We start from the raw sequence: 55327 nt of genomic DNA, 5'->3' as shown, positions 1-55327 counted from the left end.
GACGACGGCGGGGGAGACATCACGACGGGCATCTTGCAGCGCCGAGACGAGATCGTAGACCGGATGGGTGGCGACGGCGTCCTGAAAATCGAGAAGGCCGAGGCGCGCAGACCCGACGCGCCCGGGCAGGATGATCACGTTTTCGGCGTGGAAATCGCGCAGCGACAGAACCGGCGGCAGGGGGGCAAGGTCGCCACAGAGCTGGGTCACCAGAGGGGCAAGCCTCTCGGCCGCGGTTTCATCGCGCAAAGGATACCAGTCGCGGGTCAGCGCGACGAGGCCGCCAAGCCCCTGATCGTCAAGGCTGGGGACAAAATCGGGCGGCGGCAGGCGGTGCAGATCCAGAAGAAACTCGGTGATCGCGGCGTAATGCGCGGCCTCGGTTTTCGGGTCTTGCCGCAGCAGGCGCGCAAGTTGGTCATCGCCGAAATCTTCGAGCAGCATCAGGCCAGCCTCGGCGTCGAAACCCAGAATCCGGGGGGCAGAAAAGCCCTGCGCCAGAAGCCAGTGGTCGATGCGTTGAAACCGGTGCATCTCTTCGCCCGGGGGAGCGATCATCAGAACCGCCGTCGCCCCGGGTCGATGCAGCCGGTCATAACGGCGGGCGGAAGCATCGCCCGCCAATGCCGTGCGGCGGGCCTGCGCCCAACCGAAACGGCGCAGAAATTCTTCGATCTCGGGATCACGCGCAGCCATGTCTACTTCTGCCCCAGCGCGGTCAGACGCTGCGCCCAATCCGCGTCGCCAAAAAGCTGAACCTGACGCGCGGCACCCGCGTCCGTCAGCGAGAAACGCAGAAACAGAGCCTTTTTCGGTTGCAGATCGCCCAGGCGCTCGGGCCATTCGATCAGACAGATCGCGGTGTCGAAAGCTTCCTCGAGACCAAGCTCGATGGCTTCGTCGGGATGGGTGAGGCGGTAAAGATCGGCGTGCCAGATCTCGGGGTCGGCGCCATAGACCTGAACCAGCGTGAACGTGGGCGAGGGCACATCTTCGGCAGGGCCAAGACGCGCGCGGATCAGCGCGCGCGCAAAGTGGGTCTTGCCAGCACCAATCGGACCTTCGAGCAACAGCACATCGCCCGCGCGCAACAGCGAACCCAGAGCAACGCCGAAGCGGTCGGTGGCATCGGCGTCGGGCAGATCGAAACGGAGAAGCGCGGGGGTGTTTTGCATGGCCGCACTCTAGCGGCCCTGCCCCCCGCGGCAACCCCCTTAACTTGCCAGAACCGTGACCGTGCGGTCTTCGTCGAAGACGGCCCGGGTCGGCGGATCAAGGGTCACGACGCCCTTGGGAAGAAAGCTGGCCATCATCGCGCCCCCGGTCATCGGGGCGAAGCGGCAGCCAATCATCAGCCCATCTTCGCGACGGCGCACGGTGGCCTCGATCGGGGCGCGCTGCCCCAGACGGTTGTTGAAGCCCCGCGCCGAGGTCCAGATATCCGAGGCATCGCATTTGCCCTGCCAGAGCCGCACGGCGTCGAGAATGGTGGTGCGGGTCAGCGAGGTGTTGGTTTCCACGCCCCAGAGCCGATCATAGGCCGCATTCGAGGCCGAGAGCTCGCCCGAGGGCTGAAACACCGCCACCGCCTCGCTCATCATGTCGAGGATCTCCTGCCCCTGCTCCAGCTCGGCGCGGAAGCGACGGGTCAGCGAAACCTCGGAAGAAATATCTTCGAACAGGAAGGCCACGGCACCATCGGGATGCGGACGGCCGGTCACCCGATAGGTCTGACCCGAGGGCAGCATCCAGGTTTCCGAATGGAAGCCCGCGGCGGCGGCCTGTTCCAGTTCGGTCATCTTCAGCCGCCAGCTGCGGTAATCCTTCGGCTCGGGCATCATCCGCGCCTCGCGCAGACGGTCAAGAAAGGCGTACAGCGTCGGCCGGTTCGACAGGAAGTCGGCGCCAAGCTGGGTGAGTTCGATCAGGGCCGGGTTGAACAGCTGCAGTTGCCGCGCCCGGTCGAAGATCGCCAGACCGATCGGCAGATCGGCGAAGGTCTTGGTCAGGGTCTGCACGAAATCGCGCAGCGCCTTTTCCGCCCGCACCGTCGCATCGGCCGGCAGGGCGAAGTAAAGCGCGCCCTTTTCCAGCGGGAAGCTGTGGCAATCAAACCAGGCGGCGCGTTCGTCGCCATCGTCGAGCCGCAGACGACGCGGGCCGGTGTGACGGGGATTTTCTTCCATGTGGAAGAGATGCGGCAGCGGCCAGACCAGAGCTTCCTCGTTTTCGGCAAAAGCCCCCGACCGCAGCACATAGGCGCGGTTCGCCCAGGTGATCGTGCCGGTCTCGTCCTGCCGCCAGATCAGCGTCGGCGCGCGGTCGAGCGTCACCCGCAGCAGATCAAGTTCATCTTCCAGCGCCCGTTGCGACAGCCCGTCGACAAGAACACCACGGCCCTCGGCCTCGGGATCATTGAGGGTGATTCGCGCGAGGCCATTCACCTCTTCGGCGATCAGCTGGATCTGCGTGCGGCGGCCTTCTTCGGGTTTCGAAACCAGTTCGATCCGGCCCAGTTCGGCGAGCTTCGCGATCGTGCTTTCGAAGCCTTCAAACCGCGGCGCCACAAAGGCGCACAGACGCGCCCAATCCGAAAGCGCCATCGGCGAGGCGTCGAGCAGGGCACGCGCAGGTCCGGTGGCATCCACCAGATCCTGATCGTCAAACAGGAAGACGGTCTGCTCGAGCACAGGCAGGGTTGCGACCCGAGCCGCCGTTTCTGCCCGGCGGGCATTGACCATGCTGACCAGAAGCAAAGCAAGCAAAGCGGACCCAACCGACGTTGCCGCGATCAGAATCGCCTGGAAAATCTCAATCTGCATGACTGCAGCCCTCTCGCCTGTCCCGCAGTCATGATTGATGAAGAAAGGTTAATGTGCAGTTAAGTTAACAGAGGATTATTTTCCTCAGGCCGTGATCGGAAGATTCTCGCCAAGCGGGCCGGTCTCGGGTGCGATCAGACGCCCGATATGCCAGCGCAATTCGACCACCGCACCCGAGCGCCGCGGCACCGGAGCCTTCTTCTGATAGGGCTCGGAGCCGTTCGCGAATCGCAGTTTCGCCCCCGTGCGTTCCAGAAGCGTCTTCGCGATGAAGAGCCCCAACCCCATCCCCTCGTATTCCTTGCGCTCGGCCGAGCGGGTCGAGATGAAGGGATCGCCGATGCGGTTGATGACGCTTGGCGAGTAGCCGCGACCGTCGTCGGTGACCCGCACGATGATGCTGCGATCGGTCCATTCGGCATCGACCCAGACCGTGGTCTGCGCGAAATCGACGGCGTTCTGGATCAGGTTGCGCAGGGCATGGACGAGCTCGGGATAGCGGTAGATCGTCGGCTGCCGTTCGGAGCCACCCTCGCCCGGAACGACGTCGAAATAGATCATCTTGCCGCGGTCCAGATGCGGCTCGGCAGCTTCGCGCAGCACGGCGAGCAGTGGAGCCGTGCGCAAATGCACGTCATCCTTGCCCGCCCGTCCCATCGACCGCAGGATGTCGCGGCAGCGTTCGGCCTGCTCGCGGATCAGCACCGCATCGTCATGCAATTCGGGATCGTCGATCAACTCCTCGGCCAGTTCGGTCGAGACGAGCTTGATCGTCGCCAAGGGCGTGCCGAGTTCATGCGCCGCCGCGGCCACCACACCGCCAAGGTCGGTCAGCTTCTGTTCACGCGACAGCGCCATTTGCGTTGCAAACAGGGCATCCGACATCGAATGGATCTCTTGCGCGATCCGGTGCGCATAGGCGCCAAGGAAGATCACGCCGATCACGATCGCCACCCAGGAGCCGAATTCGATCATGTGCGGAACATCGATCAACTCGCCAGCGCGGGTGCGCAAAGGCTCGTTGAAGACCGCGACGAAGGTGATCATCGCGATCGTCGCGCCGCCCAGAAGCAGCGTCGGGCGCAACTTCAGCGCCGTCGCGGCGATCGTCACCGGGACCAGGATCAGCAGCGCAAAGGGGTTGTTGAGCCCCCCGGTCAGCGACAGCAGCAAGGCCAGCTGTGCAGTATCGAACAGAAGTGTCGCCGTCACTTCGGCCTGCGACAGCCGCCGGGATTCCGGGTAAAGATAGATCGCGGCGATATTGGCCGCGACGGCAAAGCCCACGGTGCCCAGACACATCGGCAGGTTCAGGTCGATGTCGTATTTGATATAAGCCGCCGCCAAAGCTGCAATCTGACCGACGACCGCGGCCCAGCGCAACAGGATCAGCGTCCGCAGCCGGACCCATTCCTGATGGCTCAAACTCGCCGACATGTCGAATTCCGGCCGGTCGACAGCCCTCATCATATCTGCCATCGTCGTCCCCACCGCCTCACCTTCACCGCAACCCCTTGATATTCCCGTTGCGCTGAGCAATCAATCACCTGCACGTGAAGGAGAAGCGATGAACGTTTCGAGCAAGACCGCCGCGCTGGTTGCCACGGCAGCCGTCGTCGCCGTGGTGGGCGTCTCTGTCGTCCTGTCCTTCGGCAGTTCGGAACCCGATCGCTTCGCGCAATGCCGCAAGGGCGTTGGCAGTGCCGCCGCCAAGATCGGCGGGCCGTTCACGCTGGTTTCGGAAACCGGTGCGACCGTCACCGACAAGGACGTGATCACCAAGCCGAGCCTGATTTACTTTGGCTACACCTATTGCCCCGATGTCTGCCCGATCGACAGCACCCGCAACGCGGCCGCGATCGATCTGCTGTCGACGCGCGGTTACGACGTGACGCCGATCTTCATCTCGGTCGATCCGACCCGGGACACGCCGCCCGTGCTGAGCGAATTCACCGATCTGATGAGCCCGAAAATGATCGGCCTGACCGGTACGACCGAGCAGGTCGACGCCGCGGTCAAGGCCTATCGCGCCTATTACATGATCCGCACGCCCGGTGATCCGGCGACCTTGGTCGATCATTCGACCCAGACCTATCTGATGGATCCGAAGCTTGGCTTCCTCGATTATTACGATCGCGATGCCACACCCGAAACGGTGGCCGAAAGTGTCGGCTGCTTCCTTGACGCGCTGAAGTCCGAGGGCGCAACGCCCGGTTCCGGCAACGGAAATTGACCAGCGCCAAATATAGATTTAGACTTGAACAAAGAGGGTGAAAGGGGGAGCCATGGCCGAAGAAGAATTCGCCGAACTCGGGAGCGACAGGTCGCTGCTGCTGGTCGATGACGATAACGCTTTCCTGACCCGGCTTGCGCGCGCAATGGAAAAGCGCGGTTTTCAGACCGAGATCGCGGAAACGGTTTCGGCCGGCAAGGCGATCGTGCAGAACCGGGCACCGGCCTATGCCGTGATCGACCTGCGGCTGGAAGACGGCAATGGTCTTGAAGTGGTGGAAGCGCTGCGCGAGCGTCGCCCCGAGGCGCGGATCGTCGTGCTGACCGGATATGGCGCGATTGCCACCGCGGTTGCGGCGGTGAAAATGGGCGCGACGGATTATCTGTCGAAACCAGCCGATGCGAATGACATCACCAATGCGCTTCTGGCCAAGGGGGAATCCTTGCCGCCGCCGCCGGAAAATCCGATGAGCGCCGACCGCGTGCGTTGGGAACATATCCAGCGCGTTTACGAGCTTTGCGATCGCAACGTCTCGGAAACCGCGCGGCGTCTCAATATGCACCGTCGCACGTTGCAGCGGATTTTGGCCAAACGCAGCCCGCGATAATAAATAAATCTTGATTGCGCGGGAATAATACTCGATATCCATGAAACCACTTCACCGGAGGCTTTCATGGATATCGATGCGCTTTCTCTGAACGAACTCAAGGCGCTGCGGTCCAAGGTCGATCGCGCGATTGCGACTTACGAAGATCGCAAGAAAAAGGAAGCTCTCGCAGAGCTGGAAGAAATGGCCCGCAAGATGGGCTATCCGCTGGCCGAAATCCTGGCCGTTGCAGGCGCCACCAAGCCGCGCAAGACCGTTGCAGCAAAATATGCGAACCCGGAAAACCCGTCCGAAACCTGGACCGGGCGCGGCCGCAAGCCGAAATGGGTCGAAGCCGCGCTGGCCGCGGGCAAATCGCTCGAGGATCTGACGATCTGATCAGGCTTCTGCCTTCAACCACTCGATGAAGATCTTGGCCGCGGGGTTCAATCGACCCGGCGGCCTTACGATATAATAGCCCAAGCTTTCCTCGGTCAGTTCGTGAATTTTCACCAGCCAGCCGATTTTGAGATCTTCAACGATCAGAGCCTCGGTTTCCAGATGCAGGCCGATCCCTTCGCGCGCGGCCGCAAGCGCCAATTCCTCGTTCGGGAAATCGACGAATTTCAGCGCCGCCGGAACCAGCCCCATGGACTCCAATAGTTGCATCTGTTCGGGCCAATCGCCTTCCCGCACCCACGGCAGCATCGCCATTTCGCGCAGAGATAGTTTCTTTCGCCCTCCCAGCAATTCCGGCGCCGCCACTACAACCTGAGGGGCAGCCGTCAGAAATTCGGAAATAACGCCCGGCCATTTTCCTACGCCAAAACGAATACCGATATTCGCACCGATTTCCTTCAGATCCACCACCCGCGGATCGGGCAACAGCGAGAGCGGAATATCGGGGTGTTTCTTCCAGAACCGCGCAAGTCGCGGCATCAGCCATTCCGAGGCAAAAGCCGGGGGAACCGTCACCGAAAGCGCCTTCTCGCTATTGTCCGCGCGCAGCATTTCTGCCGCCGATTGTATCATCGAAAACCCGTCCGCCAGCGCCTTGGCGAAGCGTTCGCCCTCGGGGGTCAGGTGCAGATGCTTGCCGTCCCGCCACACCAGCGGCACGTCCAGATCGGCCTCAAGCGCGCGAACTTGTTGCGCTATGGCAGCGTGGGTGACATTCAGCTTGCGGGCCGCCGCACTGAACCCCCCCTCGCTTGCCGTTGCGGCAAAGGCGCGCAGCGCTGTAAGCGGGGGCATACGCCGCCAATCGATCTCGCTCATCTGTTAGCTCACCTATCACCTGTGGAAAAATTCCTGACTCGCCTTGCGACGCCGGTCAAGGCATTTTGGGGCCACAAGTGAAGTAAAGGAGATCCGTGATGTTTCGGATTCTTGGAGAAGTGATGGCTCTGGCCATGGGTGGCTATGCCCCCCGCGCCCGCAACGCTGGCGAATACAAGTTCAACCGCTGAGGGCACTCAGCAAGGCATGGTGGCGCGCGGTAAAATCTGCGCGCACCTCGGGCGGGGGACGCAGGCGGATCGCCAGACCCCGCACAAGGACAGGATCGGGCTTTCCAAAGATCCTGTCCGCCTCGGCCTCTGAAAAACCTGCGATCTGTTCGGCCTCGAGCCGGGCTGAAACCGTGTCTGCCGCCTTGATCGCCTTCTTGATCGGGGCGGGCAGCACGGCGGGCAGGCCAAAGCGCAGATGCACCGCCGCCGTCAACCGCGCATCCAGCTCCCCATAGTCAGCCCCGATTGCCGCCTTGACCGGGCTGATCATGTCGCCGAGCACATATTCGGGCGCATCGTGCAGAAGCGCCGCCAACCGCCAGCGCAGATCGATGCCGGGATTGGCGCGGGCGAAAAGCTCTTCCACCAGCAGCGAATGCTCTGCCACCGAATAGGCGTAATCGCCGAGCGTCTGCCCGTTCCAGCGCGCGACGAAGGCCAGGCCGTGGGCGATATCCTCGATTTCGATATCCATCGGCGTCGGGTCGAGCAGATCCAGCCTGCGCCCCGAAAGCATCCTCTGCCACGCCCGTTTCATCGACTTTCCCCCGTTTTGCCCCGTGCTAGCCAAAGCGAAAGGGTCTGTAAACGTCGCAGGTTGGGTTCGTTGCGCCAAGGGGCTCAAGGTGCTATGCAACCGCCGACTGAAATTCGAGGAGCGCCCGATGGCCGATTACATCGTCAAGGATATCAAACTGGCCGAGTTCGGCCGCAAGGAACTGGACATTGCCGAAACCGAAATGCCGGGCCTGATGGCTTGCCGCGAGGAATTCGGCAAAAGCCAGCCGCTGAAGGGCGCCCGCATCGCCGGTTCGCTGCACATGACGATCCAGACCGCGGTGCTGATCGAAACGCTGAAGGCGCTCGGCGCCGACGTGCGTTGGGCCTCGTGCAACATCTTCTCGACCCAGGACCACGCCGCCGCCGCCATCGCCGCGGGCGGCACGCCGGTCTTTGCCGTCAAGGGCGAGACGCTGGAAGAATACTGGGCCTATACGGACAAGATCTTCCAGTTCCCGGAAGGCACCTGCAACATGATCCTCGACGATGGCGGCGATGCGACGCTGTACATCCTGCTCGGCGCCCGCGTCGAAGCCGGGGAAACCGATCTGATCGCCACGCCCACCTCGGAAGAGGAAGTCTGCCTGTTCAACCAGATCAAGAAGCGCATGGTGGAGACCCCCGGCTGGTTCACCCAGCAGCGCGAAGCGATCAAGGGCGTTTCGGAGGAAACCACGACGGGCGTGCATCGTCTTTACGACCTGCACAAGAAGGGCCAGCTGCCCTTCCCGGCGATCAACGTGAACGACTCTGTCACCAAGTCGAAATTCGACAACAAATACGGCTGCAAGGAATCGCTGGTTGACGGCATCCGCCGCGCCACCGACACGATGATGGCGGGCAAGGTCGCGGTCGTCTGCGGTTATGGCGACGTGGGCAAGGGCTCGGCGGCGTCGCTCCGCGGGGCTGGCGCCCGGGTGAAGGTGACCGAAGTCGATCCGATCTGCGCGCTGCAAGCCGCGATGGACGGGTTCGAAGTCGTGGTGCTGGAAGACGTCGTCGCCGACGCCGACATCTTCATCACCACCACCGGCAACAAGGACGTGATCCGCATCGAGCACATGCGCGAGATGAAGGACATGGCCATCGTCGGCAACATCGGCCATTTCGACAACGAAATTCAGGTCGCTGCCCTGCGCAACCACAAATGGACCAACATCAAGGACCAGGTGGACATGATCGAGATGCCCTCGGGCGCGCGGATCATCCTGCTGTCCGAAGGCCGTCTGCTGAACCTCGGCAACGCCACGGGTCACCCCAGCTTCGTGATGTCGGCCAGCTTCACCAACCAGGTGCTGGCGCAGATCGAGCTGTTCACCAAGGGCGCCGAGTATCAGCCCGGCGTCTACATCCTGCCGAAATCGCTCGATGAAAAGGTGGCGCGTCTGCATCTGAAGAAGATCGGCGTGAAACTGACGACGCTGCGTCCCGATCAGGCAGCCTATATCGGCGTCACCGTCGAAGGCCCGTTCAAGTCGGACCACTACCGCTACTGATCCTGCCTTCATGGGCAGCAAGCGGGGCCTTCGGGCCCCGCTTTTCGTTGGCCCTGCCCGATCGGCAAAGACGCGCCGCAGCCCGCGCGGATCCGGGGATTTCCCTTTGTTTCACGACGAACTCCCGCCTAGGCTTTGCGCGGGACGAAGCGCGCCGACACGGGAGAAAAGGACGATGGGCAAGCGGGACGCATTGATTGCGAAATATGCCGAGGATTTGCAGGGCAAATGCGGCATAACCCCGGACATGGCGCTTTTGGAAAAGGTCACGATCGGCTGCGGACCAGCAATCTACGATCCCGATGCCGAGATCGTCGCAGCGACGCAGAAATCCGAGATCGATCACATTCGACGCAATTTTCTGGGCAAGAAACTGGGCCTGCCCGAGGGGCCGGATCTCGACGATGCCATCGATGCCGCGATCGAGACCTATGGCCGCTCGGAGCCGCGCAAATACCGCGCGGTGATCTATTACATGCTGGTCCGGCATTTCCGGAAGGAAAGCCACTACCTCTGATCAGATCAGCGCCTTGATCGCCGCCACATGCGCAGGCTTGGCGGCGGTCACATCGGCGACAAGCGCTGCCAAGGTCTCTTCCATCGCCTCGGGGGCGACGATCCGGTCGATCAGGCCCCAGGTCAACGCCTCGGCCGCCTCGATCTTTTGGCCTGCCATCAGGATCATCTTCGCCCGCGCCGGGCCGATCAGTGTCGCAAGACGTTTCGGATCAGAGGGTTGCGGCAGGAAGCCCAGCTTCATCACCGGATAGAAGACCTTGGCCTGCGGCACGGAAATCCGCAGATCGCAGGCCAGAACCATCCCCATCGCGCCCCCCGCAAGCGTGCCGTTCAGCGCCGCGATGGTGAGACACGGCAGCGCCGCGACCGCCCCCGAAAGCCGCTCCCAGACCGGATCGGTGGCAAGACCTGCGTGGGCTTCGTCCAGATCGGCCCCCGCCGAAAACACCTTGCCCGTGCCGCGCAGCACAAAAGCATGCGCCTCGGCACGGCCTGCCGCCTCGGCCGCATCGGCGATCTCGGACAACATTGCACGGGTCAGCGAATTCGCCTTTTCCGGCCGGTCGATCGTCACCGTAAAGACGCCCTCGGCCGATTTCACATGGATCATCTTCCCCTCCGCGGTCAGCTTTCCCAAGGGTGTTAGCAACCCCATTGCCCCTTGACCATTACTGATGTGCAGCGGAAGGTGGCGCAATTCCTTTACCCACGAGGTCCCCATGGCACGGCTCACGTCCGCTGGCACAACCACTTTCATCGCGCTTCTGATGAGCTCGACGGCGGCACTCGCCGACGTTACCCCGGAGCAGGTCTGGGAAAGCTGGCAAAAACAATATTCCGCTTACGGTTTCACCGTCACCCCCGGCTCGGTCGAGCGCGATGGCGACGTTCTGACGATTTCCGATCTTGTCCTGACGAACGAGACCACCACCGAGATCGGCACAGACAAGACGGTTTCGAAAACCGTGCTGAACGTGCCCTCGATCCTGCTCGAGGATCTGGGCGACGGGACCGTGCAAGGCACTGTCGATGGCGAAATCGACGGCACCAATGAAACGACCGACGCCACCGGCAAATCCGAGACGGCAAAGATCAAGATCGACAAGACCGATGCCAGCGTCGTGATTTCGGGCACGCCCGAGGAGATGTCCTATCTCGTCGACGCGCCGAGCGTGACGGCCAACATCGAGGCACAACCCGCGACTCCGGGCGGCAAGCCCGCCCTTCTGGGCATGACGCTGACCGGGCTGACTGGCACGCAGTCGATGTCTTCGGTGGGCGGTCAGGGCACCAAGGCCGATCTCAAGGCCACCGGCATGTCGCTGACGATGACCGGCACCGACCCCGAGGATGCGACCACGATCAACGCAAAGATCGACATGAAGGATCTGGCGATCAAGGGCGACACCATGATGCCCGAGGGCGCCGATGCGGCGAAACTCGGCGATGCGATCGCCAAGGGCATGCACACCAACAGCGACATGAGCTATGGCGCGCTGACCTTCACGATGGACTCGGATACCAAGCAGGGTCCGGTGACTGTCTCGGGCTCGGCCGAAAGCGGCCATGCGATCATCGCCTTTTCACGCGATGCGGTGCGCTATGCGGCGACCGGTACCAAGACCAAGGTTGACGTTCAGACCGCGGAATTCCCGATGCCGATGTCGGCAAGCATCGATCAGGGCGAGATCGACTTTGCCATGCCGCTTGCGGCGACGGCGGAACCGCAGCCCTTCACCGGCAAGGTCTCGCTGGTCGGGCTCAGCCTCTCGGATCAGATCTGGAAGATGATCGACCCGACGACGAAACTCGGCCATGGCCCGGCGACGCTGATCATCGACCTGACCGGCAAGGGCAAGGCGATGGTCGATCTGTTCTCGCCTGCCGCGGCCGCCTCGCCGGTGCCGCCCGTCGAAATCGACAGCCTCGACGTCAACAAGCTGCAACTGACCGCTGCCGGGGCCGAGCTGACCGGCGCCGGCGCGCTCACTTTCGACAATTCGATGGGCATGCCGATGCCGCTCGGCGCCGTCGATCTGAAGCTGTCGGGCGCGAACAAGCTGATGGACGGGCTCGTTGCCATGGGCGTGATGCCGCAAGATCAGGTGATGTTCGCCAAGATGATGATGGGCATGTATGCCGTGCCCACGGGGGATGATCTGTTCACCTCGAAGATCGAGTTCAAGGAAGGCGGCCATATTCTGGCCAACGGCCAGCCGATCAAGTAAGACGATATCACCGGAACAGCAAAACCGCCCGGTTTCCCGGGCGGTTTTTCACAAGGAGAGCCGATGCCCCCCGTTCTTGCCGATCTGACCGATGCTCTGCTCTCCGCCGCCCGCAAGGCCGGGGCCGAGGCCGCCGATGCGATCGCCGTCGATGGCCGCGCCGTGTCGATTGATGTCCGCGGCGGGGTGCTGGAACAGGCGGAACGCTCCGAAGGGCTGGAGATCGGCTTGCGGGTGCTGATTGGCGGGCGTCAGGCCTGTGTCTCGGCCTCCGATATTTCCGCCCGCACGATGACCGACATGGCCGAACGTGCGGTGGCGATGGCGCGCGAGGCGCCCGAAGACCCCCATGCCGGTCTCGCCGATCCGGCGCAACTGGCCCGGGACTGGGACGCTGCGGCGCTGGAACTGGCCGATCCGGGTGCGGAACCCTCGGCCACGGCGCTGGAAACCGACGCGCGCGAGGCGGAAGCCGCGGCGCTGGCGGTGAAAGGTGTCTCGCAGGTGCAATCGGCCTCGGCCTCGTGGTCGAAGCGGCTGCTGCACATGGCGGGAACAAACGGTTTTTCGGGCGGTTACGCCCGCACCTCGCGCTCGACCTCCGCCGTCGCGATTGCGGGCGAAGGCGAGGCAATGGAACGCGACTGGGCGTCCGAAGCGCGGATTTTCGGCGCCGATCTGCCCTCGGCCACCTCGATCGGGGCGCAGGCGGGCGAACGTGCCATTGCCCGTCTTGGCCCGGTGCGGCCGAAAACCGGATCCTTCCCGGTGCTGCTCGATGAACGCGTCGCGGCGAGCCTCATCGGCCATCTTCTCTCGGCGATCAACGGCACCGCCATCGCCCGCGGGGCTTCGTGGCTGCGCGACGGTCTGCATGCCGAGGTGCTGCCCAAAGGCATCAGCCTGATCGAAGACCCGTTCCGCCGCCGCATCTCGGGCTCGCGTCCCTTCGACGCCGAGGGCCTGCCCCCTGCCCGCCGCGCCATCGTCGAGGATGGCGTGCTGACCGGCTGGGTGCTGGATCTTGCCACCGCCCGCAAGCTCGGCATGCAAAGCACCGGCAATGCGTCGCGTGGAACATCGACGCCGCCCTCGCCCGCTGCGGGCAATGTGGCGCTGTCGCAGGGCACGAAATCGCGCGAGGATCTGATCCGTGACATGGGCACCGGGCTTCTGGTGACCTCGTTCATCGGCGCGACGATCAACCCGACCACCGGCGATTATTCGCGCGGGGCCGCAGGCTATTGGGTTGAAAACGGTCAGATTTCGCATGTGGTGAACGAATGCACCGTGGCCGGAAACCTGCGCGAGATGCTGCGCCGGATCATCCCCGCCAATGATGCCCGCGGCCATCTGAGCCACGTCGTGCCGTCGCTTCTGCTCGAGGGGCTGACGATTGCCGGAGCATGACGCCGCCACCGACCTTGAGCTGCTGATCCGGGCCGCCGAAGCCGCGGGCGAATTGGCGCTGCAATACTGGAAACACGCGCCAAAACAGTGGGACAAGGCCGGTGATGCCGGTCCGGTCTCGGAAGCCGATCTGGCGGTGAACGACTTGCTCGCGCATATGCTGCGCAAGGCCCGGCCCGACTATGGCTGGCTGTCCGAGGAAAGTCAGGACGACGAGGCCCGGCTGTCCTGCCACCGGCTGTTCGTGGTCGATCCGATCGACGGGACGCGGGCCTTTCTGTCGAACGAACCGGGCTTTGCTCATGCCATTGCCGTCGTCGAAGATGGCGAGGTGCTGGCAGGTGTCGTGCATCTGCCCGTGTTCGAAGAAACCTATGCCGCCGTGCGCGGTGGACCGGCGCTGCTCAACGGGCAACCGATCCGCAATTCCGACCCCGGCCCGATCGACGGCTCGAGCCTGCTGGCCTCGAAAGTCTGTGATATCGCCACGAACTGGCGCGCGGAAAAGCCCGCTTATCGCCGGTTCTTCCGCCCTTCGCTGGCCTGGCGGCTGTGTCTTGTCGCCGAGGGACGCTTTGACGCCAGCCTGACCGTGCGCCCGACCTGGGAATGGGATGTCGCCGCGGCAAGTCTGATCGCCACCTGCGCCGGGGCGCTGGTGACAGACCGCGCCGGCGGACCGATCCGGTTCAACACCCCCAGCGCCCAGATCGAGGGACTGCTGGTCGGCGCCCCCGGATTGCATGCCCAATATCTCTCGCAGCTGAGACCCCAGACCGAAGATTCTGACGTCTGATTACCGGATATAAACCTTCTCTCCCTAGCTTCAGCCTTGGCAAGAACTGCTGAATCAAGGGGGAACCCCATGCCAAGGCATTGGCGAATCGTCACAATTTTCATGCTTGGCCTCTCCGCCTCGCTGCGTCCTGCGCTGGCGTCCGAGTCGACGAAAAGCATTTCCGCCACTTGCGAACAGGTCGCCGAGTTTGCCTCGCAACGCACGGGTGTTCCCGTTTCGGTGCTGAAAGCGATCACGCTGACCGAAACCGGCAAGAAGATCGACGGCAAATTGCGTCCCTGGCCCTGGACCGTGAACATGGAGGGGACCGGGCACTGGTTCGACACGCTCGACGAAGCCCGTTCCTATGTGTTCAAGGAATTCCAACGCGGGGCCCGCAGCTTCGACGTCGGCTGCTTCCAGATCAATTACAAATGGCATTCGGAACATTTCTCGTCGATCGACGAGATGTTCGATCCCAAGGCCAATGCGCTTTATGCGGCACAATTCCTCGCCGATCTCTACACCGAGACCGGCTCGTGGAACGATGCCGCCGGGGCCTATCATTCGCGGACCAAGGAACATGCTGATCGCTATTCCGCCCGTTTCGCCGAATTGCGCCAGCGCTATCTGGGCGGCGGATCCGAGAACGACGTTTTGGCAATGAACGACGCGCCGAATGGCATGCCCGGTGACAACATTCCCGAAATTCCGGACATCGTGGCCGCGATGAATGCACCGATGACGCCGCCGAAGCCGCCGCGCGTGAATTCCTATCCGCTGTTGCGCCGCACCGGGACCGTCTCGCCGCCACTGGGAGCCGCTCCGGGTGCCAGTCTCTTCGCCATCTCCCTGAACAAGACCGAGGTGAACTGATGCCGAAGTTGACGATGTCGGCGATCTTCCAGCCGACCATCCTTCTGGCGCTGGCGCTGATGGCGGTGATCGTGATGATGATCCTGCCGGTTCCGGCCTGGGTGCTGGATACCGGCCTTGCGGTCTCCTTCGCGCTGGCGATCCTGATCTTCACCGTGACGCTCTTCATCGAGCGGCCGCTGGATTTCTCGGCCTTCCCGACGATCCTGCTTGCCTCGCTGATGCTGCGGCTGTCGCTGAACGTCTCCTCGACGAAGCTGATCATCGGCAACGGCCATACCGGAACCGCCGCCGCGGGCCATGTGATCGAGGGGTTTGCCAATTTCATCATGGGCGGCTCGGTGATGATCGGGCTCGTCGTCTTCGGCGTGATCCTGATCGTCAACTTCATCGTCATCACCAAGGGCGCGGGCCGGATGGCCGAAGTGGGCGCCCGCTTCGCCCTCGATGCGATGCCCGGCAAGCAACTCGCCATCGACAGCGACATGAACGCCGGCGCCATCGACCATGCCGAGGCCCGGTCGCGGCGCGAAAAGGAACAGGCGGAAACGACCTTCTTCGGCTCGCTAGACGGTGCGTCGAAATTCGTCAAGGGCGACGCGGTGGCGGGTCTTCTGATCACGCTCTTGAACCTTGTCGTCGGCCTTGCGATCGGGACGATCGTGCATGGCATGCCGCTGGATCGCGCGCTTGAAACCTATGCGATCCTCACCGTCGGCGACGGCCTCACCAGCCAGATTCCGGCCGTGATCATCTCGATCGGCTCCGCCATCCTGCTGTCGCGCGGCGGCGCCAAGGGCTCGGCCGATACCGCGCTTTTCGAACAGCTGTCGCGCTATCCTTCGGCGCTGATCACCGTCGCAATGCTGATGGCGGGCTTCGCCATAGTTCCGGGCCTGCCCTTCGTGCCTTTCATGACGGGTGCAGCGGTTTTGGGCGGCACGGCCTACATGGTGAAGCGCAACGCGCAGAAGAAAGCCGAACTGGAGGCGATGAAGATGCCCGATACGGCCGAGCCGAAGAAACGCAAATCGATCGGTGACGTGCTCGATGTCGACGACATTCACGTCGAATTTGCCCCGGATCTGGTGGCGATGGCGCTTGATCCGGCGACCGGCCTTGACGCGCGGATCACCAACATGCGCAACCATGTTGCCGCAAGCTATGGTCTGATCCTGCCCGAAATCCGGCTGACCGACGATGCGACGCTGGATTCCGGCTGTTATCGCATCCGCATCCAGGGTGTCGAACAGGCCAAGGACAAGCTCTTCCCCGATCGCGTTCTCGCCCTGATCACCGACAACCGCGACTTCCTGCCCGACGGCGAGGATGTGCGCGAACCGGTCTATGGCGCGCCTGCGCGCTGGCTTCCGCCCTCGCGGCAGGAAGACGCCGCGCTTGCCGGATCGACGGTCGTCAGCCCGACCGAAGTTCTGGCGACCCATCTTCTTGAGGTTATTCGTCGCAACTTCGGCCGGCTGATGACCCTGCGCGCGCTGCGTCGGCTGCTTGACGAGGTGTGCAACCTCTCAGACGCGGCGCGGGCCGATTCGAACCGTCGCCTTCTGGACGAACTGATCCCAGACAAGGTTCCAGTCGATCTGCTGCTTGCGGTGCTGCGCCTGCTTCTGGAAGAGCGTGTTTCGATCCGCAACCTGCTGGTGATCGTCGAATCCATCGCCGAAGTCCGGGGCATGCAATCACCGGAGGCGATCTGCGAACATGTCCGCCAGCGTCTGGGCTTCCAGCTTGTCGCCGAATACCGTCGCGACGACGGCACGCTGCCGCTGCTGCAACTCGCGCCGGAATGGGAAGACACTTTCGCGGCTTTCCAGGTTGCGGGCGACCGTGGTCAGACCGACGTTGCCCTGCCGCCGGACAAGTTCAACCGTCTTGCCAACAACGTCGCCGAACGGATTGCTCGTGCGGGCGAATCCGGGATATTCCCCGCAATCGTGACCTCGACGCGCCGTCGTCGCTTCCTGAAGACGGTTCTGGGCGCCAAGGGCATTCTTGCCCCGGTGCTCAGCTTCGAGGAAATCGGGCTCGACGCGCGGCCCTCGATGGTCGGGGTGGTGCAACCATGACCGCAGAACTTGCAGACCTGATGCAATCGGCACGGAGTTTTCTCTGGATCGGCTTCATCGTCTTTCTGCGTGTGGGTGGCACGATGTCCGTGATGCCGGCCTTTGGCGAGATGATGGTGCCGACGCGGGTGAAGCTCGGCCTTTCGCTCGCCTTCACCGCCATCGTGATGCCGGGGGCACAGCCCTTCGTGAATGCTCCGGACACCAGCCTGCCCGTGGTGGTCTGGTTGTTCGCGGAAATCGTGATCGGCGTTTTCCTTGGCCTAATGTTGCGGCTTTTCGTGCTTTGTCTGCAGATCGCGGGCACGATCGCCGCGCAATCGACCTCGCTGTCGCAGCTTTTCGGCGGCACCACCGGCGAACCGCAACCTGCCGTCGGAGAACTTCTCGTGCTCGCGGGCCTCGCCATTTCGGTGCACTTCGGCCTGCATGTGAAGGTCACCGAGATCTTCCTCGGCTCCTACAGGGTGCTGCCGCCCGGGGCCTTCCCCGATGCCGATCTGTTCCGGCGATGGGGCCTCGGCGGCATCTCGCACAGCTTTGCGCTCGGCTTTTCCATCGCCTCGCCCTTCGTCATCGCCGGGCTGATCTACAACGTCGCACTTGGCGCCATCAACCGCGCCATGCCGCAGCTGATGGTGACGATGATCGGCGCCCCGGCGCAGACCCTCGGCGGCCTTGCGCTTTTGATGATCGCGTTGCCGACCGGGCTTGTCGTCTGGCATGACGCCTTCGAAACCTTCCTCGCAGCCCCCTTCGAGGTGGCGCAATGAGCGAGGAAGACGACAGCTCAAAGGAATTCGACCCAACTCCGCAGAAAATCGAGCAGGCTCGAAAACAGGGCGATCTGGTCCGATCTTCCGAAGTCGCAGTGGCCGCCGTTTACGCGGCTTTCGTCGTCACGGCCCTCGCCTTCGGGAAAAGCACGCTCGAAAGCTTTGGCAGCTGGGCCAGCGTGCTGATCGATCAGGCAGATACGATCTCCAAGCAAATGCTCGGCGGCGGAACCGCCGTCGCTGGCGGTCTTCTGGTCCGGGCTGGCCTCTCTATTGCTCCCTGGCTCATCCTGCCCGGCGTTTTCGTACTGGGCGCCTTGATGGCGCAACGCGCGATCGTCTTCGCCCCCGAAAAGCTGATGCCGAAGTTCAGCCGCATCGACCCGATCTCGAATTTCAAACAGAAATTCGGCCGCACAGGCCTGTTCGAATTCGCGAAAAGCTTCGTGAAACTTGTGGTGATCTCGATCATCCTTGGCAAATTCATCCTGCGCGAACTTCCGGGAATTCTGCTGGCGCAGCAATATGACGCCCGCATCATCTCTGGTCGTTTCCCGGAAATGATCGTCGAGTTCTTGTTGCTGATGCTACTGCTTGCGGGTGTCATCGGTGCCATAGACTACCTGTGGCAAAGATTTGAGTTCATGCGCCGCAACAAGATGACGCGCAAGGAACTGACCGACGAGATGAAACAGTCCGAAGGCGACCCCCATATCAAGGCGCAACGCCGTCAAAAGGCGATCGAGATCGCAACCAAGCAGATGATCGCCGATGTCGCGAAAGCCGATGTGGTGATCGTCAACCCGACGCACTATGCCGTGGCGCTGAAATGGGAACGTGGCGCGAAGCGCGCACCAATTTGCGTGGCAAAAGGTGTCGACGAAGTTGCGGCACGGATCCGCGAAGTCGCGGCAGAGTCCGGTGTTCCGATCCATTCCGATCCGCCGACCGCACGCGCGCTTTATGCGGCGGTTGAAATCGGCAACGAAATCCACCCTGATCACTATCGGCCCGTGGCAGCGGCTATCCGCTTTGCTGAGAAGATGCGTCGTCGGTCTCGGGAACGCGGAGCTCGGAAATGAAGCGCAAAGACCTTGAGTCAATGAACGATATCGCCTCGATGATCCGGGACCGCGAGATGGCCGAACTTGCCAAGTTGAACCTGCGTCGTCTGCGCCTTGAAGCCGAACGGCAGAAGATCACGCAGGATGTGCAAGCGGCGTGGAAGGCCGGTGGAGACAATCTCATGTCGGCGCGGGCCGCGGAAAGCTTCGAAAAATGGGCCCAGATGCGTCATGCGCAGATCGACGATCTGATGGCGAACCTGCAGCCGTTGATCGACGCACAGAAGCAACGCACGGCGGCTGCGACCGGACGACACCGAAACCTCGGTGAAATCGCGCGTCAATTGCTCGAAGAGCGGCAGAAGGCGAAAGAAAAACGGCTGTGAACCGACCTCGAAAGATCAGTTCACAGCCATTCTTCAGCTGAAGATCAACCGATATGGCTCAGCGCCTGGCATAGGCGATCAAGATCGTCGAGCGTCGCATATCGAATCGTGAGACGCCCGCCTTCCGCCCCCTCATGATCGATGCTGACCGACATGCCGATCGTGGCCGAAAGATCGGCCTCGAGCGCTCGGGTGTCCGCATCCTTCTCTCTCGGTGCGCGGGAGGCTGCTGCCTTCGCCAAGGATCCAGACGCCGTCGAGCCACCATCTTTCGCGAGCCGTTCGACGTCGCGGACCGAAAGCCCCTTCGCGATCGTATCCTTGGCAAGCCGAACCGGGTCTGTTGCGGTCACCAGCGCCCGCGCATGTCCCGCCGTCAACTTGCCCTCGCGCAGGAATTCCTGCACTTCATCGGGCAGGTTCAGCAAGCGCAACAGGTTTGCGATATGGCTGCGGCTTTTCGACAAGGCCTCCGCCAGTTTCTCCTGAGTATGGCCGAAGCGATCCATCAGCTGCCGATACCCCATCGCTTCTTCAAGCGGGTTCAGATCGGCGCGCTGAATGTTTTCGATGATCGCGACTTCAAGAACCTCCGTGTCCGTGAAGTCGCGCACGATCACCGGGAGCTCATGCAATTTCGCCAGTTGCGCCGCACGCCAGCGACGTTCGCCCGCGACAATCTCGTAGATTTCGGTTTCGCGCGGATGCTTTCGGACGATCAGCGGCTGAATGATCCCCTTCTCTGCGATCGAAGCCCGCAGCTCTTCAAGCGCCTCGGGCGCGAAGGTTCGGCGCGGCTGATCCGGATTCGGGACGATTTTTTCAATGGGAACCAGGAGATCCTTGCGACGCGGAGCGGTTTCGGGCTCCACGGCCGGAAGCTGAACATCCGCCATCAGCGCAGACAGACCGCGACCAAGGCCGCGGCGCTCGGGTTTCTTGTCGCTCATGACCTAGCCTTTCGTTCTTGTTGTTGCGTGGTGGTCAAGCAATTCTGCCGCCAGCGATCGATAAGCCTCGGCGCCCTTCGACCCGGCATCGTAGCTCAGAACCGGTAGAGCATAGGAGGGTGCTTCAGAAATCCGCACGTTACGCGGGATCATCGTGCGGAACACCAGTTCCCCCAGCGTTGCCCGCGCATCAGCTTCCACTTGCTGCGAGAGGTTGTTACGCACATCGTACATCGTCAGAACCACGCCCTCGATGCGCAAATCCCGGTTCGCCGTCTGACGAACCTCGCGAATCGTCAGCATCAACTGCGACAGTCCTTCGAGCGCGAAGAACTCGGCCTGCAGCGGAACCAGGATGGATTGCGCCGCAACCATGGCATTCACGGTCATCAGAGTGAGCGACGGCGGGCAGTCGATCAGCACATAGTCAAACGCATAGCGATCGATGTCAGTCTGCCGCAGCGCATCATGCAGCAGAAAGCTGCGTTTCTCTGACGAAACCAGTTCCATATCCGCGGACGAAAGATCAGTCGTCGCAGGCGAAATGAAAAGGCCTTCGAAGGCCGTTTGCTGGATGACATCCGAAAGCGGAGCATCCCCAAAGATCAAATCGTAGGTGCTGAACTTTCGGTCCTGCGCTTCAATACCCAAACCGGTTGAAGCGTTCCCCTGCGGATCAAGATCGACGAGCAAAACGCGGCATCCACGTTCTGCCATCGCCGCGGCAAGATTGATTGCCGTGGTCGTTTTCCCGACACCGCCCTTCTGGTTGGCGATGGCTATGATTCTAGGCTGAGCCGGGCGTGTGAGATCAGACACGTTGCAACCCCTTGATTTTCAAGACCACAGACTCCGGATCCGTGGCACTGGGTTTCTGTTCGCAGTCAAAGGACCATTTCTGCTTCGCCAACGCAACCTCTTCGCGCCAACGATTTCCCTTTGGAAAGAGTGCGATGCCATCGGGTGACAGATGACGCTCGGCAAAGCCAAGAAGAAGATCAAGCGATGCAAGTGCGCGCGCGGAAAGCACGTCGGCATGAAGTGGACCCAGCATCTCGATGCGCATGGGCTCGACCTTCGCGAAAATACCCAGATCTCGAACGGCATTCGCCAGGAATGCCGCCTTGCGCTTGTCGCTTTCAACCAAGGTCAGCTTCATATCCGGAAACCTTTCCTTGGCAAGAACGCCAACGACCAGGCCGGGAAAGCCACCGCCGCTTCCAAGATCACCCCAGCGCTCGGGAGTGGTGTCAAGCATATCGAGAAGCTGTGCCGAATCGAGAAAATGGCGCGACCAGATTTCCGACAATGTATTCGGCGAAACCAGATTGATCGCCGAATTCCATTTGCGCAGCAGCGCTTCCAGCTGCTCCAGCAGCTGAATTGTTTCACGTGAAACATCGAAGTGAGCAGCGAAGAGCTCCGGACCGGTCATTTCTGCGCTGCCCGCTTGTTCTGCCGCAAACGCGCAAGGATCAAGGCCAAAGCGGCCGGCGTCGCACCATCAACCTGACCCGCCTGATGCAGAGTGCGCGGCGCCGCGGCAGAGAATTTCAGCTTCAGCTCGTTGGACAGGCCAGACAGAACGCCATAGTCAAAATCGATGGGAATCTCCCAATTCTCGTCGCGGCGCATCGCCTCGACGTCACGTTGCTGCCGGGCGATATAATTTGCATAGAGCGCCTCGTTCGAAAGCTGCTCTGCAGTCGCTGCGGGGATATTCGCCAATTCTGGAAACAAGCCCGCAAGTTGGCCGAAGGTGACCTGAGGGAACGAAAGCAATTGGAACGCGCTGCGCTTGACCCCATCCTGATTGAGCTCGAGACCAAGAGAAACTGCCTGCTTCGGAGTTAAGACAATCGAATCGAGGATTGCCTTTCCTGCGTCCATCGCATCACTCTTGCACGCGAAAGCCCGCGCGCGTTCCTCCCCGACACACCCAAGCTCGATACCGCGCGGTGTAAGTCGCTGATCCGCATTGTCAGCCCGAAGGAAAAGCCGATACTCGGCGCGCGAGGTGAACATGCGATAGGGTTCATTGACCCCGCGCCCCACAAGATCGTCGATCATCACGCCAATATAGGAATCGGTCCGGCTGAAGGTGACTGGCTCACGCCCGAGGGCTTTGCAAGCCGCATTCAGACCCGCAACAAGCCCTTGCGCGGCGGCTTCTTCATAGCCGGTGGTACCATTGATTTGGCCCGCAAGGAAAAGACCCGCCTGCTCCCGCAGTTCCAGCGTCAAGGTCAATGCCCGCGGATCGACAAAGTCATATTCGATCGCATAGCCAGGCTGCAGGATACGAACCTCCTCAAGACCCCGGATCGAGCGCACATAGGCTTCTTGCACATCACTCGGCAAAGACGTGGAAATTCCGTTCGGATAAACCGTGTCGTCGTCCAGACCCTCGGGCTCGAGGAACACCTGATGCGAGGTTTTATCGGCAAACCGCACCACCTTGTCCTCGATCGACGGGCAATAGCGCGGCCCGACGCCTTCGATGTGCCCACCGTACATCGCGGACCGCTGAAGGTTATTCCGAATCACCTCGTGGGTCGATTCGTTCGTATGGGTGATGCCACAGGCAATCTGCCGCACGAACGGCTTTTGGCTCAGGAAACTCAGCATCACAGGATCATCGTCGCCGGGCTGTGCCTCAAGGATATCCCAATTGATGGTCTTTCCATCAAGCCGCGGCGGCGTGCCGGTTTTCAAACGCCCAACATTCGGCGCAAGCTCCCGCAGCCGATGCGAAAGCGGTACAGAGGGGCGATCTCCGACGCGGCCCCCTGCGGTCCGTTGATCACCGATGTGAATGACGCCGTTCAGAAACGTGCCGGTCGTCATCACGACCGCAGCAGCAGAAATCTCCGACCCGTCCTGCAGACGCACGCCGGAAATGGCGACCCCATCCATCAGAAGATCGACCACTTCGCCTTCGACGATTTCGAGACGGGGCTGCCCCGCACAAAGCTCGGCGATCGCGAGGCGATAGAGCTTGCGGTCCGCCTGTGTTCTCGGACCCTGCACCGCAGGACCCTTGCGTCGATTCAGCAAGCGAAACTGAATGCCCGCACGATCGGCAGCCTTGCCCATCACCCCATCCATCGCGTCGACTTCGCGCACCAGATGGCCTTTCCCAAGCCCGCCGATCGCCGGGTTGCAGGACATCACCCCGATCGCCTCGCGGCGCATCGTGACAAGCGCGGTGTTAGCCCCCATCCGGGCTGCGGCATGCGCTGCCTCGGTCCCGGCGTGCCCCCCTCCGACGACGATGACGTCAAAATGTTTCACGTGAAACACTCCTCACTTGCCGATGCAGAAACTGGAAAAGATCTCGTCAAGAAGGCTCTCGACATCAACCCGCCCCAGCAAGGATTCCAAGGCCCGAACGGCGGTCCGACATTGCTCTGCAGCCAGGTCAAGCCGCTCAAGCCCATGAGCTAGCTCAACAGACGACGCCCGCAAGGCCGCCTCAGCCCGAATCAGACAATCCCGATGGCGCTCCCGGGTCATCACCCCTGCCCCGGCCGCCCGTTCGGACAGACGCGTGGTGATTGCCGAGACAAGCGCATCGATGCCTTCCCCGGTCTTGCCGGATACGCGCAGATCGCCCGGTCCGCCCAGATCAGCCTTGCCGCGCACGATCAGATCATCTGCGATCGGCTCCAGCAGCGGAATATCGCCGTCATCCAGCAGGAACACCCGCAGATCCGCCTGCTTCGCCCGCGCGATCGCCCGGGCAACCCCGATCGCCTCGATTTGGTCTTCGGTATCGCGCAGACCCGCGGTATCCAGCAACGTCACCGCCAGACCGGACAGATCCATCCGGACTTCGATCACATCGCGCGTCGTTCCCGCAACTTCCGAGGTGATCGCGGCTTCCCGCCCCGCCAGCGCGTTCAAAAGCGTCGACTTCCCGGCATTCGGACGCCCGACGATCGCAACTTCAAAGCCCTCGCGTATCCGTTCGGTCACCGAAATCCGCGCCATCTCTTGCGCCAGTTGACCCGAGACATCGCCCAGCAAACCGCGCACTTCCGGTGTCACATCCTCGGGCACATCCTCATCGGCGAAATCGATGCAGGCCTCCATCAGCGCCGCCGCCCGGATGAGCTTGCTGCGCCAGGTCTCGACCATCCGCCCAACCGAACCGGACAGAACCGCCAAAGCCTGTTTGCGCTGTGCCTCGGTCTCGGCCTCGATCAGATCCGCCAGGCCCTCGACCTGTGACAGATCCAGCCGCCCGCTTTCCATCGCCCGCCGGGTAAATTCGCCCGGCTCGGCCAGACGCAGAAAACCCAGCGACCCGAGCGCTTTCAGCACCGCGGCAACCGTCGCTACCGCCCCATGCAGATGCAACTCGCCGGATTCTTCGCCCGTGAAACTGCGACCCGCCTCGAAACACAGCACCAGTGCCTCGTCGAGAACTTCGCCCTCGATCTTCAACAGCCGCACCGAAGCCTGCCGCGGCGCGGGCAAACGGCCGCACAAAGCCGCAATCGCCTGCCAAGCACGCGGCCCGGACAGGCGAATGACCGCAACGCCGGCCTTGCCGCGGCCGGATGCCTGCGCATAGATCGTGTCCATCGAAATCCCTCTCGGGGCAACGATACCTCAGCCGTTCATCGAATCGAAGAACTCGCCGTTGGTTTTCGTCTGCTTCAGCTTCGAGATCAGGAATTCGATCGCATCCGTCGTGCCCATCGGGTTCAGGATGCGGCGCAGCAGATAGGTCTTCTGCAGGTCTTTCTGGTCGACCAGCAGATCTTCCTTCCGCGTGCCCGACTTGAGAATGTCCATCGCCGGGAAGACGCGCTTGTCGGCAACCTTCCGGTCCAGCACGATCTCGCTGTTGCCGGTGCCCTTGAATTCTTCGAAGATCACCTCGTCCATCCGCGAGCCGGTATCGATCAGCGCCGTCGCGATGATGGTCAGCGAGCCGCCCTCTTCGATGTTCCGCGCCGCACCGAAGAAGCGCTTCGGACGCTGCAGCGCGTTCGCATCGACACCACCGGTCAGCACCTTGCCCGAACTCGGCACGACCGTGTTGAAAGCCCGGCCAAGTCTTGTGATCGAGTCAAGCAGGATCACAACATCTCGTTTATGCTCGCCCAGACGCTTGGCTTTTTCGATCACCATCTCGGCCACCGCAACGTGCCGCGTCGCCGGTTCGTCGAAGGTCGAGGAAATCACCTCGCCCTTCACCGAGCGCTGCATGTCGGTGACTTCCTCGGGACGTTCGTCGATCAGAAGCACGATCAGGTAGCACTCGGGGTGGTTCACCTCGATCGAATGCGCGATGTTCTGCAGCAGAACCGTCTTGCCGGTCCGCGGCGGCGCGACGATCAGCGAGCGCTGGCCTTTCCCGATCGGTGCCACCAGATCGATGATCCGGGCCGAGCGATCCTTGATCGTCGGATCCTCGATCTCCATCTTCAGCCGTTCATCGGGGTAAAGCGGCGTCAGGTTGTCGAAGCTGACCTTGTGACGCGCCTTTTCCGGATCTTCGAAGTTGATCTTCTCGACCGCGGTCAGCGCGAAATAGCGTTCATTCTCGCCCGGCGCGCGAATGATGCCCCAGACGGTATCGCCGGTGCGCAGGCTGTATTGCCGGATCATGTCGGGCGAAACGTAGATGTCATCGGGGCCGGGCAGATAGTTCGCCTCGGGCGAGCGCAGGAAGCCGAACCCGTCCTGCAGCACCTCGAGCACGCCATCGCCGCCGATTTCGACGCCGTCCTCGGCATGCTCCTTGAGGATCGAGAACATCATCTCGCCCTTGCGCATGGTCGAGGCGTTTTCGATCTCCCAGTCCTCGGCCATCGCCAGCAGGTCCTTGGGGCTTTTCGCCTTGAGATCGGAAAGGTTCAAACGTTCGGTCATCGCATCCATCCGCGAAAGGCGCCAGACCCCGTCGGGGCGGCGCAGCATGGGTCAGGGTTCGGCAAAACCTGTCGGCCGGACGGCCGGGGCTGGGGCGCTTCTACGCCCAAAGCCCGCGGCGAGTCAACGAAATCAGAACTTCACGATCACCGCGATGACGATGAGGAACATCAGCAACGTCGGCACCTCGTTCATCATCCGCCATTGCCGACCGGCCAGCTCGTTCTTGCCATCGACGAATTTCAGCCGCGCCTTGGCAAGGAACAGGTGGAACACCGTCATCGCGATCACGCAGGCGCCCTTGATCCAGGGCCATTGCATGCTCCAGTCGATGATGCCCGGCGTGAAGACAAGGCAAAGACCGAAGAACCAGGTCGAGACCGCGGCCGGGTTCATGATCGCCTTGAGCAGCATCCGCTCCTGGTGCTGGAACAGCAGATCCATCTCCGACCCGCGTTTCACGCCCTGCTTCTTCAGCCCTTCAACGTGGTAGACGTAAAGCCGCGGCAGGTAGAACAGACCCGCCATCCAGGCCAGGACCGACATCACATGCAGGGACTTCGTCCAGAAATACCAATCCGAAAGGAAATCCGTGACGAGTTCGAACATCTGTGCCTCCTGTGTCGGCTTCTTCTTAAGAATTATTATTGAAAAGAAAAGATGTTGATTTTGTAAGGGCTGTGGACAGTGTGGATAGTCGGGTTTTCCAAGTCTTTTCCCATGCCTTGAAAGGCTCGGATAGGGCATCGTAAAACCCTGTTGAAAAGTCAAACAGACCCTTTTTTATCAATGACTTGCGTGGTTGATACCGACGTGGGCGGTTTGGGAGTGTTCCATTTTGTTCTTGTGGGTTGCGGCACTTCCTCACATCCGCAGTGTCGTCCTTCCCACATGCTGGGAGTCTCCTTTCGTTCCTTGACAAACTCGCCCCTTCCCGGGGAGGAAAAGTTGCACCACCTTCTGTCCCCAGGCTCCCCCATCCGGTTTTCCCAACGGTTGTCCACATGCTCCCCGACCTTGTTCTGGCCTCTTCCTCGCAGATCCGCGCGCAGCTTTTGCGCTCTGCCGGGCTTTCGGTGACCATCGCCCCCGCCCGTGTCGATGAAGAGGCGATCCGCCAGGCGCTCGAACAGGAAGGCGCGAAGCCGCGCGATGTCGCCGATCAACTGGCCGAAGCGAAGGCGATGAAGCAATCTGCTCGTCATCCCGGCGCGCTCGTTCTGGGCGCCGATCAGGTGCTCGAACTGCAGGGCGAGATTTTTGCGAAGCCCGAAAGCCCCGATCAGGCGATCGCGCATCTGCAAAGCCTTTCGGGTCGCACGCATCGCCTGCTTTCGGCGCTGGTCGTCGTGCAGGATGGCCGCCCGCTCTGGCGCCATGTGGCCGAGGTGCGCTTGACCATGCATCCGCTTTCCGACGCCTTCATCGCCGAGTATGTCGCACGCAACTGGGACTCGATCCGTCACGCGGTCGGCTGTTACAAGCTCGAAGAGGAAGGGGTGCGGTTGTTCTCTGCCATCGAGGGCGATTACTTTGCCGTGCTGGGCCTGCCCCTGATCGAAGTCCTGAACTGGCTGCGCGCGCGAGGAGAGCTGACGACATGACCCGAATTCCTCTGGCTGGCGTGATCGGGCATCCGATCAATCATTCCCGCTCGCCCGCGCTGCATGGGCATTGGCTGAAAACTTACGGTATTCGTGGCCATTACATCCCGATGGATGTGGCCGAGGGCGATCTGGAGCCCGTGCTGCGCACCCTGCCCAAGGCCGGGTTTGTCGGCTGCAACATCACGATTCCACACAAGGAAACCGCGCTGGCGCTGGCCGATGTGGTGTCCGACCGCGCCGCACGGATCGGCGCGGCGAACACGCTCGTTTTCGATGAAACCGGCCGGATTCATGCCGACAACACCGATGGCATCGGCTTTCTCGCCAATCTGATCGAGGGCGCTCCGGGCTGGCAGGCAGATTCTGGCCCGGCCGCGGTGATCGGGGCCGGTGGTGCCGCCCGCGCCATCGTTGTCGCCCTGCTCGACGCCGGTTGTCCGGAAATCCGCATCGCCAATCGTACTCGCGCCCGGGCCGAGGCACTTCGCACCGCCTTCGGCCCCCGCGTCGTGGTCGAAGACTGGGACAAGGTCGGCCAGATTTTCGACGGCGCCGCGACCGTGGTGAACACCTCCTCGCTCGGCATGGCTGGGAAAGCGACCTTCGACCTTCCGCTCGACGCGCTTTCCGCTTCGGCCGTCGTCACCGATTGCGTCTACACCCCCCTGCGCACCGATTTTCTGGACGCCGCCGCCGCCCGCGGTTGTGTCACCGTCGATGGCCTTGGCATGTTGCTGCATCAGGCGGTTCCCGGCTTTGAACGCTGGTTCGGGCACCGCCCCGAGGTCACCCCGGAACTCCGCGTCGTGGTGCTGGCGGCATGACCCGCCCGTTCCGTCTCGGTCTCACCGGCTCCATCGGCATGGGGAAATCGACGACGGCGCGGCTGTTTGCGGAAGAGGGCATTCCGGTCTGGGATGCGGATGCCACCGTGCACGCGCTTTACGCAAAAGATGGGGCCGCCGTTGCCCCGCTGGCCGAAATCTTCCCCGATGCAATCCGTGATGGCGCGGTGGATCGCGACCGATTGAAGACGCTTCTGCAATCCAATAAACAGGCTCTATCCCAGCTGGAATCGGTTGTTCATCCGCTGGTTCAGGCCGCACGTCAGGCGTTTTTACTTACCCATAACGCCGATGATCTGATCCTTCTCGACATTCCGCTGCTTTATGAAACCGGCGCGGACAAGGACTGTGATGCTGTCCTTGTCATCACCGCCGCGCCCGATGTGCAACGCACCCGCGTTCTGGCCCGCGGCCAGATGACCGAGGCACAGTTGGACATGATTCTTGCCCGCCAGTTGCCCGATGCCGAAAAACGCCGCCGCGCCGATTTCTTGATCGAGACCTTCACTCTTGAACAGACCCGCGCCGAGGTGCGAAAGCTGATCAAACACCTGCGGAGCCGCCATGCGTGAGATCGTCCTCGACACCGAAACGACCGGATTCGAACCCTCCGAAGGGCATCGGATCGTCGAAATCGGCGCGGTCGAGCTGATGAACCACGTCCCCACCGGGCGGACCTATCACCAATACATCAACCCCGAACGGGCGATGCCGCAGGAAGCCTTTGCCGTGCATGGCCTTGGCGACGATTTCCTGCGCGACAAGCCGAAGTTCATCCAGATCGCGCAGGATTTCCTCGATTTCATCGGCGATGACTCGAAGCTGGTGATCCACAACGCCGCCTTCGACATGAAATTCCTGAATGCCGAGCTTGGCTGGGTGCAAAAGCCGCTGATCCCCAATGATCGGGCGCTCGATACGCTGGCGATGGCGCGGCGAAAATTTCCGGGCTCGCCCGCGACGCTCGATGCGCTGTGTCGGCGCTTCGGCATCGACAACTCGTCCCGGACCCTGCACGGGGCGCTTCTCGACTCCGAGATCCTGGCCGAGGTCTATCTGGAACTGATCGGCGGACGGCAACCGGGTTTCGGGCTGAATATCGACCCTGTTCCGGCCAAAAACGCGGTTTCCACCGCCGATTGGCGGCCCCGTCCGCGCCCCGTTCCGCTGCCCTCGCGCATCACCGAAGCCGAGGCGGAAGCCCATGCCGCTTTCGTCGCCAAACTGGGCGATGGCGCGATCTGGAAGCGACCCCGCTGACACATATATTTCACAAAACGCATCGTTGCGGCAATTTTCCCATTCCATCCCCGCTCCGCAGCCATTAGATGCATCGCGTTCGCAATATTGGGCGTTCGCAGTTTTGGGGAGGGAGCCCATGCTGGACTTCGCTACGATGCGCGCGGCTCTGGCCGAGGCCTATGACCTGACACCGTCGCTGACGCTGGCGCAGGAAATGGCCGATATTCACGCCCGCATGGACCGCGTGATCCCCCTGCCCGATTTCGCCCGCCATGCGCCCTATATCCGCGCGATCAACCGGCTGAAGCGCGAAAAGAACGCGGTGATCCTGGCGCATAACTACATGACGCCCGAGATTTATCACGGTGTCGCCGATGTCGTGGGCGACAGCCTGCAACTGGCAATCGAGGCGACGAAAGTTGAAGCCGAAACGATCGTGCAATGCGGCGTGCATTTCATGGCCGAGACCTCAAAGATCCTGAACCCGGCCAAGCGCGTGCTGATCCCCGATGCGCAGGCCGGTTGTTCGCTCGCGGAAAGCATCACGCCCGAAGGCATTGCCCAGATGCGGGCGAAATATCCGGGCGCGCCGGTGGTCAGCTATGTCAACACGACGGCGGCGGTGAAAGCGGCCTCGGACATCTGCTGCACCTCGGCCAATGCGGCGCAGATCGTGGCGGCCCTGCCCGAACCCACGATCATCATGACGCCCGACCAGTATCTGGCGCAGAACGTCGCGAAAGCCGTGCCGCAAAAGAACGTCGTCTGGTGGGCGGGCTCCTGCATCGTGCACGAACAATACACGCCCGCCGATCTGCGCGATTTCCGCGCCTATCACCCCGGCACGAAGATCATCGCCCACCCGGAATGCCCGCCTGATGTGGTGGCCGAGGCGGATTTCTCGGGCTCGACCGCGGGGATGATCGACTTCGTGACCCGCGAAAAACCGGCGCAGGTGATGCTCGTCACCGAATGCTCGATGGCGTCGAACATCGCCGATGCCCTGCCCTCGGTCGAGTTTCTGGGGCCGTGCAACATGTGCCCCTACATGAAGATGATCACGCTCGAAAAGATCCTGTGGTCGCTGCACACCGGCACCGAAGAGGTCACCGTCGACCCCGCCCTGATCGACAACGCCCGCCTTGCGGTCGAGCGCATGATCGATCTGTCGCGGAAGCTGGCCCAGTGAGCGATCCGGTGATCGAAACCCCGCGCGTCGTCATCGTCGGTGCGGGGCTGGGGGCGCTTTACGCAGCGCTGAAACTGGCGCCGCACCCGGTTCTGGTGATCTCGCCCGAGAGCTTGGGCGAGGGTGCGTCGTCGGCTTGGGCGCAGGGCGGTGTTGCCGCCGCAATGGCCCCGCCCGACAGCGCCGAGGATCACGCGAAGGACACCGAAACCGCGGGCGCGGGCACCGTCGATGCGGCAATCGCGCGTCTGGTGACCATCGAGGCTCGCGATCGTATCCTAGATCTGACCGCCTTGGGCGCGCCGTTTGACCGCGATGCGCAGGGTGATTACGTGATGTCGCGCGAGGCCGCGCATTCCCGCCCCCGCGTCGTGCGGGTCAAGGGCGATCAGGCCGGATACGAGATCATGCAGACGCTGATCGCTGCCGTCCGCGCCTGTCCCTCGGTTCAGGTGATCGAAGGCGCGATCGCAACGCGGCTCGAGGTCGAAAACGGTGCCGTCACTGGGATCTGGGTGGAATCCGCCGCCGCCTCGACCGGCCGCGTGCTGATCCGCACCCCCGCGGTGCTGCTGGCGGGCGGTGGCTCGGGCGGGCTTTTCGCCGTCACCACCAACCCGCCGCGCATCCGGGGTCAGGTCATCGGCATGGCCGCTCGCGCAGGCGCGTTGATTGCCGATGCCGAATTCGTGCAATTCCACCCGACCGCGATTGCCACGGGTGAAGACCCGGCCCCGCTCGCGACCGAAGCCCTGCGTGGCGAAGGCGCGGTCCTGCTGAATGACCGTGCCGAGCGTTTCATGCTGCCGATTCATCCCGATGCCGAACTGGCTCCGCGCGATATCGTCGCCCGCGCCGTCTATCTGGAACGGCAGGCGGGCCGGAACCCGGTTCTGGACACCCGGCAGGTGCTGGGAGACGAGCTTCCGAAACGCTTTCCCGCCGTCGCGGAGGCCTGCTTTTCAGCCGGAATAGACCCTGTTTCGCAGCCAATCCCGGTCGCCGCCGCCGCGCATTATCACATGGGCGGAATTGCCGTCGATGACCGCGGCCGATCCTCGCTGAACCGGCTCTGGGTCTGCGGCGAGGCCTCCTCGACCGGGCTGCACGGCGCCAATCGGCTGGCCTCGAACGGGCTTCTGGAAGCCCTCGTCTTTGCCCGCATCTGCGCCGAGGGTATTGCCGAAACGCTGCCCATGGCCGGTGCCGACCGGATCACCCTCACCTTTCCGGCAGGCGGTCACCCCGTCGACGAGGCCGCCGTCGCCCGCTTGCGGCAGGCGATGACCGATGGCGTCGGTGTCGTCCGCGATGCGGTTGGGCTCACCTCTGCCCTGCGCACGATTGCCGAGATCGAGGCAAAGGCCGAGCGCGAAGCCCTGCGCAACATGACCGCCACCGCCACGCTGATTGCCGCCGCGGCGCTGATCCGCACCGAAAGCCGGGGCGGCCATTACCGCTCCGACTTCCCGAAAACAGACCCTGTTCAAGCCAAACGCAGCTTTCTGACCTTGACCGAAGCGCGGACCATCCGGTCCCGCGCGCTGGAGGAAGAATGACCCCCCTGCCCGATTTCCTGCTCGAACCCGTGATCCGCGCCGCGCTGATGGAAGACCTGTCGCCGATGGGCGATGTCACCACCCGTGCCGTCGTTCCCGCCGCCACCCGCTACGAGGCCCGCGTCAACGCCCGTGAAGAGGGTGTGGTCTCGGGGATGCAGGTGGCCACCCTCGCCTTCCGCCTTGTCGATCCGACGCTCGTGGTCACGACCCATGTCGCCGACGGCCATCCCTGCGGCAAGGGCCAATGCCTGATGACGATTTCGGGCTCGGCGGCGTCGATCCTGATGGGGGAACGGGTTGCGCTGAACTTCGCGGGCCGGATGACCGGCATTGCCAGCCTGACCGCCAGTTTCGTTGCGCAAACCCGCGGCACCAAGACCCGCATCACTTGCACCCGGAAAACCACCCCCGGTCTGCGCCTGATCGAGAAAACCGCGGTCGCGCATGGGGGCGGCTCGAACCACCGCTTTGGCCTCTCCGATGCGATCCTGATCAAGGACAACCACATCGCCGCTGCCGGGGGCATTCGCGCCGTTCTGGAAGCCGCGAAAGCCGCGCGCAGCCACATGATGCGCGTCGAACTCGAGGTTGACAGCCTCGATCAGCTCGATCAGGCGCTGTCGATTGGCGGGGCTGACGTGATCTTGCTCGACAACATGGACACGCCCACCCTGCGCGAGGCGGTGGCACTGACCCACAGCCGCGTCGTGCTGGAAGCGTCAGGCAACATGCGTCTGGAACGCATCGCCGAAGTCGCCGCGACCGGGGTCGATTACATTTCGTCGGGTGCGCTGACCCATTCGGCGCGCACCTTCGACCTTGGCCTCGACTTCTGACGGATCAGATCATTTCTTCAGGTGTTCGGCGAAGGTGTCGAACACCTGCTCATAGACCGCGCGCTTGAACGGCACGATCTTTTCCACCAGTTCGGCCGGTTCCATCCAACGCCAGACCGAAAATTCCGGGTGTTCGGTCGCGATATTCACATCGCTGTCCTGGCCGAGAAAGCGGAACAGGAACCATTTCTGCTTCTGGCCGCGATATTTGCCACCCCAGATGTTGCCGATCAGATCCTCGGGCAGGTCATAGATCAGCCAATCCTCGGTCTTGGCGATCTTCTCGACCAGATCCGCGCGAACCCCGGTTTCTTCCTCCAATTCGCGCAGCGCGGCTTCCTTCGGCCGCTCGCCATCGTCGATGCCCCCTTGCGGCATCTGCCAGGCGTTGCCCGGATTGTCGATGCGCTGACCGGCAAAGATCAGGCCTTCGGCATTGATCAGCACAAGGCCGACATTCTTGCGATAGGGCAGCGCGGCAAGCTCTTCGGGGGTCATCTTGTCCTCATGAAGCAAGGGGGCCTTTCGGCCCCCCGTCTTGTTACGGTTTTGCGGGTTTGGCCGCGGTTCTCGGATCGTCCACCGGCACCAGCGTCTGACCGGCAACGGCCAGCCCCTTGATGATGTCGATGGCATAGGCCAACTGGAAGTCCTCGAGCCGCAGTTTCGCGGCCTCCTCGGCCTTGCTGCGCTCTTCTTCGGCCTGCTTCTTCTCGTCCTCGGTCATCGAGTCGTTCGACAGCACGCCGCGCAGATCGGCTTCGGACCGGGTTTCCGGTGTGTCCTCGGTCGCCTTGTCGGCATCCGGCGCTTCGGGCGGCTGCGGCACGACGATATCGGGGGCAATCCCCAGCGCCTGAATCGACCGCCCCGAGGGCGTGTAGTAGCGCGAGGTGGTCAGCCGCATCGCGCCTTCGTTCTGCACCGGAATGACCGTCTGCACCGAGCCCTTGCCGAAGCTCTTCGTCCCCACCACGATGGCGCGGTGGTGATCCTGCAGCGCCCCGGTGACGATTTCCGAGGCCGAGGCGGAGCCACCGTTGATCAGCACCACGATTGGCTTGCCATTCACCAGATCGCCCGGTGTGGCATTGAACCGCTCGCTGTCCTCGGACTTGCGGCCGCGGGTCGAGACGATCTCGCCCTTGTCGAGGAACGCGTCCGAAACCGCGATCGCCTGCGTCAGCAGACCACCGGGGTTGTTGCGCAGATCGATCACGACACCATTCAGCTTGTCGATCCCGCCCGCCTCGTCGGCGACCTTCTTCAGGCTTTCTTGCAGGTTCGGGAAGGTCTGGTCGTTGAAGGTGGTGATGCGCAGAACGGCGGTATTCGCCTCGAGCCGTCCCTTCACCGCGGTCAGCTTGATCGTGTCGCGCGTCAGGGCCACGTCGAAAGGCTCGGTCTTGCCTTCGCGAACGATCTTCAGCGTCACTTCGCTGCCGACCGGGCCGCGCATCTTGTCGACGGCGTCATCCAGCGTCAGCCCCATCAGGCTTTCGCCGTTCACATGGGTGATGAAATCGCCCGACTGAATGCCGGCGGCTGCGGCGGGCGTCCCGTCCATCGGCGACACGACCTTGACCGCGCCGTTTTCCATCGTCACTTCGATGCCCAGACCGCCGAAGGAGCCGCGCGTCTGCACCTTCATGTCGTCGTATTCATCGGCGGGCATGTAGCTCGAATGCGGATCAAGCGAGGACAGCATCCCGTTGATCGCGGCTTCGATCAGCTTCTTGTCATCCACCTGCTCGACGTAGTCGCTGCGGATGCGCTTGAACACATCGCCAAACAGGTCCAGCTCCTGATAGACCGAGGCCGGTTTCGACGTCTCTTCCGCCAGCAGCGGCGCCACCTGCACCGAGAGCAATGTCCCGGCGATCGTTCCGCCCAGTGCGGCAATGACGAATTTCTTCATTTTCAGCCCTTGTTCTGGTCTTTCGTCGGGGTGAACCACGGCGCGGGGTCCACGGGCTTCTTGCCCTTCCTCAACTCGATATAAAGCGTTTCCGAGCGCGTGGCGCCACTCCCCATCTGCGCGTTCTTCAGGAAATCCTCGCCGAATTCCTGTGCTCCGGGTTCGCGCCCGCCCATCAGCCCGACCGGAGCCCCCGCCGCAAGCACGTCTCCGGTCTCACCATAGACGCTGCCCAGCCCCGCCAGAACCAGAAGATAGCCTTCCGCGGGTTCAAGGATCATCACATTTCCGTAGTCGAGAAGCGGGCCGCGATAGCGGATCGTGGCGGGCCAGGGCGTCGTCACCAGCGCTGCGGGCGCGGTGGCCACCACCAGCCCCGGACGACGGATCCCCGCCGCATCGGCCTCGTTGAATTTGCGCAGCACCGTGCCAAGAACCGGCATCGGCAGATCGCCCTTGGCTTCGGTGAAATCGGCCAGCGGCGGGCCGATATCGCCTTCCAGATCGGCCAGACCCGAGGCGAACCCCTCCAGCGTATCGACACTTTCGACCAGCTCGCGCAGCTCTTCGGGTTCTTCCATGTAGCGCTTGGGCAGTTTCGAGCGATCCGCCATCGCCTTCGACAGCGCCGTGCGGGCCGCCTGCACCGAGCTCAACCCGGTTTCGAGCACCTTTTCGGCATTGCCCTGCACGCTGCGAAGCTCCTGGATCTCGACCAGATCGGTGCGCATCTTTTCCGCCTCGGCCTGAAGCGCGGGCGTCACGGCGCCGAGCATCATGCCCGAGCGCGCGGTGCCCAAGGGCCCGGAGGGATGCAGCAGCAAAAGCGGCCCTTCGGTGCTGCTCATCGTGCTCATCACGCCCAGAAGCCGGCCGATGTCTTCGCGCTTCGCCTCGAATTTTGCGCGGATCTCGGCTTCGCGGACCGAGGCCCGACGCAGCCCGTCGCGCAGCGCGCCAAGGCCCTTTTCATAGGCGGAAATCGTCTGCGTCAGCGCCGCCACCCGGTCGGCCTTGGTCTGTGCGGCATCCAGCGCCTCGATCGAGGCGCGCAGATCCTCGGCGGCCTTTTGCGCCACGTCACCAGCGGGGCTGGCCAAGGCCGCCCCCGCCGAAAACAGGAAGGCAACGACCGCCTTGCGGATCATGTCTCGATCAACGTCTTGCCGGTCATTTCCGGCGGCACGGGCAACTTCATCAGGTCAAGCAACGTCGGCGCCAGATCGGACAGCCGCCCCGGATGCAACCGCGCGCCCGCGGGGCCGCCGACCAGCGCCACCGGCACGAGGTTCGTCGTATGCGCCGTGTGCGGCCCGCCCGTCACCGGGTCGATCATCGTTTCGCAGTTGCCGTGATCGGCGGTGATGATCATCGCCCCCCCGGCCTTTTCGAGCGCGGCCAGAACCCGGCCCAGATCGCGGTCGATCTCCTCGCAGGCGGCAATCGCCGCCGGAAGGCTGCCGGTATGGCCGACCATGTCCGGGTTGGCATAGTTGACGATGATCAGATCATAGCCCTTTTCGATCGCCTCGACGAATTTGTCGGTGACCTCGGGGGCCGACATTTCGGGTTGCAGATCATAGGTCGCCACTTTCGGCGATTTCGGCATGTAGCGATCTTCGCCCGCCCAGGGCGCTTCCTTGCCGCCGTTCAGGAAGAAGGTCACATGCGGGTATTTCTCGGTTTCCGCCAGATGGAACTGTGTAAGACCTTGTTTCGAAACCCATTCGCCCAAAGTATTGACGATATCGCGTTTGGGATAGGCCGCCGTCATGTAAGCGTTATGCGTGACGGAATATTCGACCATGCCGAGCATCGCCGACCAGGTCGGCCGCGCCGAGACGTCGAATTCCGCAAAGCCCGGCTCGCCGAGCGTGCGCAGGATTTCCCGCGCCCGGTCGGCCCGGAAGTTCAGGCAGAAGAAGCCGTCGTGATCTGCCGTGCCCGCATAGCCTGCGATCACGGTCGGCTTGATGAACTCGTCCATCTCGCCCTTGGCATAGCTCTGCGCCACGGCTTCGGCCGGAGTGGCCGCGCTGAACCCCTGCCCTTTCACGATCGCATCAAAGGCGGTGCCGACGCGTTCCCAGCGGTTGTCGCGGTCCATCGCCCAGTAACGACCGATCACCGTGGCAACGGTGCAACCCGCGGGCAGGCGTTTGCACAGATCGTCAACGAACCGGGCCGAGGAATCCGGGGCCACGTCGCGCCCATCGGTGATCGCATGCAGCACCACCGGAACCCCTGCCCCGGCAATCATCTTGCAGGCCGCCAGAACGTGTTCGATGTGGCCATGCACGCCGCCATCGGACACCACGCCCATCAGATGCGCGCGGCCCCCCGCGGTCTTCACTTTTTCAATGAATTCAAGGATCGGCGCGTTCTGGAAGAAGCTGCCATCCTCGATCGCCAGATCGATCTGCCCCAGATCCATCGCCACGACGCGCCCGGCGCCGATGTTGGTGTGCCCGACCTCCGAATTGCCCATCTGCCCGGTCGGCAGCCCGACATCATTGCCATGGGTGATCAGCGTCGCTTTCGGACAGGTCGCAAAGACCCGGTCGAGGTTCGGCGTATGGGCCAGTTTCGGCGCGTTGCCCTCGGTTTCGGCGCGCTCGCCCCAGCCATCGAGAATGCACAGAACAACGGGTTTCGGACGGGTCATGAGCGCCTCCTGACGAATTTGCCCCTTCCTACGCTGCCCGTGCTGAAACGGCAAGTTCGGCGGGCTCAGAGGCGGTGATAGGGCGTGCCCGCCAGAATCTGCCCGGCGCGGTAGAGCTGTTCGGCCAGCATCACCCGCACCAGCATATGCGGCCAGACCATCTTGCCGAAACTGAGCGACCAGTCGGCCTTGGCGCGCAGCGCCGGGGCGATGCCATCCGCCCCGCCGATGACAAAGGTCACATCGTGCGAGGCATCCCGCCAGCCGCCCAACCGCGCAGCAAAATCGGGCGAGGAGACCACATCCCCCCGCTCGTCCATCGTGATCAGCACCGATCCGGCAGGAACCGCGCGCTCCAGAAGCGCCGCCTCGGCCTCCATGCCCAGATTGCGCTTGTCCTCGACCTCAAGAAGTGTCGCCGGACCAAGACCGAAAGACCGCCCGGCCTTGCCGAAGCGGTCCAGATAATCATTGATCAGATCCAGCTCGGGGCCCTTGCGCAGCTTGCCCACCGCGCAGATGGTCACCTTCATGCGCCGCCCCTTTCAGCTGCCGATCAGACCTTGGCGCCGGTCGGCATCCACATCTTTTCGAGCTGATAGAACTCGCGCACTTCCGGGCGGAAGACATGCACGATCACATCGGTGGCGTCGATCAGAACCCAGTCGCCCTGATCCTTGCCCTCGATCTTGCAGGTGCGGCCGAAGGCTTCCTTCAGACGCTCGGTCAGCTTTTCGGCGATGGCGCCGACCTGACGCGACGACCGGCCCGAGCAGATCACCATGTGATCGGCAATCGAGGACCGACCCCGCAGGTCGATCGAAACGATGTCCTCGGCCTTGTCGTCGTCAAGGGAAGAAAGCACGAGCGCCAGCACCTGATCGCTCGTTTCGGCATCCGTGACGTTCATGGTCATGGCTGCCACCGGTGCACCCGAAGCGACGGGCGCGGCATTGAGATGAGACAGGACATTGTCCTCCGAAACTCCACACGCCACTAACCCCGGGCGCCAGGTCGAAGCCCAAACTAACATTGCGGGCGCGAAATCTCAACCGATGGGCGACAGAATTGGTGTAGCCGTGGCAAAGGGCGGCGGAGGGTGGCCAAATTCCTTGCGTCAAGGGTGCCCTTGGCCTATATCCGGCCCATGATCCGCATCTTCGACATGGACGATCGTGCCCGGCTTCGGGAACGCTTCTACGGCGAAAGCCGTTCCATCCTCGCCCGACTTTGACGTTGGCGCGGGGGCCTCGCCCCTGTCTGTCCGGCCGTTTCGGCCAAGATCTTCCTCAGCTATCCAAAGAGAGAGCCATGTCCGCTCCGAAGACCCTTTATGACAAGATCTGGGATGCCCATGTCGTCAGTGAAGACGCCGATGGCACCTGCCTGCTCTACATCGACCGCCATCTGGTCCATGAAGTGACCAGCCCTCAGGCCTTCGAAGGCCTGCGCATGACGGGTCGCAAGGTCCGTTGCCCGGAAAAGACCATCGCTGTGCCGGATCACAACGTCCCCACCACCGAGGGCCGTGACAAGCACATCGAAAACGAGGAAAGCCGGATTCAGGTCGAGGCGCTGGATAAAAACGCCCGCGATTTCGGCATCCATTACTATCCGGTGACGGACATCCGTCAGGGCATCGTGCATATCGTCGGCCCGGAACAGGGTTGGACGCTGCCGGGCATGACCGTCGTCTGCGGCGACAGCCACACCGCGACGCATGGCGCCTTTGGCGCACTGGCGCATGGCATCGGCACCTCCGAGGTGGAACATGTTCTGGCGACGCAGACGCTGATCCAGAAGAAATCGAAGAACATGAAGGTGGAAATCACCGGCAAGCTGAAGCCGGGTGTGACCGCCAAGGACATCACCCTCGCCGTGATCGGCCTCACCGGCACTGCGGGCGGCACCGGCCATGTGATCGAATATTGCGGCGAAGCGATCCGCTCGCTGTCGATGGAAGGCCGCATGACCGTCTGCAACATGGCGATCGAGGGCGGCGCCCGTGCGGGCCTCATCGCGCCGGATGAAACCACCTTCAACTATGTGCGCGGTCGTGCCCATGCGCCGAAAGGCGCGCAGTTCGAAGCCGCGCTGAGCTGGTGGAAGACCCTCTTCACCGACGAAGGCGCCGTCTTCGACAAGGTCGTGACCATTCGTGGCGAAGATATCGAGCCGGTCGTCACCTGGGGCACCTCGCCCGAGGACGTGCTGCCGATCTCGGCCGTGGTTCCCGCGCCGGAAGATTTCACCGGCGGCAAAGTCGAAGCCGTGCGTCGTTCGCTCGACTACATGGGTCTGACCCCGGGTCAGAAACTGACCGACATCGCCATCGACACGGTGTTCATCGGCTCCTGCACCAACGGCCGTATCGAAGACCTGCGCGCCGCGGCGAAGATCGTCGAAGGCAAGAAGATCAAGCCGGGGATGCGGGCGATGGTGGTTCCGGGTTCGGGCCTCGTGCGGCATCAGGCGGAAGAAGAGGGCATCGCGCAGATCTTCATCGACGCCGGGTTTGAGTGGCGTCTGGCCGGCTGCTCGATGTGTCTGGCGATGAACCCCGACCAACTCGGCGAATACGAGCGCTGCGCCTCGACCTCGAACCGCAACTTCGAGGGCCGTCAGGGCTACAAGGGCCGGACCCACCTCGTCAGCCCGGAAATGGCCGCCGCTGCGGCGCTCACCGGTCACCTGACCGATGTGCGTGAAATGATCTGAGAGGGCAAAGCGATGAAAAAGTTCGAAAAATTCACCGGCATCGCCGCCCCCATGCCGCTCGTCAACATCGACACGGACATGATCATCCCGAAAGGGTTCCTGAAGACGATCAAGCGCACCGGTCTGGGCGTGCATGCCTTCGACGAGATGCGCTATGACCGTCAGGGCAACGAGATCCCCGATTTCGTGCTGAACAAGCCGCAATACCGAAAGACCGAGATCCTGATCGCGGGCGACAACTTCGGCTGCGGCTCGTCGCGCGAGCATGCCCCCTGGGCGCTCGCGGATTTCGGCATCAAGGTGATCGTCTCGACCTCGTTCGCGGATATCTTCTTCAACAACTCGTTCAAGAACGGGATGCTGCCGATCGTGCTGCCCGCCGAACAGGTCGAGCTGCTGATGAAGGACGCCGAGCGCGGCGAGAATGCCCGGATGACGGTGGATCTCGAAGCGCAGGAGATCACCACCTCGGATGGTCAGGTGATCACGTTCGAAGTGGACGCCTTCAAGAAGCACTGCCTTCTCAACGGTCTCGACGATATCGGGCTGACGCTGGAAAAGGCCTCCGCGATCGACAGCTTCGAGTCGCAATCGGCGCAGGCGCGTCCCTGGGTCTGAGGCCTTTTGTGGGTCCAACCCATTGACGCACAAGATGAAGGGCCGCCCGCTGGGCGGCCTTATTTTTGCGCCGAAATTGATGCAATCGCGCACCAGTTTTTCCCACAAAACGGCTGATTACTGATCGAGACGTTAAGCATCCGTTGCCACCCACGGTGAAACAGGGCAATTTCATGGCAAGAATGAGGCAGTTCGCCACAATTGGCGGAAACGACTGGCACGAACCCGGCAGAGTATCGGGATCGGCAAAGGTAAAGGGCAGTACCGTGGTGGCACGTTATCTGGGCGCTTTGGTGCGGGCGATTTTGGTCATTGCGGCCATCGCCATGCCGTCGCTCATCCTTCCTTCCTTCAGCGATGACACCGGCCAGATCGTGGCGCTGGTGGGCATCTTCGCGGCAGCGCTGACGTTTTTCGAATATGCCTCGGTGTATCCGGGCCTGATCGAGTTTCGCGATGCGCCGCCCTTCAACCGCATCCGCTACGCCTCGCTTGTGGCGACGGTGGGGATGCTGTCGATGGTGGTTCTGGCGCGGACGAACCCTTCGACGCTGACACTCTTCGTCGATGTGCTCGGCTCGGCCATGGCGCGCTCGATCGATCTGCCCTATTCGCCGGTGCGGCTTCTGGTTCTGATGCTGCCCGCGAACGCCTCGAGCGAGCAGGTCGAGATCGTCCGCACCGCGGGCGGCATCGCCTACATGACCTCGCTGATCACGCTTGGGTATTTCGTCGTGGTGATCCGTGCGCTTGGCTGGCCGACCTCGGGGCAAAGCTTCAACGTCTGGGTCAACCTGCCGACCTTTGACCCGACCGCGGGCGGCGATGTGGTCGAGCGTCTGCGCCGCGACGCCTGGTTCAATATTGCGCTGGGCTTCCTTTTGCCCTTCCTTATTCCGGCGGTGATCAAGGCGATTTCCTCGGGCTTCTCGCCGGTCTCGCTCGAATCGCCGCATACGATGATCTGGACGGTGACAGCATGGGCCTTTCTTCCGGCCAGCCTGTTCATGCGCGGCATCGCGATGGGCCGGGTGGCGAACATGATCGAGGAAAAACGCCGCGCTTCGGGGCTGGCAGAGTTTCAGCTGGTCTGATCGCGCTTTTCCTTGGCGCTCCGGCCGCAGCCGACACGCTGCGGCTGGCGACATTTTCCCCCGCGCTCTCCCGCCCCGGTCCCGGTCTGCTTCTGGCCGCGCTGCAAAAGGGCGATGATCCGCAGATCAGCGCCGTCGTCGATCTGATCGTTGCAACGAAGCCCGATGTTCTGCTTCTGACCGATTTCGACTGGGATTACCGGGCCGAGGCGCTGGGCGCGCTGCAGGCGCAACTGGCAGGGCAGGGGTGTGATTACCCCTTCGCCTTCGCGCCGCAGCCGAATACCGGGGTCGAGACCGGCTTCGACATCGATGGCAACGGACGACTGGCCGAACCCCGCGATGCGCAGGGCTATGGGCAATTCACCGGCCAGCATGGCATGGCCTTGCTCTCGAAACGGCCGATGCGCGCCGATCAGGCGCGGGATTTCTCCACCTTTCTCTGGCGCGATCTGCCCGGATCGCAACTGCCGCAGGCGCAGCTGCCCGAGGGCGCAGCGCAGGTGCAGCGTCTTGCCACGACGGCGGTCTGGGACGTGCCGGTGCAAGCCGGGGCAGGGGGGCTGCATCTGTGGGCCTATGCGGCGACGACCCCGGTTTTCGACGGGCCGGAAGATCGCAACGGCCGCCGCAATGCGGACGAGACCGGCTTCTGGTTGCGCTACCTGAACGGCGATCTGCCGCAACAGCCGACTGCGCCTTTCGCGATCCTTGGCCTTGCCAATCTTGACCCAGACCGCGGCGAGGGGCGGCGTGAGGCGATGCGAAAGCTTCTTGACGATCCGCGGCTGCAGGACCCGAAACCGACCGCCCCGGATGCGCCCTCAAGCCACCCGCTTGCGACCGCCGATTTCGGTGGCGCCATCGGCCCGCTGCGGCTTGATTACATCCTGCCCGCCGCCGGGCTGAGGGTTCTGGGCGCGGGTACGGCGGGCAATCCGCAGGCGAGCAAACACCGTCTTGTGTGGGTCGATCTGGCGCTGCCCTGAGAGCCGCGCTTGACCCCGCCCCGGCCCTCGGCTAGGCCGCTTGCAACCCTTGTTCCGTTGGAGAAAACGATGGCCAACCCTTCCATTCTCATCCTTGCCGGTGACGGCATCGGCCCCGAAGTCATGGCCGAAGTGAAGAAGATCATTTCGTGGTATGGCGACAAGCGCGGGCTGAGCTTCGACGTCAGCGAAGATCTGGTCGGTGGCGCCGCCTATGACGTCCATGGCGTGCCGCTGGCCGATGCGACGATGGCGAAGGCGCAGGAAGTCGATGCCGTGCTTCTGGGCGCCGTCGGCGGGCCGAAATACGACGTGCTCGACTTCTCGGTGAAGCCGGAGCGTGGCCTCTTGCGTCTGCGCAAGGAAATGGACCTTTACGCCAACCTGCGCCCCGCCCAGTGCTTCGACGCGCTGGCCGATTTCTCCTCGCTGAAAAAGGATGTCGTCGCCGGTCTGGATATCATGATCGTGCGCGAGCTGACCTCGGGCGTCTATTTCGGCACGCCGCGCGGCATCACCACGCAGCCCGATGGCTCGCGCGTCGGCATCAACACCCAAGTCTACACGACCGAGGAAATCCGCCGCGTCGCGCGCTCGGCCTTCGAGCTGGCCCGCCGTCGCAACAACAAGGTCTGCTCGATGGAGAAGGCCAACGTGATGGAATCGGGCATCCTGTGGCGCGAAGAAGTGCAATGGGTGCATGACAACGAATACCCGGATGTCGAACTGAGCCACATGTATGCCGACAACGGCGCCATGCAGCTGGTGCGCCGGCCGAAGCAGTTCGACGTGATCGTGACCGACAACCTGTTTGGCGACGTGCTCTCGGACTGCGCCGCGATGCTGACCGGCTCGCTCGGCATGCTGCCCTCGGCCAGCCTTGGCGCGCCGATGGCGAATGGCCGTCCGAAGGCGATGTACGAGCCCGTGCACGGCTCGGCGCCCGATATCGCGGGGCAGGGCAAGGCGAACCCGATCGCCTGCATCCTCTCGTTTGCGATGGCGCTGCGCTACAGCTTCGATCAGGGCGCCGAGGCGAGCCGTCTGGAAAAGGCGATCGAGAAAGTGCTGGCCGATGGCGTCCGCACCGCCGATCTGATGGGCCCCGAAGGCGGCAAGCCGGTCTCGACCACCGAGATGGGCGACAAGATCATCGACGCGCTGAACGCCAGCCTCTGATCGCTTGCGCTGATGACAAGACGGCGCGGGGTAACCACCTCGCGCCGTTTTTATTGGCGCCGCTTGCATCCGCGACATATCGGCGCGATTGTCAGCGGTAACGGAGGGCAATCATGCATTTGGGAAAGCAGAACGCGAAAGGGGCCGGTCTGGGGCTTCTGTCGATGGCGATCTATGCGACGCATGACGCGGTGGTGAAGCAGCTCGGCTACACCTATTCCGCGGTGCAGATCATCTTCTTTGCCGCGCTGCTCAGCTTTCCCTTGCTCACGGTGATCCTGCTGCGCGATCCGCGCGCGGGCAGTCTGCGCCCGGTGCGGCCGTTCTGGGTGATCCTGCGGGCGGTGGCCACCGTCGCCACCTCGGTCAGCGCCTTTTACGCCTTCGCGCATCTGCCGCTGGCGCAGGTCTATCCGTTGCTTTTCGCGATGCCGCTGCTGCTGACGATCATGGCGATTCCGATCCTGGGCGAGCGCGTCGGCTGGCACCGCTGGGCCGCCGTCATCGTCGGGCTGATCGGCGTCATCATCGTCGTGCGGCCGGGGCAGGCGGATCTTGGCCTCGGGCATTTGGCCGCAGCCTTCGCGGCCTTCTGCGGCGCGCTCGCTTCGGTGATCGTGCGCAAGATCGGCAACGAGGAGCGCTCGGTCGTGCTGCTGCTGTCGCCGCTTCTGGGCAACTTCATCGCCATGGGGGCGGCGCTGCCCTTCGTCTGGGTGCCGCTGCAACTGCATGATCTCGGCCTGATGTCGGTGGTGGCACTGTTCGGGCTGGTGGCGGCCTTCCTCAGCATCCTTGCCTATCGCATCGGCGAGGCGGTGATCGTTGCCCCCATGCAATATTCGCAGATTCTCTGGGCGGTCTTCTTCGGCTGGGTGCTGTTTCACGAAAAGGTCGACACCCAGACGCTGGTGGGCGCGGGGGTGGTGATCGCCTCGGGGCTTTACATCGTCTGGCGCGAAAGCACCGCGGATGTGTCGCAAAACACCCCGGTTCTGCAGACCCGCGGCCGCACAGAAACCGTCACCACCCCCCGCGCTTCGATCCTGCAGCGCGCATTGAATTTGGGAACGCGCAGATAGCCGCACGAATCCCCCTTGCAAATACCTTCGGGGTTCGGTAACTCCCGCCCCACACGGTCGGAGCGTAGCGCAGCCTGGTAGCGCACCTGCTTCGGGAGCAGGGGGTCGGAGGTTCGAATCCTCTCGCTCCGACCATGTAGAACCCCCTGAAAATCAAAATGAATTGCCCCTCGGGGCGCCTTTGCGGCATTCGTTGGGAATTGACACCCGCCGGCCAAGCGCGCATCTTCGCGCTGCCTTGGTTCCGCGGCTGATCCCGCGGACGAAGAGGGAAGCCGGTGCAAGTCCGGCGCTGCCCCCGCAACTGTAAGCGGCGAGCCCAAAGCACTGCCACTGACGGCCCGGTGATCCGGGCATCGGGAAGGCGCTGCGGGCGTTCGAGCCGCAAGCCAGGAGACCTGCCAGGCCATCGACCATCCCGGGCGGCGGGCCCGGAGGCAGGGTGCTTCGGCTTGTCCGGGGCCTGTCCCCTTACCGCTTTCCGGCCCACTGCCAAGGACAGGGTATGGAGCCGAAAGACACGACCACCAACGAGGCCTTCAAGGGTTTCACCAATGCGAATTGCCCGTTTCTGCCCTGCCATCCGGGGGTGAAGCGGGCCTTCAACTGCCTGTTTTGCTATTGCCCGCTGATCGGCTACGAATGTCCCGGTCCCTATCAGACCTACACCGACCGCAACGGGCTGACGCGCAAGGATTGTTCCGCCTGCACCCTGCCGCATGACGGCTACGAGCCGTCGTGGAACTTCATCCAGAAATGGCTCGAATATCCGCAGCCCTGGTCGGGCAAGCCGCAGACCGACCCACCAACACCGCGCCCGAAACCCGGTCAGGCAGAGGGGCAGGGTCATCATGGCTGACGGCGGCTCTCCGTCCCGAATGCGCCCGCAGCGAATCCTGCGCTGCACCGCCTGCCACCATGGCAGCGCGGCCTGCTCCCCCGGCATCGATTTCCTTGCCCGTCTCGGCGCCGCCATCGCGCTTGCGCCGGTCGGCGCAGAGTTCGAACTCGTCGGCTCGGCCAGCCTGATCTGCAACGGGCAGGTCTGCCCGGCGGTCTGGCGGGCCACCGCCGATGCGACATGGCTTTGGGGCGATGTCGCCCCCGATGTACCGATCGCCGCGTTGCTGGACACGGGCGAAGGCGATTGCGTCATCGCCGCGGCCGAGATCATGACCGGCGCGGTGGTGGTGCAGTGAGGCCGGGGTCACCCGGCTTCGGTCAGCGAACCGCCGTGATGATCATGCGCGCATAGACCGTGATCGCCCAGCACCTCGATCACCCGACAGGTGGAGACCGTACCCTGCGCGCAGGCGCCGATCATCCGCGTCAACTCGTCCTCGAGCGCCCGCAGCCGCGCGATTCGCGACTGCACGGCGGTCAGCTGCGCCCGCGCCAGCGCATCCACCCCGGCGCAGGACTGCTCGGGATGATCCGACAGCGACAGCAGATCGCGGATCGCCTCAAGCGGAAAGCCAAGGTCGCGGGCATGGCGGATGAAGGCCAGCCGCCGCTTGGCCGCCGCGCCGTAAAGCCGTTGATTGGCGGCGCTGCGCTCAGGCTCGGGCATCAGGCCGATCTCTTCGTAATACCGGATCGTTGGCACCTTGACCCCGGTCGCCTCGGACAGCTTTCCGATCGTCAGCATGAAAACCCCCTTGCCCCTCTAGTGACTGGAGAGATTAGGCAGGAAGCTGGGCCCCGGCAAGTGACCGGGCGATGAAGCGGCAAGAGGGTGAGATGACAGCGCATTCCCGGAGCGAATCGGTCGAGTGGCAGGTCGGCGGCATGGATTGTGCCGCCTGCGCGGGCAAGGTCCGCACGGCGGTGGAACGCCTGCCGGGCGTCGAGGCGGTGGAGATCGCGCTGATCTCGGAACGGCTCACGGCGCGGCTCAGCCCCGAGGGCGCCGGTGCCGCGGACATCGAGCAGGCGGTCAGGCGCCTTGGCTTCACCATCAGTCGCACGGCGAAAAAGGCGCCGCCGCGTTTCGTGATGCCGGGCGAGTCGAGCTGTGGTTGCGGCAGTTGCGGCTGCGGTGGGGCCGCGACCTCGGAGCCCGAAGCTGAACTGCAGGAAACCGCCGTCGAACCGACCGCAACGCCGCGCTGGTATCAGCTGCCGAAGGGGCGACTGGTGCTCGCCTCCGGCGCGGCGCTTGCGCTCGGCTGGGCCGTGTCGACCCTGCTGCCGGGTCTTGAACGTCCGGCCTTTTCGCTGGCCTGTCTGGTCGGGCTGATCCCGATCGCCCGCAAGGCCTGTGCGCTGTTGCGCAGTGGTCAGCCCTTCACCATCGAGATGCTGATGACCGTCGCGGCCGTCGGGGCGCTGGTGATCGGCGCCGCGGCCGAAGCGGCGATGGTGGTCTTTCTGTTTGCCGTCGGCGAGGTGCTGGAAGGCGTCGCCGCCAACCGCGCCCGCGACGGCATCCGCGCCCTGACCCGGCAGATGCCCGCGACGGCCCTGCTGGATCATGGCGGCCATACGCATGAGGTCGCGGCCTCCAGCCTGCGGCCGGGGCAGATCATCCGGCTGCGGCCGGGCGACCGGCTGGCTGTCGATGCCGAGATCGTCGATGGGGTATCGCGCCTTGATGAAAGCGCGGTGACCGGGGAAAGCCTGCCGGTGACGCGCGGGCCGGGGGCGAAGGTGCCCGCCGGGGCGATCAATGCCGAGGCGCTGCTCACCCTGCGCGTGACCCATTCCGCCGCCGACAGCACGCTGGCCCGGATCGCCCGGATGGTGGCCGAGGCCGAAGCCGCCCGCGCCCCGGTCGAGCGCTTCATCGAGCGTTTCAGCCGCTGGTATATGCCGCTGATCGTCGGCCTTGCGGCGCTGGTCGCGGTGCTGCCGCCGCTGCTTTCGGGCGGGTCCTGGGCCGACTGGACCTATCGCGCGCTTGCGCTGCTGCTGATCGGCTGCCCCTGCGCGCTGGTGATTTCCGTGCCCGCGGCGATGGCGGCTTCGCTGTCCTCGGGGGCGCGGCGCGGCCTTCTGATCAAGGGCGGCGCGGTGATCGAGGCGATGGCAGGGCTGCGCATGATCGCTTTCGACAAGACCGGCACTGTCACGCTGGGCCGTCCCGCCGTGACCGACCTGCTGCCCGCCGAGGGCATCGAGGCGACCGTTCTTCTGCAGCTTGCCGCCGGGGTCGAGGCGGGATCCTCGCACCCGCTCGCCCGCGCCATTCTGAGCGAGGCGAAGGGCAGGGGGATTGCCCCCGCCGCCGTCACCGCGGCCCGCGTCATTCCCGGGATCGGCGCCGAGGCGATGCAGGACGGGGCCGTGCTACGCCTCGCGGCACCGACAGGCGCAAGCGCCACCGTGGCCGCCTTGCAGGCGACGGGCAAGACGGTGGTCGAACTGACCCGTGATGGTCAGCCGCTGGGCCTCATCGCGCTCTCTGACACGCCGCGCCCGGAGGCGAAAACGGCGCTGGCAGAGCTTGACCGGCTTGGTCTTGGCAACCTGATGCTGACGGGTGACGCGCTGGCTCCGGCGCAGGCGGTGGCCGGGCCGCTGGGCCTTGCGGTGGAGGCCGGGCTGCTGCCCGAGGACAAGCTGGCCCGCATCCGCAATCTTGGCGCCAAGGGCGGGGTGATGATGGTGGGCGACGGCATCAACGATGCGCCTGCGCTGGGGGCGGCGGATGTCGGCGTCGCCATCGGCGCGGGAACCGATGTGGCGATCGAAACCGCCGATGCAGTTCTGCTGCACGATCGTCTGACCGATGTGCCCGCGCTGATCCGGCTCTCGCGGCAGACGATGCGCAACATCCGGCAGAATGTGGCGATCGCACTCGGGCTGAAGGGGGTCTTCCTTGTCACCTCGGTTCTCGGGCTGACCGGGCTCTGGCTCGCGGTCCTCGCCGACACCGGCGCCACCGTCCTCGTCACCGCCAATGCGCTGAGGCTTCTGCGCTTCGATCCGCTGACCGAGAGGTGATCTTTCGTCGCGAGATTAAATTGACAAAAACACTAAGCTACATGTAGGGATATCCGACATAAACACTCGGGGTTGAGGCCCGCCTTCCCCTTCCGCGATCGAGGTCCGCCATGCCCCCCGTCACCCCCGTGCCCGCCGATGACGCGCTGATCTTGCTGCTCGACCATCTCGGCCTGTCCGGCTTGGCCGAGCCCCTGCGCGCGGCGGCCAGTTCCGAGGCGCTGACCCCGCTTGCCATGTTCGCCCATGCCGATGGGCTGGTGCAGGCGGTGATGCTGGGGCTGCTTGCGGCCTCGGTGCTGGCTTGGGCGATCTGGGGGAGCAAGCTGGTGCAACTGACGCTGGCGCAGCGCCGCCTTGGTCGCGACTACCGAGCGCTGGCCGCGCGCGGCAGTCTGGGCGCCGCCCTGTCCAAGGGAATGCTGGCCCGGATGCAGGCGGCGGCCCTGGCCGAGATCCGCGCCTCGGAGGGGCTGCCCGCGGCAGGCGTCAAGGAACGCGTGGCGAACGAGCTTTCCCGGATCGAGGCCGGGGCGGCCCGGGCGCTGCAATCGGGGGTGACGGCCGTCGGTTCGATCGGCTCGACCGCGCCTTTCGTGGGCCTCTTCGGCACCGTCTGGGGGATCATGAACGCCTTTGTCGGCATCGCCGAAAGCGGGTCTTCCAGCCTTGCCGTTGTCGCCCCCGGCATCGCCGAGGCGCTGATGGCCACCGCGCTTGGCCTTGTCGCCGCCATTCCCGCGGTGCTGCTTTACAATCACCTGACCCGGGCCGTCGGCGGCTATCGCGCCTGCCTTGCCGATGCGGCGGCATTGGTCGAGCGCACGCTGTCGCGCGACCTTGACCGGGCGCGGCTTGCGCCCACCGTCACGGCCCTGCATCTGGTGGCGGAATAATGGCGGTCCGGCTGTCCGACAGCGACGACCTCGCGCCCGACGCGGCGATCAACATCACCCCCTTCATCGACGTGATGCTGGTGCTGCTGATCATCTTCATGGTGGCGGCGCCGCTTTCGACCGTCGACGTGCCGCTTGATCTGCCGGTCGCCAGCGGCACGTCGCAGCCGCGCCCGGCCGAGCCAGTGGTGCTGAGCCTGACCCCGGACAAGGGCCTGATTTTGGGCCGCGAACCGGTCACGCAAACCGATCTGCCCGCGCGGCTGGCTTCGGTCACGGGCGGCAAACTCGACACGCGGATCTTTGTCTCGGCTGACAAATCCGTGCCCTATGGCGAGATGATGGCTCTGCTCAATCAGCTCCGCGCGGGCGGATATCTGAAGATCGGCCTTGTCGGTCTGGAGGAGGAAAAGCCGTGAGCCTTGCCCTGTCCGAGCGCCCCGAAGGCCCCGGCCGGGCATTGTTGCTGGGGCTTGCCGTCTCGGTCGCCGTGCATGCGGTCGCGGTCACGGTGCTCTCGCAGACCGAGGCGGCGCCCTCGGCCCTTGTCGCCGCAGGCGCGGGCGGAGAAGACCTCGACAGCATCGAGGCGATCGCCGCGGCCTTTTTCGATCTCGCCCCCGCGATCCGGCTGCCTGCGCCCGAGATGGCTTTGCCGCTGACCGCCCCGCTGATCGAGGTGCCGCAGGTGAAGTTGCCCGATCCGGTGCTTTTGCCGCCCGCGCCGCCGAAGGTGACACTCGAAAAGCCGAAACCCGCGCCGCCGAAACCAAAGCCTGTGCCGCGCGAAAAGGCAGAAAAGCCGAAACAGGCGAAGCCCGCCAGGCATCAAAGCGACAGCCGGGCGGCTTCGCGTGCGGCGGGATCGGGTGGCGCCGTGCAGGCGGGCACCGGCGGGCAGGATGCCCAAGCGACGGTCTCGGCGGGCGCGGTGAAAAGCCAGCTTTTGAAATGGGGGGCGACGATCCGCACCCGGATCGAGCGGCGCAAAAGCTATCCGTCCGCGGCGGGTCGGGCGTCGGGGGGGGTCGGGCTGGCGCTCAGCATCGCGCGGGATGGCACGCTGCAATCGGCCTCGGTCAACCGCTCCTCGGGCAATGCGGCGCTGGATGCGGCGGCCTTGGCAGCAGTGCAAAAAGCGGGGAAATTCCCCGCCGCGCCCACCGAATTGACGAAACCGAGCTACGCCTTTTCCGTCGCCGTCAAGTTCAGCCGCTGATCCGGCCTCGGCCCGGGCAAGTAAATCTGTTCTTAGGTGTTCAGTCCCGGCATCTGGTGGATCGGGTTTCTGGCGTTCTTGGCCGCCGGTCATTCTCCGTCAAAGACGATGCGGCATTCGAAGAACGGCGCGACGCGCCTCTACATGGACGAGGCGGATCGAGAGGCGTTCCATCAACGCTTCGCGACTCTGTCGACGCTTTCCGAAAATCTGGAGCTGCATCGCAACACGGTTCTCGCACCTCTCGACAAGGCAGCCGTGCGCCCCTTTGCTCCGTTCGGTCAGACTTTTGGCCCGATCTATCTGCGCGAAGAGGCGGAAAGGGTGTTTCGGCGCAAAACCTGAGAAGCGGGAAAGCCCTGCCGGATTGGCCTGATATTTATTATATATAACAGAGCATTGGCCAGCCCTGAGAGGAGTTGTCGCCGTCGCAGGAAAGCGGATGCTGTGACTTCCGGAAAAGACATGGTGGGACTGACAAAATCGGAAAATTGGCGACCCCGAGTGGATTCGAACCACCAACCTGCCCCTTAGGAGGGGGCTGCTCTATCCAGTTGAGCCACGGGGTCGTACCGGCTTTTTGCGGGCATCGGCGCGAAAACGCAAGCCACCTTGCGCAATGGGAAAGGGGGAGCGTATTGGCCCACCGCTCCCCCCTTCACTTCCCCGGCGGCTGAGGAAGGATCGCCGCTGCCGAGGTTTGAACGAATGCGCCCGGATTTGCAGCCGATTGCACCGTTAGCGATAACATACGGATGCGCTTCGACTTGCACAAGCGAAATGTTTGACGCTATCTGATAGCGTTCCCATGGAAAGGACCCGCCTTGGCCCGTTCGCCCAATGACACCCGCCGTCCCCTGACCCTGCGCGACGTCTCCGAGGCATCGGGGGTCTCTGAAATGACGGTCAGCCGCGTGCTGCGCAACCGGGGCGATGTGTCGGAAGCGACACGCGAAAAGGTGCTCGAGGCGGCGCGGACGCTCGGCTATGTGCCCAACAAGATCGCGGGCGCGCTGGCCTCGCAGCGGGTCAACCTGGTGGGGGTGATCATCCCGTCGCTCTCGAACCTCGTTTTCCCGGAGGTTCTGTCCGGGATTTCGACCGAGCTCGAGGATACCGGGCTGCAGCCTGTCGTGGGGGTCACCGACTACTCGCCCGAGAAGGAAGAGACCGTCCTTTACGAGATGCTCTCGTGGCGGCCGTCGGGGGTAATCATCGCGGGGCTGGAACATACGGCGACGGCGCGGGCGATGCTCGACAATGCCGGCGTGCCGGTGGTCGAGATCATGGATGTCGATGGCGAGGGGGTCGATTCGGTCGTGGGCATCTCGCACCGCCGCGCCGGGCTGCAGATGGCGCAGGCGATCGTGGCTGCGGGCTATCGCAAGATCGGCTTCCTCGGCACGAAGATGCCCGAGGATCATCGTGCCCGCAAACGGCTCGAAGGGTTTTCGGAAGGTCTGTCGCAGGCCGGCATCGCGCTGCGCGATACCGAATTCTACTCCGGCGGCTCGGCGCTTCTGAAGGGGCGCGAAATGACCGAGGCGATGCTGGCGCGCAGCCCGGACATCGATTTCCTGTATTACTCGAACGACATGATCGGCGCGGGTGGTCTGCTCTACTGCCTTGAAAAGGGTCTCGACGTGCCGGGTCAGCTGGGTCTGGCCGGGTTCAACGGCGTCGAGCTGCTCGACGGTCTGCCGCGGCGGCTGGCGACGATGGATGCCTGTCGGCGCGAGATCGGGCGCAAGGCGGCCGAAATCGTCGCGGCGCAATCGGGCAAGACCTCGGCCGCGGGCGAGGTGGTCGAACTGCAACCGGTGATCCAGTTCGGCGACACGATCCGCAAGCCGTAAGGGCGAGCGGATCTCAGTGCTTCGCGGACCAGCTCGCCGAAGCATATTGGCGGGTGTAGAACTCGCCCATCATCCCGATCGCGAGCAGCGCCAGCGCGATGTTGAGCGCATATTCCCAGTTCGAGAAATGCGGGTTGTAATTGATGAAGGTGTAGCCGCGCGCCTGATCGATGATGTGAAACAGCGGGTTCCAGCTGAACATCACCAGCATCTTGTGCGGCAGCGTGTTGGCAAGAAACATCTTCCCCGAGGCGATCATGTTCACCCGTCCGTAGATCTGCTGGATCATGTTCACCAGCGAGGGGTTCCAAGGTTTGATCGCCAGAAACACCATGCCGAGCGAAACGCCGGAAAACCAGCCCAGCATCACCATGCCCATCGCGCCGGACCAGTCGTAGATTTCGATCGGCTTGATTGCGGCGTGATAAAGGTAAAGCACGACGAGCATCGACAGCATCTGCGTGTAAAGCGCGCCCAGCGCCGCCGCCGAGATCGAGATCGCGGTGGTCATCGGCCCGTGTTTCATCATCGCCGAAGATGACCCTTCGGAGGCGAACACGGCCGACATCGCCTTGGTATAGGTCATGTAGAGGAAGATCCCCGACATGATGTAAAGCATGAAATCCCCGCGCACCGCGCTGCCGCGCATGCCGAGGATGGAATACATCAGGTAAAAGGTCGCCACGAGCATGATCGTCTGGAACATGTTTTGCAGCAGGCCAAGCACGGCATTGCCTTGCGACTTGCGGATCGATCGCACGGTGGCGTGGTAGATCAGCTCCAGCAGGCTGAAGGTCGATGCAAGGGCACTGGTGTTGCGTTCGCTTCTGAACATGGGTCCGCCGGGCTGCCTGATGTTGGTTTATAGGCTGGAAAACTTGCCGTTCCCTTGCCATCGCATCATAAAGATGCGGAAATCACATGGCAATCTGGCCGAATTGGGGCCGACAGGGAGAGAACGATGGACTTTGACCGTCTTGTGAGCGTGATGCGCCGACTGGCGCTGGAGGCGGGCGATCGGATCATGCAGATCTACGAATCTCCCGATTTCGACGTGAAGACCAAATCCGATTCCTCGCCGGTGACCGAGGCCGACGAAGCCGCCGATGCGCTGATCTCCGAAGGGCTGGCCGAGGCCTTTCCGCAGCTCGCCCTCGTGACCGAGGAACAATCGGCCAGCCACGGCCAAAGCGTGAAGACCTTCCTGATCGTCGATCCGCTCGACGGCACCAAGGAATTCGTGCAGCGCCGCGGCGATTTCACCGTGAACATCGCCTATGTCGAAAACGGCGTGCCGCTGCGTGGCGTCGTCTATGCGCCCGCCAAGGGGCGGCTGTTCTACACCCTCGCCGATGGCCGCTCGGTCGAGGAGCTGGGCGCTTTCGACAAGGAACATCCGGGCGAGCAGAAGCCGATCACGGTTTCCGTGCCGGACAACCGCGCGCTGATGGTGGTGGCGTCGAAATCGCACCGCGATCAGGCGACCGATGATTACATCGCCCGTTATGCGGTGGCAGACATGACCTCGGCGGGCTCGTCGCTGAAATTCTGTCTGGTGGCGACGGGCGAGGCCGATCTTTACCCGCGTCTGGGCCGCACGATGGAATGGGATACCGCGGCCGGCGATGCCGTGCTGCGCGGCGCGGGGGGCGAGATGGTGCGGTTCGAGGATCACAGCCCCTTCACCTACGGCAAGGA

General features: G+C 63.4%; 57 protein-coding genes, 2 tRNA genes and 1 riboswitch (2 of these 60 running past the window's edge). Of the genes, 36 read left to right on the top strand and 23 right to left on the bottom strand.

The window, feature by feature from the left end:
* The 4 genes from C8J30_RS04335 to regB form a co-directional block, all read right to left on the bottom strand.
* Positions 1–696 carry the 5' portion of an aminoglycoside phosphotransferase family protein gene (locus C8J30_RS04335; RefSeq protein WP_110804496.1) on the bottom strand. Its footprint begins 306 nt before the window's first position, so only the first 696 of its 1002 coding nucleotides appear in the window; it begins with the start codon at positions 694–696; its stop codon lies off the left edge, out of view.
* A gap of 2 nt (positions 697–698) precedes the next feature.
* Complete coding sequence (gene tsaE / locus C8J30_RS04330) at positions 699–1175, bottom strand: tRNA (adenosine(37)-N6)-threonylcarbamoyltransferase complex ATPase subunit type 1 TsaE (protein ID WP_110804495.1); 477 nt, start codon at positions 1173–1175, stop codon at positions 699–701.
* 39 nt (positions 1176–1214) lie between these two features.
* Positions 1215–2822 (bottom strand): PAS-domain containing protein, encoded by a 1608-nt coding sequence (locus C8J30_RS04325; RefSeq protein ID WP_110804494.1) that lies wholly within the window; start codon positions 2820–2822, stop codon positions 1215–1217.
* Positions 2823–2906: 84 nt separating this feature from the next.
* The gene (gene regB, locus C8J30_RS04320) at positions 2907–4292 is read right to left on the bottom strand and encodes a sensor histidine kinase RegB (protein WP_245909710.1); all 1386 of its coding nucleotides are present in this window, start codon (positions 4290–4292) and stop codon (positions 2907–2909) included.
* 97 nt (positions 4293–4389) lie between these two features.
* On the opposite strand from regB, the gene senC reads away from it, so the two are divergent.
* From senC to hvrA, 3 genes are all read left to right on the top strand, one after another.
* A complete protein-coding gene (senC, locus tag C8J30_RS04315) occupies positions 4390–5055 on the top strand; it encodes a cbb3 -type cytochrome c oxidase assembly copper chaperone SenC (RefSeq protein WP_110804492.1) in 666 nt (221 codons plus the stop codon).
* A gap of 52 nt (positions 5056–5107) precedes the next feature.
* Positions 5108–5662 (top strand): ActR/PrrA/RegA family redox response regulator transcription factor, encoded by a 555-nt coding sequence (locus C8J30_RS04310; protein ID WP_110804491.1) that lies wholly within the window; start codon positions 5108–5110, stop codon positions 5660–5662.
* Positions 5663–5728: 66 nt separating this feature from the next.
* Positions 5729–6040: a trans-acting regulatory protein HvrA gene (hvrA, locus tag C8J30_RS04305; RefSeq protein ID WP_110804490.1), complete on the top strand. Its 312-nt coding sequence runs from the start codon at positions 5729–5731 to the stop codon at positions 6038–6040.
* Here the strand turns inward: hvrA and C8J30_RS04300 are convergent, their stop codons facing one another.
* Both C8J30_RS04300 and C8J30_RS04295 read right to left on the bottom strand, forming a co-directional pair.
* Positions 6041–6919 carry a LysR family transcriptional regulator gene (locus tag C8J30_RS04300; protein ID WP_110804489.1) on the bottom strand — a complete coding sequence of 293 codons (879 nt, stop codon included), beginning with the start codon at positions 6917–6919 and terminating at the stop codon, positions 6041–6043.
* 180 nt (positions 6920–7099) lie between these two features.
* Positions 7100–7690 (bottom strand): HD domain-containing protein, encoded by a 591-nt coding sequence (locus C8J30_RS04295; protein WP_110804488.1) that lies wholly within the window; start codon positions 7688–7690, stop codon positions 7100–7102.
* 127 nt (positions 7691–7817) lie between these two features.
* Between C8J30_RS04295 and ahcY the strand changes: the two genes are divergently transcribed.
* Complete coding sequence (gene ahcY / locus C8J30_RS04290) at positions 7818–9209, top strand: adenosylhomocysteinase (RefSeq protein ID WP_110804487.1); 1392 nt, start codon at positions 7818–7820, stop codon at positions 9207–9209.
* A gap of 175 nt (positions 9210–9384) precedes the next feature.
* Positions 9385–9726, top strand: coding sequence for a DUF2853 family protein (locus C8J30_RS04285; RefSeq protein ID WP_110804486.1), 342 nt, complete (start codon positions 9385–9387; stop codon positions 9724–9726).
* On the opposite strand, the gene C8J30_RS04280 is transcribed toward C8J30_RS04285, so the two are convergent.
* A complete protein-coding gene (locus tag C8J30_RS04280) occupies positions 9727–10338 on the bottom strand; it encodes an enoyl-CoA hydratase/isomerase family protein (protein ID WP_110804711.1) in 612 nt (203 codons plus the stop codon).
* Between the two features lie 109 nt (positions 10339–10447).
* On the opposite strand from C8J30_RS04280, the gene C8J30_RS04275 reads away from it, so the two are divergent.
* The 8 genes from C8J30_RS04275 to C8J30_RS04240 all read left to right on the top strand — a co-directional run bounded on the left by C8J30_RS04275 (position 10448) and on the right by C8J30_RS04240 (position 19333).
* Positions 10448–11956 carry a DUF2125 domain-containing protein gene (locus tag C8J30_RS04275; protein ID WP_181420768.1) on the top strand — a complete coding sequence of 503 codons (1509 nt, stop codon included), beginning with the start codon at positions 10448–10450 and terminating at the stop codon, positions 11954–11956.
* Between the two features lie 63 nt (positions 11957–12019).
* A complete protein-coding gene (locus tag C8J30_RS04270; RefSeq protein WP_110804484.1) occupies positions 12020–13366 on the top strand; it encodes a TldD/PmbA family protein in 1347 nt (448 codons plus the stop codon).
* Entirely contained in the window at positions 13353–14162 is an 810-nt protein-coding gene (locus C8J30_RS04265) for an inositol monophosphatase family protein (protein ID WP_110804483.1), read from the top strand. The genes C8J30_RS04270 and C8J30_RS04265 overlap by 14 nt, the downstream gene beginning before the upstream one ends.
* A gap of 102 nt (positions 14163–14264) precedes the next feature.
* On the top strand, positions 14265–15020 hold the full coding sequence (locus C8J30_RS04260) for a transglycosylase SLT domain-containing protein (protein WP_245909706.1): 756 nt from the start codon (positions 14265–14267) through the stop codon (positions 15018–15020).
* Positions 15020–17107, top strand: a complete 2088-nt coding sequence (gene flhA / locus C8J30_RS04255; protein WP_110804481.1) for a flagellar biosynthesis protein FlhA — start codon at positions 15020–15022, stop codon at positions 17105–17107. The genes C8J30_RS04260 and flhA overlap by 1 nt, the downstream gene beginning before the upstream one ends.
* Entirely contained in the window at positions 17104–17880 is a 777-nt protein-coding gene (locus C8J30_RS04250; RefSeq protein ID WP_110804480.1) for a flagellar biosynthetic protein FliR, read from the top strand. Before flhA ends, C8J30_RS04250 begins: the two co-directional genes overlap by 4 nt.
* On the top strand, positions 17877–18965 hold the full coding sequence (gene flhB / locus C8J30_RS04245) for a flagellar type III secretion system protein FlhB (protein WP_110804479.1): 1089 nt from the start codon (positions 17877–17879) through the stop codon (positions 18963–18965). Before C8J30_RS04250 ends, flhB begins: the two co-directional genes overlap by 4 nt.
* Positions 18966–19021: 56 nt before the next feature.
* Positions 19022–19333: a hypothetical protein gene (locus C8J30_RS04240; RefSeq protein ID WP_146227861.1), complete on the top strand. Its 312-nt coding sequence runs from the start codon at positions 19022–19024 to the stop codon at positions 19331–19333.
* Between the two features lie 44 nt (positions 19334–19377).
* Here the strand turns inward: C8J30_RS04240 and C8J30_RS04235 are convergent, their stop codons facing one another.
* The 7 genes from C8J30_RS04235 to C8J30_RS04205 form a co-directional block, all read right to left on the bottom strand.
* A complete protein-coding gene (locus C8J30_RS04235) occupies positions 19378–20283 on the bottom strand; it encodes a ParB/RepB/Spo0J family partition protein (RefSeq protein WP_110804477.1) in 906 nt (301 codons plus the stop codon).
* Between the two features lie 3 nt (positions 20284–20286).
* A complete protein-coding gene (locus C8J30_RS04230) occupies positions 20287–21102 on the bottom strand; it encodes a ParA family protein (RefSeq protein ID WP_110804476.1) in 816 nt (271 codons plus the stop codon).
* Positions 21095–21718, bottom strand: a complete 624-nt coding sequence (gene rsmG / locus C8J30_RS04225; protein WP_110804475.1) for a 16S rRNA (guanine(527)-N(7))-methyltransferase RsmG — start codon at positions 21716–21718, stop codon at positions 21095–21097. Before rsmG ends, C8J30_RS04230 begins: the two co-directional genes overlap by 8 nt.
* The gene (mnmG, locus tag C8J30_RS04220; RefSeq protein ID WP_110804474.1) at positions 21715–23577 is read right to left on the bottom strand and encodes a tRNA uridine-5-carboxymethylaminomethyl(34) synthesis enzyme MnmG; all 1863 of its coding nucleotides are present in this window, start codon (positions 23575–23577) and stop codon (positions 21715–21717) included. The genes rsmG and mnmG overlap by 4 nt, the downstream gene beginning before the upstream one ends.
* Before the next feature lie 12 nt (positions 23578–23589).
* Complete coding sequence (gene mnmE, locus C8J30_RS04215; RefSeq protein ID WP_110804473.1) at positions 23590–24873, bottom strand: tRNA uridine-5-carboxymethylaminomethyl(34) synthesis GTPase MnmE; 1284 nt, start codon at positions 24871–24873, stop codon at positions 23590–23592.
* Between the two features lie 27 nt (positions 24874–24900).
* Positions 24901–26169: a transcription termination factor Rho gene (gene rho, locus C8J30_RS04210; protein WP_110804710.1), complete on the bottom strand. Its 1269-nt coding sequence runs from the start codon at positions 26167–26169 to the stop codon at positions 24901–24903.
* Positions 26170–26301: 132 nt separating this feature from the next.
* The gene (locus C8J30_RS04205) at positions 26302–26778 is read right to left on the bottom strand and encodes a CopD family protein (protein WP_110804472.1); all 477 of its coding nucleotides are present in this window, start codon (positions 26776–26778) and stop codon (positions 26302–26304) included.
* 395 nt (positions 26779–27173) lie between these two features.
* Between C8J30_RS04205 and C8J30_RS04200 the strand changes: the two genes are divergently transcribed.
* From C8J30_RS04200 to nadC, 7 genes are all read left to right on the top strand, one after another.
* Entirely contained in the window at positions 27174–27773 is a 600-nt protein-coding gene (locus C8J30_RS04200; protein WP_110804471.1) for a Maf family protein, read from the top strand.
* Positions 27770–28600, top strand: a complete 831-nt coding sequence (locus C8J30_RS04195) for a shikimate dehydrogenase (RefSeq protein WP_110804470.1) — start codon at positions 27770–27772, stop codon at positions 28598–28600. Before C8J30_RS04200 ends, C8J30_RS04195 begins: the two co-directional genes overlap by 4 nt.
* Positions 28597–29193 carry a dephospho-CoA kinase gene (gene coaE / locus C8J30_RS04190; RefSeq protein ID WP_110804469.1) on the top strand — a complete coding sequence of 199 codons (597 nt, stop codon included), beginning with the start codon at positions 28597–28599 and terminating at the stop codon, positions 29191–29193. The genes C8J30_RS04195 and coaE overlap by 4 nt, the downstream gene beginning before the upstream one ends.
* On the top strand, positions 29186–29881 hold the full coding sequence (dnaQ, locus tag C8J30_RS04185) for a DNA polymerase III subunit epsilon (protein ID WP_110804468.1): 696 nt from the start codon (positions 29186–29188) through the stop codon (positions 29879–29881). The genes coaE and dnaQ overlap by 8 nt, the downstream gene beginning before the upstream one ends.
* A 118-nt stretch (positions 29882–29999) precedes the next feature.
* A complete protein-coding gene (gene nadA, locus C8J30_RS04180; RefSeq protein ID WP_110804467.1) occupies positions 30000–31052 on the top strand; it encodes a quinolinate synthase NadA in 1053 nt (350 codons plus the stop codon).
* A complete protein-coding gene (locus C8J30_RS04175) occupies positions 31049–32611 on the top strand; it encodes an L-aspartate oxidase (RefSeq protein ID WP_245909705.1) in 1563 nt (520 codons plus the stop codon). Before nadA ends, C8J30_RS04175 begins: the two co-directional genes overlap by 4 nt.
* On the top strand, positions 32608–33450 hold the full coding sequence (gene nadC / locus C8J30_RS04170; RefSeq protein ID WP_110804466.1) for a carboxylating nicotinate-nucleotide diphosphorylase: 843 nt from the start codon (positions 32608–32610) through the stop codon (positions 33448–33450). Before C8J30_RS04175 ends, nadC begins: the two co-directional genes overlap by 4 nt.
* 9 nt (positions 33451–33459) lie before the next feature.
* On the opposite strand, the gene C8J30_RS04165 is transcribed toward nadC, so the two are convergent.
* From C8J30_RS04165 to rsfS, 6 genes are all read right to left on the bottom strand, one after another.
* On the bottom strand, positions 33460–33948 hold the full coding sequence (locus tag C8J30_RS04165) for an RNA pyrophosphohydrolase (protein WP_110804465.1): 489 nt from the start codon (positions 33946–33948) through the stop codon (positions 33460–33462).
* Positions 33949–33991: 43 nt separating this feature from the next.
* The gene (locus tag C8J30_RS04160) at positions 33992–35368 is read right to left on the bottom strand and encodes a S41 family peptidase (protein WP_110804464.1); all 1377 of its coding nucleotides are present in this window, start codon (positions 35366–35368) and stop codon (positions 33992–33994) included.
* Between the two features lie 2 nt (positions 35369–35370).
* On the bottom strand, positions 35371–36516 hold the full coding sequence (locus C8J30_RS04155; RefSeq protein ID WP_110804463.1) for a murein hydrolase activator EnvC family protein: 1146 nt from the start codon (positions 36514–36516) through the stop codon (positions 35371–35373).
* Positions 36513–38033 carry a 2,3-bisphosphoglycerate-independent phosphoglycerate mutase gene (gene gpmI / locus C8J30_RS04150; protein WP_110804462.1) on the bottom strand — a complete coding sequence of 507 codons (1521 nt, stop codon included), beginning with the start codon at positions 38031–38033 and terminating at the stop codon, positions 36513–36515. Before gpmI ends, C8J30_RS04155 begins: the two co-directional genes overlap by 4 nt.
* Before the next feature lie 65 nt (positions 38034–38098).
* Positions 38099–38566 (bottom strand): 23S rRNA (pseudouridine(1915)-N(3))-methyltransferase RlmH, encoded by a 468-nt coding sequence (gene rlmH, locus C8J30_RS04145; protein WP_110804461.1) that lies wholly within the window; start codon positions 38564–38566, stop codon positions 38099–38101.
* A 23-nt stretch (positions 38567–38589) separates the two neighbouring features.
* A complete protein-coding gene (gene rsfS / locus C8J30_RS04140; RefSeq protein ID WP_394341905.1) occupies positions 38590–39066 on the bottom strand; it encodes a ribosome silencing factor in 477 nt (158 codons plus the stop codon).
* A 278-nt stretch (positions 39067–39344) separates the two neighbouring features.
* Here rsfS and leuC point away from each other — a divergent pair, with 278 nt between their 5' ends.
* The 9 genes from leuC to C8J30_RS04090 all read left to right on the top strand — a co-directional run bounded on the left by leuC (position 39345) and on the right by C8J30_RS04090 (position 46912).
* Positions 39345–40751, top strand: a complete 1407-nt coding sequence (gene leuC, locus C8J30_RS04130) for a 3-isopropylmalate dehydratase large subunit (protein ID WP_110804459.1) — start codon at positions 39345–39347, stop codon at positions 40749–40751.
* 12 nt (positions 40752–40763) lie between these two features.
* Positions 40764–41369: a 3-isopropylmalate dehydratase small subunit gene (leuD, locus tag C8J30_RS04125; protein ID WP_110804458.1), complete on the top strand. Its 606-nt coding sequence runs from the start codon at positions 40764–40766 to the stop codon at positions 41367–41369.
* Positions 41370–41635: 266 nt separating this feature from the next.
* Complete coding sequence (locus tag C8J30_RS04120) at positions 41636–42463, top strand: hypothetical protein (RefSeq protein WP_146227860.1); 828 nt, start codon at positions 41636–41638, stop codon at positions 42461–42463.
* The gene (locus C8J30_RS04115) at positions 42349–43452 is read left to right on the top strand and encodes an endonuclease/exonuclease/phosphatase family protein (protein ID WP_110804457.1); all 1104 of its coding nucleotides are present in this window, start codon (positions 42349–42351) and stop codon (positions 43450–43452) included. Before C8J30_RS04120 ends, C8J30_RS04115 begins: the two co-directional genes overlap by 115 nt.
* Before the next feature lie 69 nt (positions 43453–43521).
* Positions 43522–44631 (top strand): 3-isopropylmalate dehydrogenase, encoded by a 1110-nt coding sequence (gene leuB, locus C8J30_RS04110; RefSeq protein WP_110804456.1) that lies wholly within the window; start codon positions 43522–43524, stop codon positions 44629–44631.
* Between the two features lie 113 nt (positions 44632–44744).
* Complete coding sequence (locus C8J30_RS04105) at positions 44745–45713, top strand: DMT family transporter (RefSeq protein WP_110804455.1); 969 nt, start codon at positions 44745–44747, stop codon at positions 45711–45713.
* A 58-nt stretch (positions 45714–45771) separates the two neighbouring features.
* Positions 45772–45848: transfer RNA gene (locus tag C8J30_RS04100), tRNA-Pro, on the top strand.
* Positions 45849–45935: 87 nt separating this feature from the next.
* Positions 45936–46133: riboswitch (cobalamin riboswitch) on the top strand.
* 85 nt (positions 46134–46218) lie between these two features.
* Positions 46219–46572 (top strand): cysteine-rich small domain-containing protein, encoded by a 354-nt coding sequence (locus C8J30_RS04095; protein WP_110804454.1) that lies wholly within the window; start codon positions 46219–46221, stop codon positions 46570–46572.
* A 19-nt stretch (positions 46573–46591) separates the two neighbouring features.
* Entirely contained in the window at positions 46592–46912 is a 321-nt protein-coding gene (locus C8J30_RS04090; RefSeq protein ID WP_110804453.1) for a hypothetical protein, read from the top strand.
* A gap of 8 nt (positions 46913–46920) precedes the next feature.
* Here the strand turns inward: C8J30_RS04090 and C8J30_RS04085 are convergent, their stop codons facing one another.
* Complete coding sequence (locus C8J30_RS04085) at positions 46921–47361, bottom strand: MerR family transcriptional regulator (RefSeq protein WP_110804452.1); 441 nt, start codon at positions 47359–47361, stop codon at positions 46921–46923.
* Positions 47362–47453: 92 nt separating this feature from the next.
* Here C8J30_RS04085 and C8J30_RS04080 point away from each other — a divergent pair, with 92 nt between their 5' ends.
* From C8J30_RS04080 to C8J30_RS04060, 5 genes are all read left to right on the top strand, one after another.
* A complete protein-coding gene (locus tag C8J30_RS04080; protein ID WP_110804707.1) occupies positions 47454–49658 on the top strand; it encodes a heavy metal translocating P-type ATPase in 2205 nt (734 codons plus the stop codon).
* 110 nt (positions 49659–49768) lie between these two features.
* A complete protein-coding gene (exbB, locus tag C8J30_RS04075; RefSeq protein WP_110804451.1) occupies positions 49769–50554 on the top strand; it encodes a tonB-system energizer ExbB in 786 nt (261 codons plus the stop codon).
* The gene (gene exbD, locus C8J30_RS04070) at positions 50554–50973 is read left to right on the top strand and encodes a TonB system transport protein ExbD (RefSeq protein WP_110804450.1); all 420 of its coding nucleotides are present in this window, start codon (positions 50554–50556) and stop codon (positions 50971–50973) included. The genes exbB and exbD overlap by 1 nt, the downstream gene beginning before the upstream one ends.
* A complete protein-coding gene (locus tag C8J30_RS04065; RefSeq protein ID WP_110804449.1) occupies positions 50970–51773 on the top strand; it encodes a TonB family protein in 804 nt (267 codons plus the stop codon). The genes exbD and C8J30_RS04065 overlap by 4 nt, the downstream gene beginning before the upstream one ends.
* Before the next feature lie 144 nt (positions 51774–51917).
* Positions 51918–52118, top strand: coding sequence for a hypothetical protein (locus C8J30_RS04060; RefSeq protein ID WP_146227859.1), 201 nt, complete (start codon positions 51918–51920; stop codon positions 52116–52118).
* Positions 52119–52265: 147 nt separating this feature from the next.
* Here C8J30_RS04060 and C8J30_RS04055 read toward each other — a convergent pair.
* Positions 52266–52342: transfer RNA gene (locus C8J30_RS04055), tRNA-Arg, on the bottom strand.
* Between the two features lie 255 nt (positions 52343–52597).
* On the opposite strand from C8J30_RS04055, the gene C8J30_RS04050 reads away from it, so the two are divergent.
* A complete protein-coding gene (locus tag C8J30_RS04050; protein ID WP_110804447.1) occupies positions 52598–53629 on the top strand; it encodes a LacI family DNA-binding transcriptional regulator in 1032 nt (343 codons plus the stop codon).
* Positions 53630–53642: 13 nt separating this feature from the next.
* Here the strand turns inward: C8J30_RS04050 and C8J30_RS04045 are convergent, their stop codons facing one another.
* Positions 53643–54464 (bottom strand): ABC transporter permease, encoded by an 822-nt coding sequence (locus tag C8J30_RS04045; RefSeq protein ID WP_110804446.1) that lies wholly within the window; start codon positions 54462–54464, stop codon positions 53643–53645.
* A 126-nt stretch (positions 54465–54590) separates the two neighbouring features.
* Here C8J30_RS04045 and cysQ point away from each other — a divergent pair, with 126 nt between their 5' ends.
* Positions 54591–55327: the 5' portion of a 3'(2'),5'-bisphosphate nucleotidase CysQ gene (cysQ, locus tag C8J30_RS04040; RefSeq protein WP_110804445.1), read on the top strand. It continues 58 nt past the right edge of the window; the window shows 737 of its 795 coding nt (coding positions 1–737); the start codon lies at positions 54591–54593; its stop codon lies beyond the right edge, outside the window.

Source organism: Rhodobacter viridis (assembly GCF_003217355.1).
GTDB lineage: Bacteria > Pseudomonadota > Alphaproteobacteria > Rhodobacterales > Rhodobacteraceae > Rhodobacter > Rhodobacter viridis.
The sequence above is the reverse complement of the archived record's forward strand: the minus strand, read 5'-3'. Positions and strand labels throughout refer to the sequence as shown.

Excerpts from the sequence above, each read along its gene's own strand:
- tsaE (WP_110804495.1), bottom strand. The coding sequence starts at position 1,175 with ATGCAAAACACCCCCGCGCTTCTCCGTTTCGATCTGCCCGACGCCGAT.
- C8J30_RS04325 (WP_110804494.1), bottom strand. The coding sequence starts at position 2,822 with ATGCAGATTGAGATTTTCCAGGCGATTCTGATCGCGGCAACGTCGGTT.
- regB (WP_245909710.1), bottom strand. The coding sequence starts at position 4,292 with ATGATGAGGGCTGTCGACCGGCCGGAATTCGACATGTCGGCGAGTTTG.
- senC (WP_110804492.1), top strand. The coding sequence starts at position 4,390 with ATGAACGTTTCGAGCAAGACCGCCGCGCTGGTTGCCACGGCAGCCGTC.
- C8J30_RS04310 (WP_110804491.1), top strand. The coding sequence starts at position 5,108 with ATGGCCGAAGAAGAATTCGCCGAACTCGGGAGCGACAGGTCGCTGCTG.
- hvrA (WP_110804490.1), top strand. The coding sequence starts at position 5,729 with ATGGATATCGATGCGCTTTCTCTGAACGAACTCAAGGCGCTGCGGTCC.
- C8J30_RS04300 (WP_110804489.1), bottom strand. The coding sequence starts at position 6,919 with ATGAGCGAGATCGATTGGCGGCGTATGCCCCCGCTTACAGCGCTGCGC.
- C8J30_RS04295 (WP_110804488.1), bottom strand. The coding sequence starts at position 7,690 with ATGAAACGGGCGTGGCAGAGGATGCTTTCGGGGCGCAGGCTGGATCTG.
- ahcY (WP_110804487.1), top strand. The coding sequence starts at position 7,818 with ATGGCCGATTACATCGTCAAGGATATCAAACTGGCCGAGTTCGGCCGC.
- C8J30_RS04285 (WP_110804486.1), top strand. The coding sequence starts at position 9,385 with ATGGGCAAGCGGGACGCATTGATTGCGAAATATGCCGAGGATTTGCAG.
- C8J30_RS04280 (WP_110804711.1), bottom strand. The coding sequence starts at position 10,338 with ATGATCCATGTGAAATCGGCCGAGGGCGTCTTTACGGTGACGATCGAC.
- C8J30_RS04275 (WP_181420768.1), top strand. The coding sequence starts at position 10,448 with ATGGCACGGCTCACGTCCGCTGGCACAACCACTTTCATCGCGCTTCTG.
- C8J30_RS04270 (WP_110804484.1), top strand. The coding sequence starts at position 12,020 with ATGCCCCCCGTTCTTGCCGATCTGACCGATGCTCTGCTCTCCGCCGCC.
- C8J30_RS04260 (WP_245909706.1), top strand. The coding sequence starts at position 14,265 with ATGCTTGGCCTCTCCGCCTCGCTGCGTCCTGCGCTGGCGTCCGAGTCG.
- flhA (WP_110804481.1), top strand. The coding sequence starts at position 15,020 with ATGCCGAAGTTGACGATGTCGGCGATCTTCCAGCCGACCATCCTTCTG.
- C8J30_RS04250 (WP_110804480.1), top strand. The coding sequence starts at position 17,104 with ATGACCGCAGAACTTGCAGACCTGATGCAATCGGCACGGAGTTTTCTC.
- flhB (WP_110804479.1), top strand. The coding sequence starts at position 17,877 with ATGAGCGAGGAAGACGACAGCTCAAAGGAATTCGACCCAACTCCGCAG.
- C8J30_RS04240 (WP_146227861.1), top strand. The coding sequence starts at position 19,022 with ATGGCCGAACTTGCCAAGTTGAACCTGCGTCGTCTGCGCCTTGAAGCC.
- C8J30_RS04235 (WP_110804477.1), bottom strand. The coding sequence starts at position 20,283 with ATGAGCGACAAGAAACCCGAGCGCCGCGGCCTTGGTCGCGGTCTGTCT.
- rsmG (WP_110804475.1), bottom strand. The coding sequence starts at position 21,718 with ATGACCGGTCCGGAGCTCTTCGCTGCTCACTTCGATGTTTCACGTGAA.
- mnmE (WP_110804473.1), bottom strand. The coding sequence starts at position 24,873 with ATGGACACGATCTATGCGCAGGCATCCGGCCGCGGCAAGGCCGGCGTT.
- rho (WP_110804710.1), bottom strand. The coding sequence starts at position 26,169 with ATGACCGAACGTTTGAACCTTTCCGATCTCAAGGCGAAAAGCCCCAAG.
- C8J30_RS04205 (WP_110804472.1), bottom strand. The coding sequence starts at position 26,778 with ATGTTCGAACTCGTCACGGATTTCCTTTCGGATTGGTATTTCTGGACG.
- C8J30_RS04200 (WP_110804471.1), top strand. The coding sequence starts at position 27,174 with ATGCTCCCCGACCTTGTTCTGGCCTCTTCCTCGCAGATCCGCGCGCAG.
- C8J30_RS04195 (WP_110804470.1), top strand. The coding sequence starts at position 27,770 with ATGACCCGAATTCCTCTGGCTGGCGTGATCGGGCATCCGATCAATCAT.
- coaE (WP_110804469.1), top strand. The coding sequence starts at position 28,597 with ATGACCCGCCCGTTCCGTCTCGGTCTCACCGGCTCCATCGGCATGGGG.
- dnaQ (WP_110804468.1), top strand. The coding sequence starts at position 29,186 with ATGCGTGAGATCGTCCTCGACACCGAAACGACCGGATTCGAACCCTCC.
- nadA (WP_110804467.1), top strand. The coding sequence starts at position 30,000 with ATGCTGGACTTCGCTACGATGCGCGCGGCTCTGGCCGAGGCCTATGAC.
- nadC (WP_110804466.1), top strand. The coding sequence starts at position 32,608 with ATGACCCCCCTGCCCGATTTCCTGCTCGAACCCGTGATCCGCGCCGCG.
- C8J30_RS04165 (WP_110804465.1), bottom strand. The coding sequence starts at position 33,948 with ATGACCCCCGAAGAGCTTGCCGCGCTGCCCTATCGCAAGAATGTCGGC.
- C8J30_RS04160 (WP_110804464.1), bottom strand. The coding sequence starts at position 35,368 with ATGAAGAAATTCGTCATTGCCGCACTGGGCGGAACGATCGCCGGGACA.
- C8J30_RS04155 (WP_110804463.1), bottom strand. The coding sequence starts at position 36,516 with ATGATCCGCAAGGCGGTCGTTGCCTTCCTGTTTTCGGCGGGGGCGGCC.
- gpmI (WP_110804462.1), bottom strand. The coding sequence starts at position 38,033 with ATGACCCGTCCGAAACCCGTTGTTCTGTGCATTCTCGATGGCTGGGGC.
- rlmH (WP_110804461.1), bottom strand. The coding sequence starts at position 38,566 with ATGAAGGTGACCATCTGCGCGGTGGGCAAGCTGCGCAAGGGCCCCGAG.
- rsfS (WP_394341905.1), bottom strand. The coding sequence starts at position 39,066 with ATGTTAGTTTGGGCTTCGACCTGGCGCCCGGGGTTAGTGGCGTGTGGA.
- leuC (WP_110804459.1), top strand. The coding sequence starts at position 39,345 with ATGTCCGCTCCGAAGACCCTTTATGACAAGATCTGGGATGCCCATGTC.
- leuD (WP_110804458.1), top strand. The coding sequence starts at position 40,764 with ATGAAAAAGTTCGAAAAATTCACCGGCATCGCCGCCCCCATGCCGCTC.
- C8J30_RS04115 (WP_110804457.1), top strand. The coding sequence starts at position 42,349 with ATGGGCCTTTCTTCCGGCCAGCCTGTTCATGCGCGGCATCGCGATGGG.
- leuB (WP_110804456.1), top strand. The coding sequence starts at position 43,522 with ATGGCCAACCCTTCCATTCTCATCCTTGCCGGTGACGGCATCGGCCCC.
- C8J30_RS04105 (WP_110804455.1), top strand. The coding sequence starts at position 44,745 with ATGCATTTGGGAAAGCAGAACGCGAAAGGGGCCGGTCTGGGGCTTCTG.
- C8J30_RS04095 (WP_110804454.1), top strand. The coding sequence starts at position 46,219 with ATGGAGCCGAAAGACACGACCACCAACGAGGCCTTCAAGGGTTTCACC.
- C8J30_RS04090 (WP_110804453.1), top strand. The coding sequence starts at position 46,592 with ATGCGCCCGCAGCGAATCCTGCGCTGCACCGCCTGCCACCATGGCAGC.
- C8J30_RS04085 (WP_110804452.1), bottom strand. The coding sequence starts at position 47,361 with ATGCTGACGATCGGAAAGCTGTCCGAGGCGACCGGGGTCAAGGTGCCA.
- C8J30_RS04080 (WP_110804707.1), top strand. The coding sequence starts at position 47,454 with ATGACAGCGCATTCCCGGAGCGAATCGGTCGAGTGGCAGGTCGGCGGC.
- exbB (WP_110804451.1), top strand. The coding sequence starts at position 49,769 with ATGCCCCCCGTCACCCCCGTGCCCGCCGATGACGCGCTGATCTTGCTG.
- exbD (WP_110804450.1), top strand. The coding sequence starts at position 50,554 with ATGGCGGTCCGGCTGTCCGACAGCGACGACCTCGCGCCCGACGCGGCG.
- C8J30_RS04060 (WP_146227859.1), top strand. The coding sequence starts at position 51,918 with ATGGACGAGGCGGATCGAGAGGCGTTCCATCAACGCTTCGCGACTCTG.
- C8J30_RS04045 (WP_110804446.1), bottom strand. The coding sequence starts at position 54,464 with ATGTTCAGAAGCGAACGCAACACCAGTGCCCTTGCATCGACCTTCAGC.